Origin of the sequence: Flavobacterium wongokense, assembly GCF_021608265.1 — a bacterium.
Lineage (GTDB): Bacteria > Bacteroidota > Bacteroidia > Flavobacteriales > Flavobacteriaceae > Flavobacterium > Flavobacterium wongokense.
This window is the reverse complement of the sequence record NZ_JAKIHP010000009.1, coordinates 1-42041: the sequence shown is the minus strand read 5'-3', so window position 1 is coordinate 42041 and position 42041 is coordinate 1. Positions and strand designations below refer to the sequence as shown.

46 protein-coding genes are annotated in these 42041 nt (G+C 36.3%); 35 read left to right on the top strand and 11 right to left on the bottom strand.

Annotation, left to right across the window (positions count from 1 at the left end; genetic code table 11):
* The 4 genes from L1S31_RS14410 to nhaA form a co-directional block, all read left to right on the top strand.
* Positions 1-1882, top strand: a 1882-nt coding sequence (locus L1S31_RS14410; RefSeq protein WP_236465487.1) for a T9SS type B sorting domain-containing protein, incomplete at its 5' end; no start/stop codon positions are given.
* A 55-nt stretch (positions 1883-1937) separates the two neighbouring features.
* The gene (locus tag L1S31_RS14405) at positions 1938-2849 is read left to right on the top strand and encodes a PorP/SprF family type IX secretion system membrane protein (protein WP_236465486.1); all 912 of its coding nucleotides are present in this window, start codon (positions 1938-1940) and stop codon (positions 2847-2849) included.
* A 13-nt stretch (positions 2850-2862) separates the two neighbouring features.
* On the top strand, positions 2863-4815 hold the full coding sequence (locus tag L1S31_RS14400) for an OmpA family protein (RefSeq protein WP_236465485.1): 1953 nt from the start codon (positions 2863-2865) through the stop codon (positions 4813-4815).
* 71 nt (positions 4816-4886) lie between these two features.
* Positions 4887-6032 carry a Na+/H+ antiporter NhaA gene (nhaA, locus tag L1S31_RS14395; RefSeq protein ID WP_236465488.1) on the top strand — a complete coding sequence of 382 codons (1146 nt, stop codon included), beginning with the start codon at positions 4887-4889 and terminating at the stop codon, positions 6030-6032.
* Here nhaA and corA read toward each other — a convergent pair.
* Positions 6029-7099 carry a magnesium/cobalt transporter CorA gene (gene corA, locus L1S31_RS14390; RefSeq protein WP_236465484.1) on the bottom strand — a complete coding sequence of 357 codons (1071 nt, stop codon included), beginning with the start codon at positions 7097-7099 and terminating at the stop codon, positions 6029-6031. The two genes, nhaA and corA, sit on opposite strands and share 4 nt — an antisense overlap.
* A gap of 71 nt (positions 7100-7170) precedes the next feature.
* Between corA and hutI the strand changes: the two genes are divergently transcribed.
* Positions 7171-8409, top strand: a complete 1239-nt coding sequence (gene hutI, locus L1S31_RS14385; RefSeq protein WP_236465483.1) for an imidazolonepropionase — start codon at positions 7171-7173, stop codon at positions 8407-8409.
* 63 nt (positions 8410-8472) lie between these two features.
* Here the strand turns inward: hutI and L1S31_RS14380 are convergent, their stop codons facing one another.
* On the bottom strand, positions 8473-9357 hold the full coding sequence (locus L1S31_RS14380; RefSeq protein WP_236465482.1) for a DUF8428 domain-containing protein: 885 nt from the start codon (positions 9355-9357) through the stop codon (positions 8473-8475).
* Positions 9358-9450: 93 nt separating this feature from the next.
* On the opposite strand from L1S31_RS14380, the gene L1S31_RS14375 reads away from it, so the two are divergent.
* Both L1S31_RS14375 and L1S31_RS14370 read left to right on the top strand, forming a co-directional pair.
* Positions 9451-10488: a formimidoylglutamase gene (locus L1S31_RS14375; RefSeq protein WP_236465481.1), complete on the top strand. Its 1038-nt coding sequence runs from the start codon at positions 9451-9453 to the stop codon at positions 10486-10488.
* A 142-nt stretch (positions 10489-10630) separates the two neighbouring features.
* Entirely contained in the window at positions 10631-11884 is a 1254-nt protein-coding gene (locus tag L1S31_RS14370; protein WP_236465480.1) for a DEAD/DEAH box helicase, read from the top strand.
* On the opposite strand, the gene L1S31_RS14365 is transcribed toward L1S31_RS14370, so the two are convergent.
* The 5 genes from L1S31_RS14365 to L1S31_RS14345 all read right to left on the bottom strand — a co-directional run bounded on the left by L1S31_RS14365 (position 11881) and on the right by L1S31_RS14345 (position 18245).
* Complete coding sequence (locus tag L1S31_RS14365) at positions 11881-14085, bottom strand: response regulator (protein ID WP_236465478.1); 2205 nt, start codon at positions 14083-14085, stop codon at positions 11881-11883. The genes L1S31_RS14370 and L1S31_RS14365 overlap by 4 nt on opposite strands.
* Positions 14086-14324: 239 nt before the next feature.
* Positions 14325-16019, bottom strand: a complete 1695-nt coding sequence (ettA, locus tag L1S31_RS14360; protein WP_236465477.1) for an energy-dependent translational throttle protein EttA — start codon at positions 16017-16019, stop codon at positions 14325-14327.
* A 37-nt stretch (positions 16020-16056) separates the two neighbouring features.
* The gene (locus L1S31_RS14355; RefSeq protein ID WP_236465476.1) at positions 16057-16404 is read right to left on the bottom strand and encodes a four helix bundle protein; all 348 of its coding nucleotides are present in this window, start codon (positions 16402-16404) and stop codon (positions 16057-16059) included.
* A 225-nt stretch (positions 16405-16629) separates the two neighbouring features.
* Positions 16630-16812: a CAL67264 family membrane protein gene (locus L1S31_RS14350; RefSeq protein ID WP_136152686.1), complete on the bottom strand. Its 183-nt coding sequence runs from the start codon at positions 16810-16812 to the stop codon at positions 16630-16632.
* Positions 16813-16967: 155 nt separating this feature from the next.
* Positions 16968-18245: a metal-dependent hydrolase family protein gene (locus tag L1S31_RS14345; protein WP_236465475.1), complete on the bottom strand. Its 1278-nt coding sequence runs from the start codon at positions 18243-18245 to the stop codon at positions 16968-16970.
* Positions 18246-18774: 529 nt separating this feature from the next.
* Between L1S31_RS14345 and L1S31_RS14340 the strand changes: the two genes are divergently transcribed.
* The 6 genes from L1S31_RS14340 to L1S31_RS14315 all read left to right on the top strand — a co-directional run bounded on the left by L1S31_RS14340 (position 18775) and on the right by L1S31_RS14315 (position 24810).
* Positions 18775-19818, top strand: a complete 1044-nt coding sequence (locus tag L1S31_RS14340; RefSeq protein ID WP_236465474.1) for a tyrosine-type recombinase/integrase — start codon at positions 18775-18777, stop codon at positions 19816-19818.
* Between the two features lie 142 nt (positions 19819-19960).
* The gene (locus L1S31_RS14335) at positions 19961-20422 is read left to right on the top strand and encodes a DUF3592 domain-containing protein (RefSeq protein WP_236465473.1); all 462 of its coding nucleotides are present in this window, start codon (positions 19961-19963) and stop codon (positions 20420-20422) included.
* A gap of 966 nt (positions 20423-21388) precedes the next feature.
* A complete protein-coding gene (locus tag L1S31_RS14330; protein WP_236465472.1) occupies positions 21389-22198 on the top strand; it encodes a hypothetical protein in 810 nt (269 codons plus the stop codon).
* A 655-nt stretch (positions 22199-22853) separates the two neighbouring features.
* Positions 22854-23273 (top strand): hypothetical protein, encoded by a 420-nt coding sequence (locus tag L1S31_RS14325; protein WP_236465454.1) that lies wholly within the window; start codon positions 22854-22856, stop codon positions 23271-23273.
* A gap of 544 nt (positions 23274-23817) precedes the next feature.
* On the top strand, positions 23818-24255 hold the full coding sequence (locus L1S31_RS14320; protein WP_236465471.1) for a T6SS immunity protein Tdi1 domain-containing protein: 438 nt from the start codon (positions 23818-23820) through the stop codon (positions 24253-24255).
* Between the two features lie 150 nt (positions 24256-24405).
* Positions 24406-24810: a hypothetical protein gene (locus L1S31_RS14315; RefSeq protein WP_236465470.1), complete on the top strand. Its 405-nt coding sequence runs from the start codon at positions 24406-24408 to the stop codon at positions 24808-24810.
* Positions 24811-24969: 159 nt separating this feature from the next.
* On the opposite strand, the gene L1S31_RS14310 is transcribed toward L1S31_RS14315, so the two are convergent.
* Positions 24970-25125 (bottom strand): hypothetical protein, encoded by a 156-nt coding sequence (locus tag L1S31_RS14310; protein WP_236465468.1) that lies wholly within the window; start codon positions 25123-25125, stop codon positions 24970-24972.
* Between the two features lie 270 nt (positions 25126-25395).
* On the opposite strand from L1S31_RS14310, the gene L1S31_RS14305 reads away from it, so the two are divergent.
* The 18 genes from L1S31_RS14305 (at position 25396) to L1S31_RS14220 (ending at position 37871) form a co-directional block, all read left to right on the top strand.
* Positions 25396-25830 (top strand): hypothetical protein, encoded by a 435-nt coding sequence (locus L1S31_RS14305; protein ID WP_236465467.1) that lies wholly within the window; start codon positions 25396-25398, stop codon positions 25828-25830.
* 181 nt (positions 25831-26011) lie between these two features.
* Entirely contained in the window at positions 26012-26275 is a 264-nt protein-coding gene (locus tag L1S31_RS14300) for a hypothetical protein (protein WP_236465465.1), read from the top strand.
* Between the two features lie 586 nt (positions 26276-26861).
* Complete coding sequence (locus L1S31_RS14295) at positions 26862-27431, top strand: hypothetical protein (RefSeq protein WP_236465463.1); 570 nt, start codon at positions 26862-26864, stop codon at positions 27429-27431.
* 151 nt (positions 27432-27582) lie between these two features.
* Entirely contained in the window at positions 27583-28098 is a 516-nt protein-coding gene (locus L1S31_RS14290) for a hypothetical protein (protein ID WP_236465461.1), read from the top strand.
* Between the two features lie 151 nt (positions 28099-28249).
* On the top strand, positions 28250-28831 hold the full coding sequence (locus L1S31_RS14285; protein ID WP_236465460.1) for a GIY-YIG nuclease family protein: 582 nt from the start codon (positions 28250-28252) through the stop codon (positions 28829-28831).
* A gap of 165 nt (positions 28832-28996) precedes the next feature.
* Positions 28997-29482 (top strand): hypothetical protein, encoded by a 486-nt coding sequence (locus tag L1S31_RS14280; protein ID WP_236465446.1) that lies wholly within the window; start codon positions 28997-28999, stop codon positions 29480-29482.
* Between the two features lie 1045 nt (positions 29483-30527).
* A complete protein-coding gene (locus tag L1S31_RS14275) occupies positions 30528-30890 on the top strand; it encodes a hypothetical protein (protein WP_236465458.1) in 363 nt (120 codons plus the stop codon).
* A 164-nt stretch (positions 30891-31054) separates the two neighbouring features.
* A complete protein-coding gene (locus tag L1S31_RS14270) occupies positions 31055-31498 on the top strand; it encodes a hypothetical protein (RefSeq protein ID WP_236465457.1) in 444 nt (147 codons plus the stop codon).
* Positions 31499-31807: 309 nt separating this feature from the next.
* Positions 31808-32128 (top strand): hypothetical protein, encoded by a 321-nt coding sequence (locus L1S31_RS14265; protein WP_236465456.1) that lies wholly within the window; start codon positions 31808-31810, stop codon positions 32126-32128.
* A 150-nt stretch (positions 32129-32278) separates the two neighbouring features.
* Entirely contained in the window at positions 32279-32770 is a 492-nt protein-coding gene (locus L1S31_RS14260) for a hypothetical protein (RefSeq protein ID WP_236465455.1), read from the top strand.
* 164 nt (positions 32771-32934) lie between these two features.
* Complete coding sequence (locus tag L1S31_RS14255; RefSeq protein WP_236465454.1) at positions 32935-33354, top strand: hypothetical protein; 420 nt, start codon at positions 32935-32937, stop codon at positions 33352-33354.
* A gap of 143 nt (positions 33355-33497) precedes the next feature.
* Complete coding sequence (locus tag L1S31_RS14250) at positions 33498-34118, top strand: hypothetical protein (RefSeq protein WP_236465453.1); 621 nt, start codon at positions 33498-33500, stop codon at positions 34116-34118.
* 63 nt (positions 34119-34181) lie between these two features.
* Entirely contained in the window at positions 34182-34568 is a 387-nt protein-coding gene (locus tag L1S31_RS14245; protein WP_236465452.1) for a hypothetical protein, read from the top strand.
* Between the two features lie 168 nt (positions 34569-34736).
* A complete protein-coding gene (locus tag L1S31_RS14240; RefSeq protein ID WP_236465451.1) occupies positions 34737-35435 on the top strand; it encodes a hypothetical protein in 699 nt (232 codons plus the stop codon).
* Positions 35436-35583: 148 nt separating this feature from the next.
* Positions 35584-35946, top strand: coding sequence for an exodeoxyribonuclease X C-terminal domain-containing protein (locus L1S31_RS14235; protein ID WP_236465450.1), 363 nt, complete (start codon positions 35584-35586; stop codon positions 35944-35946).
* Positions 35947-36142: 196 nt separating this feature from the next.
* Positions 36143-36463 (top strand): low molecular weight protein tyrosine phosphatase family protein, encoded by a 321-nt coding sequence (locus tag L1S31_RS14230; RefSeq protein WP_236465448.1) that lies wholly within the window; start codon positions 36143-36145, stop codon positions 36461-36463.
* Positions 36464-36621: 158 nt separating this feature from the next.
* Positions 36622-37224 (top strand): hypothetical protein, encoded by a 603-nt coding sequence (locus L1S31_RS14225; RefSeq protein ID WP_236465447.1) that lies wholly within the window; start codon positions 36622-36624, stop codon positions 37222-37224.
* 161 nt (positions 37225-37385) lie between these two features.
* Positions 37386-37871, top strand: a complete 486-nt coding sequence (locus tag L1S31_RS14220) for a hypothetical protein (RefSeq protein WP_236465446.1) — start codon at positions 37386-37388, stop codon at positions 37869-37871.
* 98 nt (positions 37872-37969) lie between these two features.
* Here the strand turns inward: L1S31_RS14220 and L1S31_RS14215 are convergent, their stop codons facing one another.
* Genes L1S31_RS14215 through L1S31_RS14205 form a run of 3 tightly spaced genes read right to left on the bottom strand, consistent with a single transcriptional unit; the run spans position 37970 to position 39617 of the window.
* A complete protein-coding gene (locus tag L1S31_RS14215; protein WP_236465445.1) occupies positions 37970-38182 on the bottom strand; it encodes a hypothetical protein in 213 nt (70 codons plus the stop codon).
* 58 nt (positions 38183-38240) lie between these two features.
* Complete coding sequence (locus L1S31_RS14210) at positions 38241-38855, bottom strand: type II toxin-antitoxin system VapC family toxin (RefSeq protein ID WP_236465444.1); 615 nt, start codon at positions 38853-38855, stop codon at positions 38241-38243.
* A gap of 3 nt (positions 38856-38858) precedes the next feature.
* Positions 38859-39617: a hypothetical protein gene (locus L1S31_RS14205; RefSeq protein ID WP_236465443.1), complete on the bottom strand. Its 759-nt coding sequence runs from the start codon at positions 39615-39617 to the stop codon at positions 38859-38861.
* Positions 39618-39816: 199 nt separating this feature from the next.
* Between L1S31_RS14205 and L1S31_RS14200 the strand changes: the two genes are divergently transcribed.
* From L1S31_RS14200 to L1S31_RS14185, 4 genes are all read left to right on the top strand, one after another.
* On the top strand, positions 39817-40746 hold the full coding sequence (locus L1S31_RS14200; protein ID WP_236465442.1) for an IS1595 family transposase: 930 nt from the start codon (positions 39817-39819) through the stop codon (positions 40744-40746).
* Complete coding sequence (locus L1S31_RS14195) at positions 40739-40891, top strand: hypothetical protein (protein WP_236465441.1); 153 nt, start codon at positions 40739-40741, stop codon at positions 40889-40891. The genes L1S31_RS14200 and L1S31_RS14195 overlap by 8 nt, the downstream gene beginning before the upstream one ends.
* On the top strand, positions 40869-41096 hold the full coding sequence (locus tag L1S31_RS14190; RefSeq protein WP_236465439.1) for a hypothetical protein: 228 nt from the start codon (positions 40869-40871) through the stop codon (positions 41094-41096). The genes L1S31_RS14195 and L1S31_RS14190 overlap by 23 nt, the downstream gene beginning before the upstream one ends.
* Positions 41097-41408: 312 nt before the next feature.
* The gene (locus L1S31_RS14185; RefSeq protein ID WP_236465438.1) at positions 41409-41915 is read left to right on the top strand and encodes a YegJ family protein; all 507 of its coding nucleotides are present in this window, start codon (positions 41409-41411) and stop codon (positions 41913-41915) included.
* Positions 41916-42041 lie beyond the last annotated feature (126 nt).

Sequence of the window (42041 nt, the reverse complement as noted above, 5' to 3'; positions counted from 1 at the left end):
GGCTACTCAGACACAAACGATCACTGTAACAGACAACATCGCTCCTACTTTCACTGCTCCTGCGAATATCGAAATATTCACTACTGCTGATTGTACTTATGATGCGTCAATTGCAATTACTGGTGATGTAACTAATGAGGCTGACAACTGTTCAACTGGTCTTCAGGCTACATTTGCTGACAGCGTTGCTGACGGTCAGTGTGCAGGTTCACATATCATTACTCGTACTTGGTCTCTTGTAGATGCTTGTGGTAACGCAGCTGCTACTCAGACTCAGACAATAACTGTAACGGATAACATCGCTCCTACATTCACTGCTCCTGCGAATATTGAAATATTCACTGCAGCTGATTGTACTTATGATGCTTCTGTAACTGCAACTGGTGATGTAACCAATGAAGCAGACAACTGTTCAACTGGTTTACAGGCTACATTTGCTGACAGCGTTGCTGACGGTCCATGTGCAGGTTCACATATCATTACACGTACTTGGTCTCTTGTAGATGCTTGTGGTAACGCAGCAGCTACTCAGACTCAGACAATTACTGTAACAGATAATCTTGCTCCTGTTGCTCCACCAGCTCCAGCTTCAATCTCTGCGACTTGTACAGGTGAAATTCCTGCTATGATTTCGCTAACAGCAATGGATAACTGTAGTGGTGCTATTACTGTAAATGGTGTTGATTCGACTGTTCAGGGAAGCTGCCCTAATTCATTCACAGTAACCAGAACTTGGACATTTACTGATGCATGTAACAATACATCTTCTGTATCACAAACAATTTCTGTTAATGATAATGTGCCTCCAACATTCACAATAGCTGCACCTGCCAATACTAGTGCATCATGTGATAACATCCCATCTCCTGCAGTTTTAACAGCTGCTGATAACTGTGGAACGGCAACAGTTAACATGACTGAAACTATTTTGGCTGGAATCTGTCCTTCTACTTATACAATAGTTAGAACATGGATTGCAACTGATGCTTGTGGAAATAATAGTGCTCCGGTATCACAATCAATTGCGGTATCTGATAGTACTCCACCACAAATCATTGTGCCAATTACTCCTAAGGTTCAGGTAGGTTGTGATGAAATTCCGGTTGCTCCAGTATTAGGTGCTGCTGACTTTACAGATAATTGTTCAACTGTTGGAACACCAATATTTACCGAAACACAAACACAACCTGATGTTACCGGTACTTATGTAATCACCAGAACATGGACTGTTGCTGATGCTTGTGGAAACACAACTACGATTACTCAAGTTATAGCGGTAAGCCGTGAAGTTGATGTTACTGAGATCAATATCCCTAAAGGTGATGAGATCTGTAATGACCAAAAAGAAATTACTTATGACCTGGCTATCTACTTACCAACAGGTACACCAACAGGTGGAACTTGGGTAAATGAAAGTAACGTTGGTACGTTAAGTGGTTCTTTATTCAGTCCGTTTGGAGTAACTGAAGGTAGTTATACATTCTCTTATTCTTATGAGACTGCAACTTGTCCACAAAAAATAAACATCCATTTAGATGTTATTAAATGTGGTATCGTTGACCCTTGTGCGGATCTCTTTGTGAACAATGCGTTCACTCCGAATGGTGACGGAATAAATGAGTATTTCAATATTGACAACATCGACAAAACAGAGTGTTATCCAACAAATACTGTAGAAATTTACAACCGTTGGGGAATTTTAGTGTATGAAACTAAAGATTATGACAACAATACCCGTAAATTTATCGGCGTATCTGAAGGAAGAGCAACTGTAAGCAAAACTGAAGAATTGCCGGCTGGAACCTATTTCTATATCATTCAGGCGACAACAATCGATGGACAGACTGTTAATAAAGACGGATATTTATACCTTACTAGATAAAAAACCCTACTAATTCCTGAGGGTTGCAAAACCCTCAGGATAAAAAATAGAAAATATGAGAACAAAAATTTTAATTTTCGCTTTGATGTTAACGTGTTACACTGGTTTTGCACAGCAGGACGCACAGTATACCCAATACATGTATAACACAATCAATGTCAATCCGGCTTATGCAGGATCGAGAGGAGTAATGAGTATTTTTGGATTGCACCGTACCCAATGGGTAGGATTAGATGGCGCTCCGGTTACCAATGCCTTCTCTTTACATACTCCTATTAACAATAGTAATTTAGGTATAGGGCTTTCTTTAGTAAATGACAGAATCGGGCCAACAAGTGATAATACACTTTCTGCCGATGTTTCATACACCGTCCCAGTGTCTGAAGATTATAAACTGTCTTTTGGTATAAAAGCATCCGGAAATATGTTTAACCTGGATACAGATAAATTAACACCGCAACAAGCTGCAGATCCAAGCCTTCAAAACTTTGACAACGAGATCTCTCCTAACTTTGGTGCCGGAGTATATTTACACTCAGACAAGTTTTATTTAGGTGTTTCTGTTCCAAACTTTTTACAGGACAAAAAATACAATGATAATGACATCGCTGTATTTGAAGAAAGAATGAATTTTTATGCTATCGCTGGTTATGTATTTGATATAACCCCATCGATTAAATTCAAACCTGCTGTCCTTACCAAAATGGTAACAGGTGCTCCTTTACAGGTTGATGCTTCAGCAAACGTCTTATTCTTTGATAAGTTAATGCTTGGTGCAGCTTACCGTTGGGATGCAGCAGTAAGCGGACTTGCAGGGTTTCAGGTAACTGATGGTTTATTCATCGGGTACAGTTATGATGTGGAAACTACTCATTTGAGAAGATATAATTCTGGTTCACATGAGGTATTCTTAAGATTTGAGTTGTTCAGCAAAGTAAATAAAATGGTATCACCTAGATTCTTCTAATAATAAGACAGTCATGAAAAATAAAATTATATACTTAGTACTAATAACGTTAACCTGTGTTAACAGTTATTCACAAAAAGTCAATAAAACAGAAGCAAAAGGTGATAAGGAATACGACAAACTTGCTTACATTGATGCTGTTAAAACTTACGAGCGTATTTATAACAAAGGTTATAAATCACCTGATATGCTGCTAAAAATAGGTAACGCCTACTATTTCAATGCCGAATTGGAAAAAGCAAACAAATGGTACGACGAACTTTATGCTGCAGCTCCAGACCAGGATGCGGAATTCTATTACCGTTTCGCCCAAACTTTAAGAGCCACCAAAGATTATAAAAGATCTGATGAGATGATGACTAAGTTTGGAGAAAAAAGCGGTAACGATGCCCGAGCTAAACTGTTCAATAAAAACAGAAATTATTTAGAGGAAATCAAAGAGAATTCCGGAAGGTACAAAATCGAGAATGCAGGTATCAACAGTACGCATTCTGATTACGGACCAGCTTTCATGGGCACAAAAGTAATTTTCTCTTCTGCGCGTGATACCGGTAATTTCTCAAAAAGAATCCATACATGGACTGGTGATTATTTTACCAACCTTTACAGTTCGGCAATGTCTGAAGACGGTGCTTTAGGAGCTGTAGATAAATTTGGCAAAAAGATCAATACCAAATACCACGAGGATACTCCTGCTTTTACAAAAGACGGAAAAACAGTTTACTTTACCAGAAACAACTACCTAGACGGAAGAGGTTTCGATTCCAATAAAGTAACACTTTTGAAAATCTATTCTGCAAAAGTTGATAAAGATGGAAATTGGTCGAACATAACTGCGCTTCCTTTCAATAGCGATAGTTACCAAACGGCTCACCCTGCTTTGTCTCCAGATGAGAAAACAATGTACTTTGCATCCAACATGGATGGAACCCGTGGACAATCTGATTTGTACCGTGTGAAAATCAATGATGACGGAAGCTTTGGTACTCCTGAAAATTTAGGAGATGCTATCAATACTCCGGGAAGGGAAACCTATCCGTTTGTAAATGACGATAACGAATTATACTTTGCTTCTGACGGTCAGCCTGGACTTGGTGGTTTGGATATCTTCATCACTAAACTTCCAAAAGACGGCAGCTTGGATTTCAAAAAAGTATTAAACGTTGGTGAAGAAGCAAATAGTCCAAAAGATGATTTCGCTTTGATTATCAATTCAAAAACCAAAAAAGGATTCTTAAGTTCTAACAGAGATGGCGGACAAGGAAGTGATGACATCTACAAATTTGTTGAAACAAGGCCAATCTGGTGTGAGCAAATTTTATTTGGTGTGGTTACCGATGCTCAAACCAAAGTAATTTTGCCTGGTGCCAAATTGATTTTGTTTGATGAAAAATTCAAACAACTTGCCGAAACAACCTCTGATCAGGATGGTAAATATGAATTCAAAGAAGGAATTGAATGTGGCAGCAAATACTATGTAAGAACTTCTCTAGAGGAATATACAACTAAAGAATCTGCAGTAATCATCAGCAAAAAAGATGGTAAAACTGAGCTTAACATCGAGCTTGAAAAATCTCAAAAACAAGTTAAGGTTGGAGATGACTTAGCGGATGTATTCGGAATCAACTTAATCTATTTCGACTTAGACAAATGGAATATCCGTCCGGATGCTGCTGTCGATTTAGCTAAAATCCTTGACGTATTGGAACAATATCCAACAATGAAAATTGATATCCGTTCGCATACTGACTGTCGTGCTTCTAACGCTTATAACGAAAAATTATCTGACCGAAGAGCAAAATCTACCAGAGACTGGTTGATCAAAAACGGAATTGCAGCTAACCGATTAACTGCAAAAGGATATGGTGAAACCCAATTGGTTAATAAATGTGCTGACGGCGTACAATGTACAGAAGCTGAGCACCAACTTAACAGAAGAAGTCAATTCATCATCACAGGCTTGTAAAAATCAAACCCTTATAATTCAAACCCCTGAAAAGCATCCAGAAATGGATGCTTTTTTTTATCTTTGGAACTATGGTGATTACAAAGCTTTTTAGGGATTTTTTAGATAGTGAAAAAGCTGGAGGGTTTATTCTCATTACCTGTACACTATTGTCTTTGCTTCTGGCAAACTCTGTGCTTGGTGAAAGTTATCAGCATCTTTGGCATCATCAATTAGGAAATCATACCTTGGAACATTGGATCAATGATGGTTTGATGACAATTTTCTTTTTACTGATTGGATTGGAATTGGAGCGCGAAATTTATGCAGGAGAATTATCCAATTTAAAAAGTGCCTTACTACCAATTTCTGCAGCCATCGGCGGAATGCTTATTCCGGCTGGTTTTTATTTATTATTGAATTACGGAACAACCACACAATCCGGAGCCGGAATTCCAATGGCGACAGATATTGCTTTTGCGCTTGGCATTTTATCGCTGTTAGGCAATCGCGTTCCTGTTTCACTGAAAGTTTTTCTAACCGCGTTGGCCGTTATAGACGATTTAGGCGCAATCCTGATCATTGCCTTTTTCTACACAAAAACTTTAGTCTGGAGTAATCTCTTCATTGCATTAGGCATTTTTGCATTCCTGCTTTTACTTAACAGGTTAAAAATCCGAAACCTGATTCCCTATCTTATTGGTGGAATAGCCATGTGGTATTTCATGCTCAATTCGGGAGTTCATGCAACCATTACCGGAGTCTTATTGGCATTTGCCATTCCGTTTGGAAATGGCGATGAGAAGTCATCTTCCTATATATTGCAACATTTTTTACATAAACCTGTTGCATTTATCATTCTGCCTATTTTTGCCTTGGCAAATACAGCTATTATCATAGGTTCGGATTGGCAGGAAAATCTATTTAATCCTTATACTTTAGGAATTGCATTGGGACTAGTCATCGGAAAACCGTTAGGAATTTGGTTGTTCAGTTTTGGTTCCGTCAAATTAAAAATTAGTACACTGCCCGAAGATTTAAATTGGAAATCCATTTTTGGTGTAAGCTTTTTGGGTGGAATAGGTTTCACAATGTCAATCTTTATAACACTCCTCGCCTTTTCTGATGATGACCATATTACAAATTCCAAAATAGTGATTTTGATTTCTTCACTTGTAGCCGGAATTATTGGATTGTTGCTTTTAAAATCAATTTTGAAAAAATCAAAAACCAATTAATACCACTTCTTCTTTTTGAAGTAAATCATCATTCCGATAAGCAATACAATCATGCATCCTAAAATGATGAAATAACCATATTTCCAGTGAAGTTCGGGCATGTTGTCAAAGTTCATTCCGTACACACCAACAATAAAGGTTAGCGGCATAAAGAAAACCGAAACCACAGTCAGGGTTTTCATTACCTCATTCATCTTATGGTTTTGCGACGAAAAGTAAAAATTGGATGCGCTGTCAAGCGTAATCAAATCGTATTCAATCTGTTCCAAAAGCTCCAGGCATTTTTGATGCAGACGCTCAAAAAAACTATAATTATCATGTTCAATCGCATTGAAAACATTATCGTCCTTCATGCTTTTGATGGAATACAAGGAATCACGCAGCGGAACAATGGAACGTTTCAGGAAGTTGTAGTTATCCCTATGCTTTTCTATCTGTTCCAAAATTTGAGGATTGGTGCTGGTTTTTGAAAGATTGATCAAATCCTCAACCTTGTCTTCTTCGGCTTCAATGGTAACATAGAAATTCTCCATCACCGCATCAAGCAAAAGATACAATAGATAATCTGCTTTTTTATCCCTGACAATTCCCGAATGCGTTCGGATGCGTTCCCGAATGTGGGCAAAGAAATCACTCCGCTTTTCTTGGAAGGAAACCAACATATTATGTTTTAAAAGAAAACTAATCTGCTCCACATTAATGGCATCGCTGTTTTCAATAGGGAGTAATGATTTGATGTTAAAGAAAAGAATGTCGTGATGTTCTTCCAGTTTGGTGCGCTTGGTCGTATTCATGATATCGCCAAGCATGAAATTGTCTACATGGAGGCAGTCGCCAATGGTTTTGATGATTTCAACATCATTCAAACCGTGAACATTCAGCCAGTTGATTTTAGAATCATCAAAATACTTTTCGCATTGGGAAACCTTGAAGTCATTGTATTCCGTCAGGTCATTGGTATCATACACAAACAACTGCATTTCAGTAATGGTGTCCTTATGCCTTCCGGTATATTCCAAAAGTGACGGCTGCACTTTTCTCCCCTTTTTGTATTTAATTTTTCTCACGAATCCTAAATTTGCCTAAATTTAATACTATTTCTTTTTTTAGAACTATTTTTACCAAAAATCATTAGTACATGCAGACGTTAATCATCAACATAAAAGAGTTATTGCAGGTTAGGGAAATTTCCATAGACAAGGTTTCCGGAAAGGAAATGGGAATCCTGCCTTCTGTCAAAAATGCTTTTTTACTGCTGGAAAATGATTTGATTGCCGATTTTGGACCGATGGAAAAATGCCCAAAAATCAATGCCGAAACAACCATTGACGCTTCTGGAAAAATTGTGCTTCCAAGCTGGTGTGACAGTCATACACACATTGTATACGCCGGAAACAGGGAACAGGAATTTGTGGACCGTATCAATGGCCTGACTTACGAGGAAATTGCCAATCGCGGTGGCGGAATCCTGAATTCGGCTAAAAAACTAAATGAAACATCCGAAGAAGAAATCTATAATCAATCCAAAAAAAGGCTCGAAGAAGTTATCCAGCAAGGAACCGGCGCTGTTGAAATCAAATCGGGTTACGGACTCACCGTGGAAGGCGAACTCAAAATGCTGCGTGTCATCAAAAAACTTGCAGCCAATTACCCAATTGCAATTAAGGCAACTTTCCTTGGTGCACACGCTTTCCCTTTGGCTTACAAAGAAAACCATTCGGGCTATATCGATTTGTTAATCAATGAAATGCTGCCAAAAATAGCCGAAGAAAAACTCGCTGATTACATTGACGCCTTTTTGGAAACCGGTTATTTTTCTGTGGAAGAAACCGAAAGAATCATGCAGGCCGGAAAACAATATGGGTTGCGTTCTAAAATACACGTCAATCAGTTTACTGCAATCAACGGAATTGCTGCCTGTGTAAAACACAATGCGCTTTCTGTAGACCATTTGGAAATTGTAACCGATGAAGACATTGAAGCCCTGAAAAACAACGAAACGATTGCCGTTGCTTTGCCAAGCTGTTCTTACTTTATCAGCATTCCGTATACTCCGGCAAGAAGAATGCTTGAAGCTGGTCTTCCTCTAGCCTTGGCTTCCGATTTCAATCCCGGGACTACGCCTTCGGGGAATATGAATTTTGTAGTAGCAACAGCCTGCATCAAAATGAAAATGACTCCCGAAGAAGCCATCAATGCAGCAACGATAAATGGCGCTTACGCTATGGGATTATCCAAAACCCATGGAAGCATTACCGTTGGCAAAAAAGCGAACCTCATCATTACAAAGCCACTGAATTCCTTTTACCAACTACCTTACCAGTTTGCAAGCAACCTGATTGAACAGGTAATCCTTAACGGAAACGTCATTGCATAAAAAACCCTTTGCTATTAAACAAAGGGTCTTTCAAACTAAATATTAACTTAAATAATTATGGTCTTATCTTAAAGTGAAACTACTTTTGGATACCAACTCATCTTTGTCAAATACATTGACAAAATAAGTTCCTTTGGCAAAGTCTTTTCCTTTTAGCTGTTCCTTTACATCAACCGTTTTGTTTTCATACTGAACCGTTGTTGTAAAACTGTAGGTTAATGAAGTGTCTCCGAAACTTACAGTTTCCTTATTTCCTAAAACATTGTTTTTAGCATCAATCACCTGAACATAATAGGTTTTGTCACCTGATTTGGCAATTTTGTTTTCTGCAATGGTAAAACTCACTTGCAGTAAATCGGTTCTGCTCGCTTTGTCTGTCATGATTTGTTTGCCCGAACTTCTCAATTTGTAAGTTCCGGTTTTCAAATTGGTTACTGTTAGTTTCTGCCCTTTTTCAACAGTTTTAGCCAACTCTTCATTTTGTCCAACTAAAACCTGATTGTATTTTTTAGAATCTTCCAAAACTACTTTGGTACTGTCTAAATTGGTTGTCAGCGTTTGGTTTTGGGTCTTCAAAACAGCTACTTCCTGCATTAGGTTCTGCATTTTCTGCTCTAATGCCTTGTATTGTGTTTTATATTTTTGCAAGGATGCATTATCTCCCTTTGCCGATTTTAATTCCTCCATTAGTTTCACTACTTTGTCTCTTTCTGCGATTAATTCGTCTGACATAGAAGTGTTTTCAGCAATTGCTGCGTCGTAGGTGGCTTTCAAATCGGACAAATCCTTAAGGACAGATTCTTTTTCGGATTTAACGGTCGTTACAGTGGTCTCCAATGTTTTTGCATCAGAAGTCAATTTAAAGATATAAATTAAACTACCTATTAATAAAACAGCTAGTATACCTATAATAGCTTTTAATTTTGAATGGTTATTCTGATTTTCCATGGGCATTTTTTTAAATTTTGATGTATAATTGTGTTTCTTTAGTAACGAAAATTAAGCATTTTTATTATATTTTTGAAGAAATTTTTTAAAAAAATGGATAAATTAATTCCTTTTTCAATTGCCGATTTGGCTAAAGTCACCAACCACAGAAGCGGTGAGGTGAAATTTGGCGAAAAAATGTTAACAGTTCCAAAAGGAGAAAACTGCCACGATTACCTAAAGACCTGTGAAGCTAAATATGCTTTATTCGGAATTCCGGAAGATGTGGGTGTGCGTGCCAATTTTGGACGTCCCGGTGCCGGATCAGCATGGGAAAGCGCCATAAAAAGCATTGCCAACATCCAGCATAACCGCTTTTGCAAAGGCAGTCAGATTTTGGTTTTGGGCAAATTGGATGTTTCTGAGGAAATGGAAGAAGCCAGGGATTTGGATTTCCATAATACGTTTGACCGAAAAAAATTAAGTTCGCTGGTTGAGAGAATTGATAAGGAAGTGGTGCATATTGTGAGTACCATCATCAAATGTGGTAAAATTCCAATCATCATTGGTGGTGGCCATAACAACGCCTACGGTAACATAAAAGGAACCGCACTCGGATTGGGGAAACCTATTAATGCGGTAAATTTTGATGCGCATTCCGACTTTAGGATTTTGGAAGGAAGGCACAGCGGCAATGGTTTTTCCTATGCTTACGAAGAAGGTTTTTTAAAGAAATATTTCATCTTTGGACTCCATGAAAATTATACTTCCAAAAATGTATTGGACAACCTAAAGAAAATTGAAGACCGTGTTACCTATAACACTTATGACGAGATTAAGGTCCGCAAGCAAAAGCACTTCCTGCAGGAAATGATTAAAGCTGCCGACTTTATAAAACTGGATCCTTATGGCATTGAAATAGATTTGGATGCAATACCCAATATTGCCAGCAGTGCCATGACGATGAGCGGTTTTTCGGTAGAGGAATTAAGGGAATTCGTTTACTTTTTCGGGAATCATAAAAATGCCGCCTATCTTCACATCTGCGAAGGTGCACCGGAGTTGGGCGAAGAAAAAAACAACCACCTCATCGGGAAACTGATTGGTTATCTGGTAACCGATTTTATTAAGTCAAGGAAGGAACTTATTTAAAATTATTTTGAATTTTGAATTCTAAATTTTGAATTAATGCTTTAGAAATCTATTCAAGAGGACAAATAATTTAAAATTCATAATTTAAAATTCATAATAGCCTATCTTTACAGCGGCTTACACTTAATCGTAAGCATTATTTATGTTATTCGAAGATTTATCATTATCCAATAGTATCCAAAGAGCGGTACACGAAGAAGGATACACCAGCCCAACTCCAATTCAGGAAAAAGCGATTCCGCATATTTTAGCCGGAAAGGATTTGGTGGGTTGCGCCCAGACAGGAACAGGAAAAACAGCAGCATTTGCAATTCCAATTATCCATAACCTACACCGCATTGTAGGTTCATCCAAAAAAACAAAACAAATCCGTTGCCTCGTTGTGACACCAACCCGTGAACTTGCCGTTCAGATTGGCGAAAGCTTTGACACCTACGGAAAGTATACCAACCTAAGGCAGCTTACCATTTTTGGTGGCGTTTCGCAGGTTCCTCAGGTGGATCAATTAAAAAAAGGCGTTGACATCCTGATTGCGACTCCTGGACGATTGCTCGACCTGCACAAACAAGGTTTTGTAGATTTTGACCATCTGCACTTTTTAGTGCTTGATGAATCCGATTTGATGCTCGATATGGGCTTTATCAATGATGTTCGTAAGATTGTAAAATTGGTTCCAACCAACAGGCAGACGTTATTGTTTTCGGCTACGATGCCAATGGCCATACGCGAACTGGCAGATACATTCCTAAACAAGCCGGAATATGTTTCGGTTACACCGGTTTCATCCACAGCCGAAATCATCGAGCAGCAAATTTATTTTGTCGACAAAACGGACAAACGTGGTTTGTTATATCATTTAATCCGCAACGAAAACCTCAGCAATGTCTTGGTCTTTGTCAGAACCAAACACGGTGCGGACAATGTGGTCAAGGCATTGAAGAAACACGGGGTAAATGCCGAAGCAATCCATGGCGACAAATCACAAACCGCAAGGCAAAGGGTTTTAGACCATTTCAAGAACAAGGAAATTTCTGTTCTGGTTGCCACCGATATTGCTGCGCGTGGCATTGACATTGAAAGCTTACCGTATGTAATCAATTTTGATTTACCCAATATCCCCGAGACTTATGTTCACCGTATTGGCCGTACAGGACGTGCAGGAAATGGCGGAATCTCGATTTCTTTCTGCAGCAAGGACGAAGAACCGTATTGGAAAGATATTATGAAACTGATAAAGGTAAATGTGAAAACCATTAAGGACCATCCGTTTCCATGGAAGGATGAAGAACCGAATCCGGATGCAAAACCTGATTTAAGAAATAAAAAGAAACCCGAAGGAAAGAACAATTCCAGAAAATCGGAAGCTTCTAAAAAGAACAAAAAACGCTGGTATTAACCAGCGTTTTCGTTTTGTTTTATTTGGTTGGATATTACCTGGAACAGCTTTGACGGTTCAAAAGGCTTGACCATGATGTCATTCATACCTACCGAAATGGCTTCTTCGGTAACTTCCTCCTTGTCAAAAGCCGTCAGCGCAATCACCGGAATGGTAATCCCTTTTTCCCTGATTTTCCTTGTAGTCTCAAAACCGTTGATTAACGGCATGTTGATATCCATTAGTATCAAATCAAAAGATTCGCGCTCCAAAGCCACCAATGCTGCATAACCGTCATCAACAATGGTACAGCTCATATTACTGCTCTGGATTATTTTTTTGGTAACCACCTGATTGATTTTATTGTCTTCGACCACCAATATATTATACAAATGGCTGGTGGATAAATCTACTTCAATGTTATTGATGATTTCTATTGATTTTGCTTCATCAAATTCAAATCCGATAATAAAGGAAAAGGTCGTGCCTACGTTTTCTTCGCTCTCCAAATGGATTTCACTATCAAACAATTCGACCAAACGTGCCACGATTGACAAGCCCAAACCAGTGCCTTGATAATCTTCTTCCTTGCGCTCTATCTGGACAAACTTATCAAAAATCTTTTCCTGGTGTTCTTTGGCAATCCCTATTCCGGTATCCTTGACCTTGAACTCTATATAATTCATTTTGTTCTCGACTCTCTTCAAATCGGCGGAAATGGTTACTTCGCCATTTTTGGTAAACTTCAGTGCATTGCTCACCAGGTTCATGATGATTTGCGACAGGCGCAGTTTATCACCAATCAGGAATTCGGGTATGGCAGTGTCAATTTCAATGGTGAATTTGTCATTGTTCTTATCGGCGATGTATTCCACCGAGTTTTTAATCAGCGTAATCTCATCGGTAAGATTGAAGATCAGGTTTTCCAAAACGATGCGCTTCTCCTCTATTTTGTTGATTTGAAGGATATCATTTACCAATGCCAATAAGTATTTGGCCGAGAACTTCAGGGATTTTAAATGCGGGCTGTTGCCCAACTCCTTATGCTCGTCCATGATGATGTTGGTAATCCCAACCACACCATACAAAGGCGTTCTCAATTCGTGCGTTATCGTAGAGACAAACTGTGATTTGAGCTGTGAAGCCTCTTCTGCTTTTTCTTTTGCAATAACCAATTCCTCATTGGCTTTTTTGAGTTCGGCGTTGGCCTGTTCCCTTAACTTGATGCTTTTGTACAAGGTCAATAAGAACAATAATAATATAATCAGGATGACGATAAACAGGATTACAATCAGCTTGGATTCCTTCAGGCTTTTTTGATGGCTGCTGTTTGCCTGCTCTACCCGTTCCAATTGCATTTTGTATTCGTCGAGCTCAATCTGTATTGCGGCTTTCTGAATGTTGTTGAGTTTTTCCTCAGAATACAATACTTTGCTGAGCGAATCTAATTTAACTTTATATAGCTGTGCTTTTTCAGGTTCGTTATAATATTTGTAATGCCGTGTGAGGTTTTCGTAAATGCTGATTAGGTACGAATTAAAATGATTTTCCTCTGCAATTTTCTGTGCTTTGGCATAATATGCTTCCGCTTCGGCTTTTTTATTGTGGTTTGTAGTGTAAATCCCAAGCAGTGAATTCATCCTCATCTTGGTTTCCTCATTGCCGTGCTTCAGAATATTATCCTTGATTTCGTTTAGGTACATCGTCCCTTCGTCAAACTTATCGATAGCAAAATAAGCACTGACAATGTTCATTTTGGTATAATTGATTTCGGTAGTATCCTTAATCTTTACCGCATAATACAATGCTTTTTTATAATAATTAATCCCTTTGGGAACATCAAGCTGGTTGTAGTAATAAACGCTGCCGAGGTTTCCATAAATCCAGTTGTAGAGCTTATCCTTATTGGCTTTTTTTGCGTAGGAAAGCGCTTTTTCATAAAAGCCTATTGCCTTTTTGGAATCGGAGCACTCGTTGTAGATAACCCCTATCGTATTGTAGGACTGCGCTATATAGGAATCGTCATTAATAGCAAAGGAGTTAATCAGAGCCTGTTTTGAAGATTCCAATGCCTTGTCAAATTGGGCATCGTTAAATTCGGCAACGGTCTGATTAAGCAATCTTTCTATTTCGGCTTTTTCCGCTTTATACTCTTGTGCAAGAGCATTGGTAAAACAAAAAAGGAACGCTATAAGTAAACCAAATAATTTAGTTTTGGTCATCGCATACGAGGTTAGTGCTCCAAATATAAACTATTTGCCGAATAAAAAAAACACAGTTTTTCTATTTTGAATTTTGAATTTTAAATTTTGAATTATTGTACCTATTATTGCGATGAAGATACGTCCTTTTTTGAACCCATTCCTTTCATAATTATTTAGTTTGATGCTATGACGGAACCAATTTAAAATTCAAAATTCAAAATTTATAATAAAAAATCCCGGTTACCCGGGATTTTTTTTTAGTTTCTTATCAGTTTCCTGTATTTGATTCGGGTTGGAGTCAGATCGACACCCAAACGTTTCTTTTTATTCTCTTCATATTCAGAGAATCCGCCTTCAAAACAATACACTTCCGAGTTGCCTTCAAAAGCCAAAATGTGTGTACAGATCCTGTCCAAAAACCAACGGTCGTGACTGATTACTACGGCACAACCCGCGAAGTTTTCCAAACCTTCCTCCAAAGCACGAAGCGTGTTGATATCCAGGTCGTTTGTAGGCTCATCCAGCAACAATACATTTCCTTCTTCCTTCAAAGTCATTGCCAAATGCAGGCGGTTTCGCTCTCCACCAGACAAGGCCGACACTTTTTTGTTCTGCTCGCTTCCTCCAAAGTTGAACCTGGAAAGGTAGGCTCTTGAATTTACCTGTCTTCCGCCCATCATGATTAGTTCCTGTCCGTCGCAGAAGTTTTCCCAAATGGATTTATTCGGGTCGATGTTGGAATGCGACTGGTCAACATAGGCAATCTTAACGGTATCCCCAATGGTGAATTCACCAGCATCAGGTTTTTCCTCACCCATAATCATTCGGAAGATTGTCGATTTACCGGCACCGTTTGGCCCGATGATTCCAACAATTCCTGCCTGTGGCAAAGTGAAGTTTAGGTTATCGTATAGTAATTTGTCGCCAAAAGCTTTGGCAACGTTTTTAGCTTCAATCACATTGGTTCCCAAACGTGGACCGTTCGGGATGTAGATTTCCAGTTTTTCGTCAAGCTCTTTCTGGTCTTCATTCAAGAGTTTGTCGTAGTTCTGCAAACGCGCTTTTTGTTTGGTCTGACGGCCTTTGGCTCCTTGTCTTACCCAATCCAGCTCACGCTCTAAAGTTTTTCTACGTTTGGACGCCACTTTTTCTTCCTGCTCCATACGTTTAGATTTTTGCTCCAGCCATGACGAGTAGTTTCCTTTCCACGGAATACCTTCACCTCTATCCAATTCCAAAATCCAGCCTGCAACATTGTCAAGGAAATAACGGTCGTGCGTTACGGCAATTACGGTTCCGGCATATTGTGCCAAATGTTGCTCTAACCACAATACGCTTTCCGCATCCAGGTGGTTGGTTGGCTCATCAAGCAATAATACATCCGGATTCTGCAATAACAGACGGCAAAGTGCCACACGTCTTTTCTCTCCACCAGACAATACCTTGATTGGCGTATCTGCATCGGGAGTACGCAGTGCATCCATTGCTACTTCAAGTTTGTTGTCAATCTCCCATGCTCCTGCGGCATCAATCTTATCCTGTAGTTCAGCCTGGCGGTCCATTAGTTTCTGCATCTTATCGGCATCTTCATAAACCTCAGGCAGGCCAAACATATCGTTGATTTTGTTGAACTCATCCAAAATTGCCATCGTTTCGGCAACGCCTTCACGAACAATTTCGATTACTGTTTTGGTTTCATCCAATTGTGGTTCCTGCTCTAAATACCCCACAGTATAACCCTGTTGGAATACTACATCGCCCTGGTAATTCTTGTCTACTCCTGCAATGATTTTCAATAATGAAGATTTACCCGAACCGTTAAGTCCAAGGATACCAATCTTTGCTCCGTAGAAGAAACTTAGGTAGATGTTTTTTAATACCTGCTTATCACTTCCCTGATACGATTTGCTCAATCGCTGCATCGAGAAGATTACTTTTTTATCATCACTCATGATTAGTTATTTTGAATTTTAAATTTTGAATTTTGAATTATTTTTTTTCTTGTGTTGTTTTGATTATCTTGGTTATAATATTGATAATGTGCTCTATTTCTGTTAGATAGTTTTTAATTTCTATTTTAGTCAATTCTGATTTTTCCAACAATCTTAACCAATATTTTGTTTCTCTTGCCTCTTTTGAAGCTATTGAAAGTTTATTTATAAAATCTTTTCTCGATTGGGCAGCTATAGCTTCTTCTACATTCGCTCCAATGCTTGTTGCAGATCTCATGATTTGTCTTGAAATTATAAATTCATTTTCTTTTTTGAGTTTAATATATAAATCAATACTTGATAATGCAAAATCAAATGTCTTATTAGCAATTAAGTTGTCTTTCATTATGTTAATTTAATAATTAAGCCATGAAAGCATATCTCATTTTAACTGTGGTTGTTTAAATTATTTTGAATTTTGAATTCTAAATTTTGAATTATTCTATTTGTTTTTTACGATTGGAAGTCTTCTCTTTTTAAACTTTCATTTATGATTAGGTAATTTGATAACGGTAATTTGATGCTATCACGAAACCAATTCAAAATTTAAAATTCAAAATTTAGAATAATCCTAAAGCCTTCCCTTTAATGAGCTGAAAACCCATGCATTTGCTAGGAAACCAACTCCTACTGCTCCAAATCCCCATCCTGCTGTTTCATCGTAACGAAACGCTCCGAGTGCAATAAGTAATAATCCCATGATAATCATCACAAAGGTTGCCCAACCCAGGACGGTGTTTTTATTCATTCCCATATTTAGTGGTATTTTATTTTAGGAGAGCAAATTTAAGGAAAATTGTTGAATTGTAAATTACTATTATCACATAGTTTTGTCATTCCCGCGAAGGCGGGAATCCACAATAATTCCAAATAGATTCCCGCCTTCGCGGGAATGACAGTTCAATACAATTACTGCTTGTAGACAATGCCCTCTTTCATTACGAATACTACATTAGTTACGGTGCTGATGTTTTGTGTTGGGTCGTCGTTGGTCGCGATGATATCGGCTAGGAAACCCGGTTCAATAGAGCCGATTTGTTTATCCATATCCAATAACATTGCATTGGTCGTAGTTGCTGCCTGCAGGGCTTTGATGATAGGCATTCCGGCTTCGGTCATGTAAATGAATTCGCGTGCATTGAGTCCGTGTTCAAATACTCCGGCATCGGTACCAAACGCAATTGGAACCCCTTTTTTGTATGCCTTAGCAAATGTGCCTTGTATTTTCGGGCCAATGGCCAACGCTTTCGGAACCACAATGCCCGGATAATAATTGGGCTTTTTGGCATTTTCCTCAACCGCTTTTCCTGCTGTGATGGTGGGTACCAGATATGCATTGTTCTTTATCATGAGTTCCATGGTTGCCTCGCTCATTTCGGTTCCGTGCTCGATGGTTTTTACACCTGCTCTTACAGCCCGTTGCATTCCTTCATCGCCGTGGGCGTGGGCAGCGACTTTCATTCCGTAATCTTTAGCAGTAGCCACGATTGCCTCAATTTCCTGCTGCGTGAACTGCGGATTTCCGGCACTTTTGGCAACACTAAGGACACCGCCGGTTGCTGTTATCTTTATCCAGTCGGCACCATTTTTATAACGCCAGCGCACAGCCTCTTTTGCGTCTTCAATGCTATTCACGACACCTTCCTTTGGTCCCGGATTGCCTACTAATGATTTTTTATAGCCGTTGGTTGGGTCTGCATGCCCGCCTGTGGAAGCCAATGCTTTTTCGGCAGTAAAAATCCTTGGGCCGATTACCTTGCCCGCATTGATTGCATTGCGCAGCGAAACATTTACGCCACTACCTCCCAAATCCCTTACGGTGGTAAATCCGGCCATTAGAGTTGTTTTAGCAAATACCTCGGCATTGTAGGCTATGTCTGCATCATTTAGTGTGAACTCCTCGATATATGCTGTTGGGCTGGTTTCCCCTTCGAGGTGTACGTGCATGTCAATCCAGCCTGGCATTACGGTTTTGGTCCTGAGGTCGATAACTACATCTTCTACCAATACCCCGTGAAGAAGGCCGTCCTCGATACTTTTGATGGTTTTGCCTGAAACGATTATGGTTTTATTGGTAAGGACTTTTCCACTTTTGGTGTCGATGAGTTTGCCGCATTGGATGTAAGTATCCTGTGCGTTTATTGCTATTGTGGCGAATAGTAAGCTGAAGAGGAAGAGTTTTTTCATTGGTTTGTGGTTTGTTTTAAAGCTACTCGATACATTTTTGGCTAAGCCAAAAAAGCTCGAAGTGGCGGCATTTTTAATTTAAGGATTTAAAGATAAGTATTTATTTGTTCGGTTCTCACAGCCTGATCGTTAGTGGATGATTTTGAACACTAATGAGCGTATTTGAATGCTAGTTACTGCTAGTTACGTTTAGTTAGCAGTTAAATTGGCATTTTTGAAAGCGTTGTTCGGATGTTGTTCGGGTCATATTCGTGTTTTGTTCGCAAAAGGGGTTGTTTTTGTGGAGAAGTTGTGGACAAGACCTGAAAGAGTTTTAAAGAAAATGAGATTATTAAATCTGAAATAATATATCGTCAGTTCGAGTGATTTTTACGAAGTAAAAATTATATCGAGAACGGTCATTTAGATAAAACTTCTCGATACATTTTTGGCTACGCCAAAAACACTCGAAGTGACGATAGTTGTGTCAAATAAGATGTATAGAAAAAGTGTAGCAGGATATAAATGAGATTTGTTTATTTAGTTACTTATGAAATGGAATGCAAGGACGATAACACACCGTGGTGAACAACGCATAGCCGTGGTTTTTCAAAAGGATGAGCTGCTTTTGTATGCCGTAAAATCGATTCCCGGCTGCAGATGGAGCCAGTCGCTTAAGCTGTGGCACATCCCGGACACAGAGGAAAACCGAAGGATGACAGGACTGCCTTTGGAAGCAGCTTTGCAGCCCAATGAAGAAGGTTTGCGGGGTTTGAAGAACCTTAAACTATGGATGCGCTCGAAACGTTACAGCGAGAGTACTATAACAACTTATGTTGACGCCACAAAGTCCTTTTTGACGTTTTTCAATGATAGGGCGCTGAATGAAATTGGGAATGATGATGTGGTGCAATATAATAATGAACACATATTAAAACAGGGGTTGTCGGCTTCCTACCAGAACCAGGTAGTAAGTGCGTTGAAGTTGTTTTTCATGACTGTTGGGGACCGGAAGATTGATGTGGAAAACATCCATCGACCTAAGCGTGCCAAGGCTTTGCCAAACGTTTTGAGCAAAGATGAAGTTAAGGCAATACTGGAAGCACATTCCAACATTAAGCACCGTGCCATGCTGAGCCTGATTTACAGCTGCGGTTTGCGTTGTGGTGAACTGCTGGCATTAAAACCATTGCATATTGATTCGAAGCGGAACATTGTGCTGCTGCAGAATGCCAAAGGAAAAAAGGACCGCATAGTTCCGTTGAGCCCAAAGATATTGGAACTACTTCGGGAATATTACAAGAGTTACAAGCCCGTGCATTATTTGTTTGAGGGTTATGTGGCTGGAGCTCCCTATTCCGATAAAAGCTTACAGAGTGTTTTGAGGCATGCCCTTTTTAAAGCTAATATTACAAAACCAGTTACCTTACATTGGCTGCGACACAGCTATGCCACCCATTTACTGGAAAGCGGTACCGATTTACGCTATATTCAGGAACTCTTGGGCCACAGCCGTAGTAAGACTACGGAAATATATACCCATGTTAGCACTAAAAGTATTCAACAAATTAAAAGTCCGTTCGATGATTTGTAATAAATATGGTATATTAGCTAACGCTATAAGAATGATAATTATCAGGCCTATCTGTTCAAAAATGGGCGTATAGGGATGATTTTGTCAGGAGTATAGACTAGTTATACGACATTGTTAAACAACCCCAATTTAAAAGAGACGAATGGAAGAGAATAACATATTGAACTTCATCGGAATAATAGTTATAATCACTTTTGTAGTTTGGGTATTTATTGTTAGTAAAACAATCTATTTCTATCTATTTACTATTAAAAACTGGAGAAAGACAGAAGCGAGAATTATTGATTGTAAAGTTGAATGGTTTAGGTCAAAAACAGACTCAGATACAGAAGGCTGGAAAGAAATAATTAAGTATAATTATATTGTAAACTCAACAGAATATGAGAATAACTGCATAACAAAAAACATTGGAATTCTCACACCATTTAAACATTTTGCAAAAAAATATAATTTCACGGAAAATCAGAAAATAGAGATTTCATATGATCCAGAGAATCCGAATAATTCAATCATCGACACAAAACTCAATCCTTTAACAGTAATCATTCCGATAATATTTTACGCCGTTACATATTTGTGTTTTTTCAGCAACAACGTCGTATAACAGCGGTTTCGCGCAATAGCTAGTTTGATCTTTCTTGGAAAATACTCTGAACTTCAGTATTTCTTATTACATTTTTCTTTAACTTGCCGCTACTGACGCGAAGCCGCGGCACGTTACCACTCAGTTTTGCCCTATTTTACAACTGAAGTTTAAATTCGAAAAATCTAAAGAATATTTTGCTTGAAAATTTAGCCGAAAAAGGAATGTCGCAGAAATATTGCGTCCAAAGTTTGCGTCCAAAGTTTGTGTAGAAAAGTTGTAGCAAAAAAATTGTAGCAATTTAAAATGCTACAAAAAAATTGCTACAAGTTATAGAAAGTGAAATGGAAATAGAAACCGGAATTAGATGCTCGCAAAGTTTGCGTGCTCAAGTTAATAGCAAAACCGAAGTGGTAACAGCGGTTTCACGCAATGGCTGGTTTATCTTTCTCGGAAAATAAACTGTTAATTCAAATTTTGCTTATCTTTCGAATTAATTATTAAAGTTCCGCCACTGCGTAAAGCCGCGGAACGTTACCGCTAATAGCTTGTCCAAGTTTGCCGAGAAATTTAGCTATCGAAACGACGCCGAGAATTTGACCTTACTTCGACTCTATTTTCCTGGAAAACTGAAACCGAAAATTGAAAAGTTTGCGGCAAAGGTTTGCGGCAAAGTTTGCCTGAAAATGTTGCCGAAGTTGTTGTGTTGAGCCAAGTTTGCGCAAAATGTCATTCTCAGAGAAATCGCTGAAAACAGAAACCGAAAACCAAGTTTGTCCGAAAAAGAAACTGGCAATGTTGGCGTGCTTAAGTTAGCGTCAAGCTACTAGCGGTAACAGCGGTTTCACGCAATTGCTCGTTTTTCTTTCTTGGAAAATAATCTGCTAATTCAAATTTTGTTTATCTTTCCAATAATTATTAAAGTTCCGCAACTGCGTAAAGCCGCGGAACGTTAGGTGCAATTTTCAACAAACCCGCTTTTTAAAGATGAAAAATATTGACAAATTCAAAAATGATTTAGCACTTTTAATTGAAAAGGGTGACAAGCTAAATATTTCTATGAAATATGAGTGCTTTCCAGTAGAAATTGAAAAACAAATTAAAACTCATATAAAAGACGAGAAGAAAACCAAAGAATATATCACTAAACTACTGCCATTCAACAAGGAATACCAATCTTGGTATTCTGAATCTTTAGTTTTAATAAAACAATTACTTCCCGACAGACTTTCGGATTTTGTCAGACTTTTTGAAAAGCCTAGGACAAGAAAAGAAATTGAGTATGGAAATTATGTAATGGAAGACTACTTACAAGGTCTAAGAGTTACAAGTGGTTATGGAGAAAGAAAAGTTGGTCCTGATGCCGCATTAAATCAATTTGATCAACAACTTAATATTTTAAAGTCTATTGAAAGACGCTTCGAAAGCTCTTTATTTGATATACAACAATTAGTCCAAGCTGATTTACTTGATAGCGAACTTGACGCAGCAAAAGAGCTTAATAAGAATAAATTTCCGCGCGGTGCTGGAGCGATAGCAGGTGTTGTTCTTGAAAAACATTTAACTCAAGTTTTGTTGAATCATAATTTAAAAATTACGAAAAAGCATCCAAACATTTCGGATTTAAACGACAGTTTGAAAACATCGGGAGTTTATGAAACAGCGACTTGGCGAAAAATTCAACACTTAGGAGATTTGAGAAATCTATGTGACCATAATAAACTAAAAGAGCCGTCAAAAGAAGATGTTGACGAATTGATAACAGGAGTCGAGGCAATAACGAAAACCATATTCTAAGAAAACTGCACCTAACAGCCGTTTGGCGTAATAGCTCGTTTGTCTTTCTTGGAAAATACTCTGAATTTCAGCATTTCTTATTACATTTTTCTTTAACTTGCCGCTACTACGCCAAGCGGCGGAACGTTAGCGCCAATTGTTTCCCAAGTTTACTTAGAAAAAAATCTGCCGAAAAGACGCGGAAAGTTATCACCAAAAATTGATACTTCATTCTCCTACTTTGATAGTTCTGTGAACTCACTTAATAGTTTTCGTGGTATACTTGATAGTTTTCACAGTTCACTTGATAGTTTTCGTATGTAACTTGATAGTTTTCGCTTGCAACTTGATAGTTTTCGCTTGCAACTTGATAGTTTTCGCATGCAACTTGATAGTTTTCGTATGCAACTTGATAGTTTTCGCAGTACACTTGATAGTTTTGATAGCGCAACAGAACGTTGGAAAGGGAAAAAGAAAACCGAGGTTGACGCAGAAAATGTTTGCGTGACAAAATAACTCAAAACAACTGGCGCTAACAGCAGTTAAGCGCAATAGCTCGTTCCTGCTTCTTGGAAAATAATCAGAACACTAGAATTTCTATCACATTTTTTACTAACTTGCCGCTACTGCGCCTAGCCGCGGCACGTTAGTGGCAACCTTTTCGAAACCTCATAAAATGACAACATCTGTAAAACTTGCGATAGAATTACTTGCTCAAAATGAAAACTCATTGGAAGACAAACAAGCAATTCAATTTCTAATTGAAAATGGAATCCGAGAAAATGAAGCTGTTGAAATCATAGCGTTTCTGCCAATTGCGTTTATTAGAAGTTGGTTGACAAAAGTTAACTGGAAAGATAACTACACAGAATATAAAAACGAAAAATATGTTTCGAAAAAGTATAGTGAAACAGAAACTTACAATCAAATTTTAAAAGTAACTGAAGATTATTTTAATAGAAATCCAGACAAAGAAACAGTAATGAAAATTGCTGGCAGAAGTGCTGAATTTAATGTTATAAATCAATTGTTGCTGGAAAATCCAACCGCCAAAATAGAAGATATTAGTTTGACTGAAACAGTAATAATGCGTTGAGAAAAGGCAGCCACTAACAGCGGTTTTGCGCTATAGCTGGCTTATCTTTCTTGGAAAATATACTGAACTTTAGAATTTCTTATTACATTTATTCTTAACTTGCCGCTACGGCGCAAAGCCGCGGAACGTTACCACTCAGTTTTGCCCTATTTTACAACTGAAGTTTAAATTCGAAAAATCTAAAGAATATTTTGCTTGAAAATTTAGCCGAAAAAGGAATGTCGCAGAAATATTGCGTCCAAAGTTTGCGTCCAAAGTTTGCGTAGAAAAGTTGTAGCAAAAAAATTGTAGCAATTTAAAATGCTACAAAAAAATTGCTACAAGTTATAGAAAGTGAAATGGAAATAGAAACCGGAATTAGATGCTCGCAAAGTTTGCGTGCTCAAGTTAATAGCAAAACCGAAGTGGTAACAGCGGTTTCACGCAATGGCTGGTTTATCTTTCTCGGAAAATAAACTGTTAATTCAAATTTTGCTTATCTTTCGAATTAATTATTAAACTTCCGCCACTGCGTAAAGCCGCGGAACGTTATGCCTAATTTTTTATGAACACCCTGCAAAACATTAACGAATCCTGGAAATGGAAAAATATTGAGGCTGTTGAAATCATACAAACAAATGATTTTGGCAATGTAATATTCAAAAATTCAGAAGAAGAATATTGGAGAATTTGTCCGGAAGAAGTTAGCTGTGAAAAGTTAGCCGGAAACAAATTAGAATTTGAAAATCTTGTCGGTCAAACTGAGTTTATTAAAGATTGGGAAATGAAAAATCTTGTGGAAATGGCTAAAAGTAAACTGGGAAAATTAAGCGCTAACCAAAGTTACTGTTTAAAAATGCCGGCACCAATTGGAGGGAAATATGAAGAATCTAATCTAGGGAAAATAGATTTTTCAGAACTTTTATCTTTCAGCGGAGATTTGGCTAGACAAATAGAAAACTTGAAAGATGGCGATGAAATCAGGTTTGAGATAAAAAACTAGGCATAACAGCCGTTTGGCGTAATAGCTGGTTTGTCTTTCTTGGAAAATACTCTGAACTTCGGCATTTCTTATTACATTTTTCTTTAACTTGCCGCTACTACGCCAAGCGGCGGAACGTTATAGGCAACCTTTCCAAAACCCTGCAAAAAAATGAAGCTCACAGAAGACGAAACAATAAAACTTTTAATGCAATACCTGGAAAGCAACAATTGGAAAATAGAAAGCCATTGTTTAGGTCAAACTAGAGGTTGTGATATTGTAGCCGTAAATGGAAAAGGAAAACTCTACATTGAAGTCAAAGGAGCGCGTGCAGGAAATGATTCACCAACAAAGCGAAGAGAGTTCTTTGATAGTGGACAAATTAAAACTCATTTTGGAAAAGCTATAGTTAAAATTTTGGATGATAAATATAAAAACCCAAAATCTGAGTTTGCGATTGCGCATCCAAATGATTCTGGAATTAAAAAAGCTATTGGAAACTTAACGCCATACTTGAAAGATTTGGGCATAAGGCATTTTTGGGTTTCCGAAAATGGAAGTGTTGAAGAAGATTGAAGAAAGGCAGCCTATAACAGCGGTTTTGCGCCATAGCTGGTTTATCTTTCTTGGAAAATACTCTGAACATCACAATTTCTTATTACATTTATTCTTAACTTGCCGCTACGGCGCAAAGCCGCGGAACGTTATAGCCAATACTCACAAACTATATATAAATTACACGTAAATGACAAAACGGAAAGGAATATTTTTATCAATAGCTTCATTATTATCTGGATTTATATTAAATGGTTTGGCGTGGACAATATTGCCCGGACCAACATTCAGTACTTTAGGTTTGTTACTTGGAATAGCATTGTTCATTTTTGGCATTGTTATGTTTTTTTTGAGTGTGAATAAAAATTAAACAAGACGCGGAAAATGGAAAGTTAATGGAATATAGAAGTGGAAAATGAAACTGGAATTAGAAAGTGGAAAATAAAAGTACTGGCTATAACAGCGGTTTCGCGCAATAGCTCGTTTGTCTTTCTTGGAAAATACTCTGAATTTCAGTATTTCTTATTACATTTTTCTTTAACTTGCCGCTACTGACGCAAAGCCGCGGAACGTTATGTGCAACCGGCTCGAAACTCTATAGAAAAGATGAAAAACATTTTAATTGTGCTTTCAGTTTTATTCCTAATAATATCTTGTAGACAAGGAGAAAAAGAAACTTCCATAAGTCAAATTACAACTAATTATGACACATTAATTCATAGAGTAAAAAATAATGGAGACAAAGATGCGTACGATGAATTGTTTTACGGATTTAAAGATGGAAGCGAAGTTGAGAGAACAGACAGTTTAATGTTCTACTCAAAAATAATGGCTGAAAAATTTAATTATGACAAAGCTTATTATGACTATTTAGAAGCATTTGGTGAAAAACATGAGTTTAAAGTAGATTTTTCAGACTTAGCAACCATTGACATTTCTAAATTGGAAAAAGATTCCAGAATTGAAGCAACAAATTGGTTGAAGAATATGGTAAGTGAAAAAGTTATGACGCAGAAACAGTTTGACTCAATCAAGAAGTGACGCCGGCAGCACATAACAGCCGTTTGGCGCAATAGCTGGTTTGTCTTTCTTGGAAAATACTCTGAACTTCAGTATTTCTTATTACATTTTTCTTTAACTTGCCGCTACTACGCCAAGCGGCGGAACGTTAGCGGTAATGCATTTCCCAAGTTTGCGGAGAAAGAAATATTGAGAAGAAACTATGGATAAATTAAACATTTCAGAAAATCAATTCGCAGTTGGAAAAGCAGAATTTTCAACCGGAATAGTTTTGAAAAATAACGGAAGTTATTTTCTTAGCGACGTGGAAGTTGATGAAGTTTATCAAGTGTTTGAAACTTATGAAGCCGCAAAAGAATTTGCAATCAAGCAAGTTGAAAGTAATTCGAAGATTGAAAGCTTTGTAATTAACTCAAAAAATGAAATGGTTTATTGTTATGACCAAAATGGCGAAAGAAAAGTTTAAAAAAAATGCACAACCGCTAACAGCGGTTTTGCGCAATTGCTGGTTTTTATTTTTACGTGTTCACGAAAATCGTTTATCTTTAACAGAAATTAATTAGTTCGCTGGCTTCACAACTGACGCAAAGCCGCGGAACGTTATATCTAATTGCCTCTCCAAGTTTAACGACAAATCTTAGGTAAAAACAAGGCCGAGAATTTGACTAAGCTTCCACTCCATTTTCCTGGAAAACCGAAAAGAAACTTGAAAGGGTTTGCGGCAAATATTTGCGGCAAAAGTTGACGGCAAAGTTTGCGTGAAAGTGTTGTGGAGGCTGTTGCGTTGAATCAAATTTGCGCAAAAGTCATTCTCAGAGAATTCGCTGAAAACAGAAACCAAAAACCAAGTTTGTCCGAAAAAGAAACTGGCAATGTTTGCGTGCTCAAGTTGACGTGAGGCAACTAGCTATAACAGCGGTTTAGCGCAATAGCTGGTTTATGCTTCTTGGAAAATAATCGGAACACTATAATTTCAATCACATTTTTTGCTAACTTGCCGCTACTGCGCTAAGCCGCAGACCGTTAGTAGTCATTGCTTAAAAAACCCATAGATGAAGAAATCTGTTTTATTTACATTCCTACTCATAATTATCAATTTTTCATGTACGGAAAAACAAGACGAAGTTGTTGATGTAAGTTCGAAAACTGATAAAGAGAATGGAATTAAAAAGCTCGGTTTTTACGAAAAAGGAAAGTTGAAAAAAACATTTGAATATGTCAATGTTTGTGGAAAAGAATATGTAAACCAAGGTTGGCATTTCAATGAAAAAGGGGATACATTAGAACAGAAAAGTCATTTTTGTAAAATCAAAATCGAAAAGAATATATTGAAACCGTTGGAGGAATCAAAAGTTACTATGATATACAAGCCACTTTTAAAAAATACTGTTAGTGGGATTTTATTGTGTAAAGAAGATAATATAAACTATTGCGATTTAGAAAATAAAAAATTTGATACTCTTTACTTTGTAAAAAATAAGTTAGAGTTCATACAATCGTTTAGACATACTGGACATAAAAAGTTAACTGGATATGTCCTGGAAATCTCTAAAGAATTACGAGCAGACAAAAGATACCAAGAACGGAGAGTTTATTTCACTCTTAACTTTACAGTCAAGTAAACGCAACGACTACTAACAGCGGTTAGGCGCAATAGCTGGTCTGTCTTTCTTGGAAAATACTCGGAAGTTTGAAATTCTTATAATAAATTGTTTAACTTGCCGCTACTGCGCCTAGCCGCGGAACGTTATAGGCAACCTTTGACAACATTGCATGAAAGAGAACATATTAGCATTCTACAAAAAAATACTTTCTTACAGAAAGACGAATTGGGAATTGGAAGATTATCCTTTGCGATATAGAAACCAATCAAATTCTGAAGATAAAGAAATCAAAACTTGGGTTTTGCAAATTGTCAATTGGTGGACTTTGACAGGTCTTGGAGATACAAAAGCAGAAGCATATGATATGCTGAAAGAACATTTTGAAAATTACAAGCATCTCAATAACGAATTACCAAGACCTGGAACTAGCGTGCCAATAAAATTTGCAGACACAGAGGAAATTGATAATCTTGAAAATATTGCAGTCGATTTCTTTGATAAAATATTGGGTTACAATTATTATGAGTGTTTTATTTCTGACGAAAGTAGCCTAATAGATTTTGGACAAGACAATGAAGAAACACTTCAAAAAATAAATGAAATTTACAGCCTAAACTTAAAAGAAATTGGAGATGGAAATATTGTTCGCATTTTGACGCTTATTAACGAAAAAGGCAGCCTATAACAGCGGTTTCGCGCCATAGCTATTATGTGCTCCGCCGGAAACCTTACGGTTTGCCGAAATCCTTCACCACGCAGAATATTTTTCCTAAATTTACCGCTACGGCGCAAAGCCGCGGAACGTTATAGGCAATATTTAAACAACATCCGTATAAATGAGAAAATTAACAGATTCTCAACTTCAGTTTTTATCAGAACAGAATATTACATTGAACTTAATGTTCGATGGAGAAGGATTCACAAAAACTGAATATCAAGAGAGAATGAAATCACTCGGCAAACTATTTGTCTATAATACTTCTCCATGTAAAAATTCGGGACACAGTTTGCGAAGCCGTTCTGGTCATTGCATTCAATGTAATACCGCATATATTGGATTTACTAAAAGAAGTTCTAAAGCCGGCTTCGTTTATATTGCTCAAACCAAAAATGGAAAACTCATTAAAATTGGTTTTTCAGAAAACATGCGCGAAAGAGAAAAATCGCTAATTCGCACAAAATATGGAGAATTTGATGACTGGAAAATTTTGTTTGGAATTAGCTGTATTAATGCTGGTAAGCTTGAAATAGAAATCAAAAAAGAAATGAATAAATATGCTCAAGTAAAAACTTATAATCATGACGGCAAAAAACAAGTCGCTGATGAATTATATCGTTGTAAGTATTCAATAGCAAAGGAAAAACTGAAAGAATTATCAAGTAATCCAATTTTTAACTCTGAGAATGTGGAAATGTAAATTCCAAATACTGCCTATAACAGCGGTTTCGCGCAATGGCTCGTTTATCTTTCTTGGAAAATAATCTGCTAATTCAAATTTTGCTTATCTTTCGAATAATTATTAAAGTTCCGCCACTGCGCGAAGCCGCGGAACGTTAGTGCCCATTATTAAACCATCTAGAACGTGAGAAATTTAGCTTTAATTCTTATATTAGTTTTCGCAGGATGTCAATCCAGAAAAGACTCAGATTTTACATTTTATAAATGGAGTATTCACGAATCATATTACTTAAAATTTAATTCTACAGACACGCTTTATTATATCAATACTTATCCCTTTGAAGAGAAAACTTCATACACAATTTTGAACAGTGGCGAAAAGGAAAAAATTCAAAAAGTTTTGGATTCAATTTCTTTTCCTAAAGAAAAAACTTCTTTTAGCAGATCAGTTGACGATGGAGTAACTTATGCTTTTAATCTTAAACAGAATAAGAAGTCTAACAAACTTAAAATCCATGCTGGTGCTGGACCAAATCAGTTTTGGAAGTTTGGAAAATCATTGGAAGAAGTCAAAAACAATCATAAATTCATAGAAATCAAGAAAGTGTTTAATTTAAGCGAAATCGATTCAATGGTTATGGTTTACGTTAAGCCAATAGAAAAAAAATAACGGGCACTAACAGCGGTTTTGCGCCATAGCTCGTTTATCTTTCTTGGAAAATACGCTGAACATCAAAATTTCTTATTACATTTATTCTTAACTTGCCGCTACGGCGCAAAGCCGCGGAACGTTACCGCTAATAGCTTGTCCAAGTTTGCCGAGAAATTTAGCTATCGAAACGACGCCGAGAATTTGACCTTACTTCGACTCTATTTTCCTGGAAAACTGAAACCGAAAATTGAAAAGCTTGCGGCAAAGGTTTGCGGCAAAGTTTGCCTGAAAATGTTGCCGAAGTTGTTGTGTTGAGCCAAGTTTGCGCAAAATGTCATTCTCAGAGAAATCGCTGAAAACAGAAACCGAAAACCAAGTTTGTCCGAAAAAGAAACTGGCAATGTTGGCGTGCTTAAGTTAGCGTCAAGCTACTAGCGGTAACAGCGGTTTCACGCAATTGCTCGTTTTTCTTTCTTGGAAAATAATCTGCTAATTCAAATTTTGTTTATCTTTCCAATAATTATTAAAGTTCCGCAACTGCGTAAAGCCGCGGAACGTTAGCGGCAAGTGTTGAGCAACACCTCGTAAAAAGACAATAATGAACGATAAAATTGAATATTTAGTTTATAAACCGGAATTTTACTATTGGTTTTTAATTCCGACAATTATTGCGGTATTTGTGTTTATAAAATCAATTTCGATATTGAGCCGAAAAAGAAACTGGCTAAATTGGATTTTGACAATTGTGATAATTTCATCGATATTATTTTCTGAATATATATTGTATGTGGTTTTCTTTTTGGGCGCTTGGCCGACATATTTGCCACACATTTTAATAGTTTTGGTTTTAATATTATACGGAATCCAAGTTTACGCAAACAAGAACACCAGCCGCTAACAGCGGTTTCGCGCTATAGCTGGTTTTGCCTTTCTTGGAAAATACTCTGAACATTACAATTTCTTATTACATTTATTCTTAACTTGCCGCTACAGCGCAAAGCCGCGGAACGTTATAAGCCATTTTAGACACGAAACTATAAAAAACAACTAAAACCAATTAATTATGAAAGCATCAGTACAATATGATGATTTTGTCGGCACAGCAGCAGCAGACATAAGTGACCACACAAACTTAAAAAAGTTCTTAGAAGCCAAAAATGTTGATACAGAAAGATATCAAGCTATTGGAGTAAGCTTTTATTGCGGTTATAGCAGGTTCTTTTCGGCATCGGTAATTTGCATCGATAATGAACAATCAACCGCAGAGAACAAATACATTGTAAAAATGGGATTCGATATAGACAAGGATGAGTTCTTCAATTTATTTAAACGTTTTAATGTAATTATTTCACAAAAACATGGCGGATACGAAAACTTGGAAATTGATGAAGAAATTATGTTTGGTGAAGATGAAACAGAAGAATAAAAACGGCTTATAACAGCGGTTTCGCGCAATTGCTGGTTTTTGTTTTTATGTGTTCACGAAAAACATTTATCTTTAACAGAAAATAATCCGTTCGCTGGCATCGCAACTGTCGCGAAGCCGCGGAACGTTAGCAGTAATGCTCCAAACCACCTAAATATTTATGAATGCTTGAATTCAAACCAAATAAAAATGTGATCATTCTCGAGATTGCGCTCAGATTGTTAGTCATACTCGGAATATTTTTAGCAACCATAGAAAAACCATATATAGGTTTAATATTTTTATTTTTACTTTTCGTTCTACCTAAAACGATAGAGATTTTTAATAGAAAGCTATATAAAGTCAAAGTAGAAGAAAAATTATTGACTCTTTATTTTACGCAAAGATTTCGAACCGTAGAAGAGTCTTATTATTATACAGAACTACAATATTCTCTCGATGAAAGACCAGGAACAAAAGGAATAATAAATCTAGAATTTAGATTATATTTGAATAACAAACCTGTTTTAACAGGTATTGGAAGAGGATTTGATGGCTGGACAAAAGACACAATGTTTGATATTGTTGAGGAGTTAAAAAATAAGGAAGTTGTGAACATTTCATTATAGTCGCACTACTGCTAACAGCGGTTTCACGCAATGGCTAGTTTATCTTTCTCGGAAAATAATCTGCTAATTCAAATTTTGTTTATCTTTCGACTTAATTAGTAAAGTTCCGCCACTGCGTGAAGCCGCGGAACGTTGTGAGCAATTTATAAGAACCCTGCATAAATGAGAAACTTATTTTTAATCTTCACGTTAATTTTCATTGGACACTTAAATTGTCAAGGTCAAACTGTATTAAACACAGACGGACTAAATAATTTAGATAATGTATTTCTGTTTTCTCTAAAACAATATTGCAAATCATTAGATTCTTTGAAAACAAAAGTTGTTTACGTCAGACGTGACTATTTTGTTGGAGAAAATTGGCCGACAAAAATTCAAAGCTTTGAAATTAAATATCTGAATGAATATAAAAAAGTGATAAACGAAAATGGCGGAAATGTAACCATTGTTGGAATATGTCCATTCGAGTTTAGGAATGGTCAATTTTCAGTCGGCATCATCCCTTTTTCTGCAACTTATTCGAAGAGAAGTGTGCATTTGGGAAATGGTGGCGGACTAACAGTATATTTCGAATATGATATCGCCAAAAATGGATTGATATACAAAACGGAGAAATGGAGTGGTATATAAACTGCTCACAACAGCCGTTTGGCGTAATAGCTCGTTTGTCTTTCTTGGAAAACACTCTGAACTTCAGTATTTCTTATTACATTTTTCTTTAACTTGCCGCTACTACGCCAAGCGGCGGAACGTTAGCAGCAAGCGCCAAACACCTATCCTATGAATAAAAGCCGTAAAATATTAATTATTACTTCAGGATTAATTTTAGGCTTATTTCTGTTTTATCAATTAGGAAAAGCATTTGGACCAGGAAGTTATCCCAATGCTGAAATTTATGAAATAAAAGCGCCAGAACAAGAAGTTGTCAAAGCAATAAATAATTTTAAAAAGTTGAATCCTGAATATGTTGTACCAAAAGTTAACATAAATAATAATGGCTCATTTGATTTATCTGAAAGTGAAGGCAGAAAAGAAAAATCGCAATGGAATTTCAATTACTTTTTTTATAAAAATGAAAATGAAATTATTTTTACATGGACGCGACCAAATTTAGATGGAAATACTGATTTAGCATTTGTTAGTTTAAACAAAGGATTAAATATAGGAAATTGGAAAGATATAAATCATGATTTTGGCTTTTTCGAAAACAGAAAATTAAAAGAGGAATTTGAAAGTCGAATTTTGAAACCAATTAAGAAACTAATTAAATAAGCGCCAGCAGCTAACAGCCGTTTGGCGCAATAGCTCGAGTTGCTTAAGCTGGTTGCCGACTTTCCGCTGGAAAGTCTTATCTTAGCCAGAAACAAATCAGTCACGAGGCCGCTACTACGCCAAGCGGCGGAACGTTAGTGGCAACCTTTTCGAAACCTCATAAAATGACAACATCTGTAAAACTTGCGATAGAATTACTTGCTCAAAATGAAAACTCATTGGAAGACAAACAAGCAATTCAATTTCTAATTGAAAATGGAATCCGAGAAAATGAAGCTGTTGAAATCATAGCGTTTCTGCCAATTGCGTTTATTAGAAGTTGGTTGACAAAAGTTAACTGGAAAGATAACTACACAGAATATAAAAACGAAAAATATGTTTCGAAAAAGTATAGTGAAACAGAAACTTACAATCAAATTTTAAAAGTAACTGAAGATTATTTTAATAGAAATCCAGACAAAGAAACAGTAATGAAAATTGCTGGCAGAAGTGCTGAATTTAATGTTATAAATCAATTGTTGCTGGAAAATCCAACCGCCAAAATAGAAGATATTAGTTTGACTGAAACAGTAATAATGCGTTGAGAAAAGGCAGCCACTAACAGCGGTTTTGCGCTATAGCTGGCTTATCTTTCTTGGAAAATATACTGAACTTTAGAATTTCTTATTACATTTATTCTTAACTTGCCGCTACGGCGCAAAGCCGCGGAACGTTAACCACAATTTTTATGACAGTGCTTCTTAGACTTTTATTTTTCAAGCCTACAATTGTTTCAGTTCTTGGAATATTTATAATATTAATTGGAATTCCGTATGGGATTTATAACCTAACCTTAAGCGGTGGAGCAAGTTTAGGTGGAATTTTAATTTTAGGCGGAGTTTTTATAACTTTTTTGATTTATGTCGTAGATAGGATAGCCGCACAAAAAGTTGACACTAAGAAATTGAACATTATTGAGACAGTTTTGCTTGCCATTTTTGTTTCAGTCCTTTTCTTCAACGACAGAAAAGTAATCTTTGATATTAGTCAAAATGATACTGACTATTTTGTACTAATTGAAAATAACGGAAATTTTAGAAACTCCAATTTAAGTTACTCATTCCCATTTAACAAAAAGATAGTAACAGAAAAGAATAACGGCGTAATAAAATCAATCGAAGAAAATTATCAAGAAATTGACTTAGAAACACCAGAAAATTGGCATGGGTTGGGAATGAAACCATGGCCAATTGATAATGTAAACATTCAATTCTACTCAAACCCGAATATGGAATTTAGTGATAAAGAAATAGATTCATTAGTTAGGAAAGAAATAAAAACTGCGGTTAACAGCCGTTTGGCGCAATAGCTCGTTTATCTTTCTTGGAAAATACTCTGAACTTCAGTATTTCTTATTACATTTTTCTTTAACTTGCCGCTACTACGCCAAGCGGCGGAACGTTATAGCGCATTTTTCAACCCTGCAAAATACAAATACAGAATAATGGAAGGACGAATTTTTATAAATAATTCTGAGATTGGAATTGTGGAATTCAAAATCATCGACGAAAGTATGGGCGCAATTGGAGGAGATTTTGTTGCGGCAGAAGATTATGGAAAGTTTAAAAGTGAAATTCAAAAGCTAACCGAAAGAAATGGAAATGCAAACTCACAGAATTTTAACTTTAAGATCGTTGTGGAAAATATCGAATTGAATCCAGTTGGTGGAATTTGCTTAATTGACTCAGAAGAGTTTGGCGAAATGTATTTAGATGCAGTCGGAATAAGTCAAAGTGAACTGGAAAAAGTTGATAAATAAAAAAACGCGCTATAACAGCGGTTTTGCGCAATGGCTCGTTTATCTTTCTTGGAAAATAATCTGCTAATTCAAATTTTGCTTATCTTTCGAATAATTATTAAAAGTTCCGCCACTGCGCAAAGCCGCGGAACGTTAGCGGTAATGCTTACCAACTTTAGAAACAAAATCATGATTAGAATATTCGATTTTTTAAAAAGAAATATTGAATGGGTTTTAATAATTTCAATTATTTTTTCATTTGCCTCGCCCATTTTATTTACAAGAGATTGGACAGGAATAGATTTTACTCAAACAGGAAATATTGGTGATACAATTGGAGGATTGGTCTCTCCTATCTTAAACTTGTTAAGTATAATATTACTTTACTTGACTTTGAGAGAACAAACTGAATCAAGCAGAAAACAAAAAGATTTTGATAGTATTACTAATCTCTTGAATACAATAAAAACCGATTTTGAGAATATTCAACTTTATCGAAGCCAAGAAACAACATATAGTTATACTGGAACAAGAGCTATTTTTGAAATGTCGGCAACGCTAAAAACTTGTGATGACATTACGACTTGTTTTGACGAGTCTTCACTTCGAGCATTTAACCTATCCTTTTCATTTTTGGTTTCAAATGTTTCCAGACTTTTACAAAAAAACAAAAACTCGTATGTAGATTTAGAAGATAAAAAAGAGGTTTATGACACTTTGAAAAAATTCAAAAATCCAATTGACATGATATGTAATTCTTCAGGTTTGTATATAAAAAACAGAAAGGATAAAGGAAATGAAATCAGAGATGTCGACAAAATAATTCTTATGATGTACACTATTCAAAAGTTGCTGGAAAAAGAATATACAGATAATGAACCGAAATAGCACTACCGCTAACAGCCGTTTGGCGTAATAGCTGGTTTGTCTTTCTTGGAAAATACTCTGAACTTCAGCATTTCTTATTACATTTTTCTTTAACTTGCCGCTACTACGCCAAGCGGCGGAACGTTGGCAGCAATTTTGAACCACACATATGAAATTTTATTATTTAGATACAATATTCAATTTTGGAAAATATGAAGGCAAAACTTTAAAAGATGTTGCATCAGAAGATATTATGTACATTGAATGGTGCATAATGACTGTTGAATCCTTTGTAATGGATAAATTAACAGTTGACGAGATTAAAAAAATCAACGCAGGCTTTTTGTCAATTGAAGGACCGAGTGAGGCATTGGAAGATAAAATTGAAGAATACAATAATGAACAAATGTGGCAACAACAAAGAGAAGAAGATAGACAATCTAATGATTATGGTTCAAATTGGAATAATGAGCATTATGATGATGGTTTAGATTTAGACCAACAAAGCCCAGAATGGTGGGATAGTTTATAAACAGAAAAGTGTTGGAATTAAAAAAACTGCTGCCAACAGCGGTTACCCGCAATAGCTGGTTTATCTTTCTCGGAAAATACTCTTGACTTCAACATTTCTTATAATATATTTGCTAACTTGCCGCTACTGCGGGTAGCCGCGGAACGTTACCGGCAAGTGTTCACCAAGTTTACGCAGAAAGAAATTAAGAAACTCATTGAAAAATCTATTGTTTATTTGTAGCAGAAATAGATGGCGAAGTTTAACCGCCGAAGAAATCTATAAAAACAGTTCTGAGTTTAACGTAAAATCAGCCGGAACAGAAAATTCGGCAAGAATAAAAGTTAACGCAAAACTCATAGTTTGGGCTGATTTGATTTTTGTTATGGAAAAACATCATAAAGAAAAGTTGATTCAAAATTTCCCAGAAGAAACGAAGAATACTGAAATTGTTATTTTAGAAATTCCAGACATTTATAAGTTTATGGACAAAGAACTGATTGAAGAAATCAAAGTTTCGGTTTCAAGTTTTATATAATCACACCAGCCGGTAACAGCGGTTTTGCGCAATGGCTCGTTTATCTTTCTTGGAAAATAATCTGCTAATTCAAATTTTGCTTATCTTTCGAATAATTATTAAAGTTCCGCCACTACGCAAAGCCGCGGAACGTTATAAGCCATTTTAAACAACATCGCATGAAAGAAGAACTAAAAATAGTTTATCAATCTTATATTTCCGAGGAAATAATTTCAGGATTTGCAGATTTCCGTTTAGATGAACATTTAGATGTAGAGATAATTTCAGTACAAGAAGAGCAAAAATATTATAACGCATCTGGTTTAGAAATATACGATATCATAATTTTTTTAAACGACCATTCAACAGACTTAGCAGTTGGTGGAATTGGAAGTCTAGGATATGATATTTTAAAATCCGGTGTTAAATATCTATGGAATAAGCTAAAAGAACTACAAGTTAAAACAGTTACAAGTCAAAAAGTATCAGATAAATATAAAGTTTTATCGCTAACACTTAAATTCCAAGATAAGTCCGTAGAAGTAAAGTTTGAAGGAGAATTTGATACTGATAAATTGGTTGATAAAGCTTTCGACTATTTAAAAGATGAAAATATTGAAAACTTATTTGAAGTTAAAGATTATTTACAAAGTGGTGAAAAACCTAGGATTAAAATAGTTTATAACCCTGAAAATGATTCTTGGGAACCTGAAAATTTCGGGAAATTTCAAAGAGAATTTAAGAAGTATAGAGAATCAATAAGTCAAAGATTAAACAGTTAATCAAAACGGCTTATAACAGCGGTTTCGCGCAATGGCTGGTTTATCTTTCTTGGAAAATAATCTGCTAATTCAAATTTTGCTTATCTTTCGAATAATTATTAAAGTGCCGCCACTGCGCGAAGCCGCGGAACGTTAGTGCCCATTATTAAACCATCTAGAACGTGAGAAATTTAGCTTTAATTCTTATATTAGTTTTCGCAGGATGTCAATCCAGAAAAGACTCAGATTTTACATTTTATAAATGGAGTATTCACGAATCATATTACTTAAAATTTAATTCTACAGACACGCTTTATTATATCAATACTTATCCCTTTGAAGAGAAAACTTCATACACAATTTTGAACAGTGGCGAAAAGGAAAAAATTCAAAAAGTTTTGGATTCAATTTCTTTTCCTAAAGAAAAAACTTCTTTTAGCAGATCAGTTGACGATGGAGTAACTTATGCTTTTAATCTTAAACAGAATAAGAAGTCTAACAAACTTAAAATCCATGCTGGTGCTGGACCAAATCAGTTTTGGAAGTTTGGAAAATCATTGGAAGAAGTCAAAAACAATCATAAATTCATAGAAATCAAGAAAGTGTTTAATTTAAGCGAAATCGATTCAATGGTTATGGTTTACGTTAAGCCAATAGAAAAAAAATAACGGGCACTAACAGCGGTTTTGCGCCATAGCTCGTTTATCTTTCTTGGAAAATACGCTGAACATCAAAATGGCAATTACATACTTGTGTAACCCATTAGCTAAGATTGAAAAAGAAACGGGGCAATATCCCTCATATACTTATCAAAGGCATACATTTCATCTTCATTGTAGAACTTTATAAAAAATACAGTTCCGTCTTTTGTTTCAACAAACCTATATTCAGACATCCCTTTAGTTGCCATTATATTAATATTTATTCCTGGAATAAATTCCTCAAACTTGTTGTCTATATGTAATTGATATTCGTGCATAATATTTGATTTTGACTATCAAATATAATAAAAAGCCCCGATAAAATCGGGGGCTATATTAAGGTCGTATTTTTACTTCTTTGTGTTCGTCATCATCTTCGTCATCATCATCATTAAAGATATCAAAAATATTAACTTGGTCTGGATTATGTTTGGATTTTGGGCTAGCCAGATCTTCGGCTTCTTCTTCTCGTTTTAAAACGTCAACATAATCCAAAGTAAATATTGGTATTTGATGATTGGCAAATTGTTCAAAATCTTTAAGATTGTGGGAAAAAATAGCATCACAATCACTTGACAAAGCTACTGAACAAATATTATAATCATTTGTTAGTTGGAATTTTTTAACTCCTTTATCCTTAGCATAATCTCCTGCATTATTTGCTATTAATTGTTGCATTAATTTAACATATTTTCTCGCAGACCTAATGTCGTGTTGAGCTACTTCAAAATTGTCATTTATAAAATCAAAATATCCCTCACGCTCTTCCTCATCTTCAACGTGTGCTAAAAGTTCAGCAACCACTATGCTTGGTATTACTACGTCAATTTTCTTTCTTTCAAAATAATTAAATAGCCATTCTGCTTTAACAAGACAATCTTCTTGTCCTTCTGTACATTGTCGTTTAATGTACCAAATAAGCATATTTGTATCAACACAGACTCTTTTCATAAATTAACCTCTTAGTGACGTAATATAGTCGTCCGGATTTTCTATATTCTTCCAATATTTACTAAGTAGGTTACTAAGTCCTTTAAGTCTTTCCGTAAGGGGCACTTCAGACAATACAACAAACGACTTTGGTTTCAATTCAACCAATTCATCGTTCTCTTTTTTCCATTTTCCAACACCTTTAATTCCTATTTTACCATATAAATGAGGAGATAGGTTTTTGGCATTTTTCCTGTCAGTTATGACGGAAATAGTTTTACCGCTTTCAGTTTCAATTCTTACTCTCGGTTGAGCGCCTCCAATTCTGATAATCTTTCCGTAAATAGTAGTTTCGCCTTTATAATATAAAGCTTCGGAAATTTTTATATCTGATTCAACTGTTATTTCTGCTGTTTCAACACCCTCTATTCCGTTCAAAATAGCTTTGCAACCATACTTGTTTACAAATTGTTGAAATGGAACAAGGTTTTCTATTACTTCGTAAGGGAGAAAGTTAACTTTGTTGTTCTTGATTGCGGTGTTTATTTCGTTAGCCGCCTCTTTAATTTCATCAACGTGAGGGTCGGCTTCAATAGTCAAACTTTCGTGTTTAACTTCAACAATACTAATAAAATCAATACCGTTTCTTGCAGGATGCTTTTTATTTATTACAGCCAAAAGTGCATTTTCATAACACGCAACAATCTTGGCGAACTCGTTTGCGGACACCTTGCTTGGCTCAATTTCATTGCCAGTAAATTTTATTTTAAGCCGTTCTGCCAATGTGATTTTCAGTTTGAATTGTTCAACAAATGTATCGAAAAGATATTAAGATTTAATATAAATTGGCATATCTTTTGCTAAAAGAAAGCAAAAATCCTACCAAAAAAAAGTTAATTGTAATTTTATCGTGAAATAATTACAATTTTATTTGTTTTTGTCATTTTATCGCTGTAAATTTACAACATCAAATAACAGCGATATGAAAACCGTTAAAGATTTAAGAGATTTCGATAGTTTATTCCAACTTCTTGACTACTTCACTACAGAGGAAATCTGCGAGCAACACCTAGCTGTTATTCGTTGGAACGGCACACCTACTTGTCCTTACTGCGAAAGCGAAAGAGTTAACTCTCTTAAAGGTTCTACAAACCGTTACAAATGTTACGGATGCCGTAAACAGTTTGGTGTTAAAGTTGGTACTATATTCCACGATAGCAAAATCTCTTTGCGTAAATGGTTCGTTGCTATCTATTTGGTTACCGCTCACAAAAAAGGTATTTCTTCTTGCCAACTTGCAAGAGACTTGAAAATCTCTCAAAAATCTGCTTGGTTCGTGTTACAACGTATCAGAGAAACCTATAACGTAAAAGCTGAAAAATTCACTACTACCGTAGAAATTGACGAAACTTACATCGGTGGAAAAGAGATTAACAAACACGCTAATAAAAGAAGACAAGGTTCACAAGGTGGAAGCGGTAAAACTCCTGTATTGGGTATCTTAGAGCGTGATGGAAAGGTTTATGCAATCCCTGTAAAAAACAGAAAAGCAAAAACTATCGTTCCGATTATGGTAGATACCGTTGAAGCGGGTGCAACAGTTTATACTGACGAGTTCAGAGGATATATTTCATTACAGAAAAACTATACTCACGATTTCGTTTGCCACAATGCAAATCAATATGTTTCGGGAAGTGTTCACACTAACGGAATTGAAAACTTTTGGAGTTTATTAAAAAGAGGTTTAGATGGTATTTACCACCAAGTAAGCGACCAACATTTACATCGTTATGTAAACGAGTTTACATTCAGATTTAACAACAGAAATTTGTCAGAGGGAAGTAAATTTGATGTAGCTTTGGCAAACGGAACCAACAAAAGATTGGACTATAAAACGCTAATCAATGGCTAAGAAGAAAAAAGAAGAACATATCCCACGCCCCGAAAAGGACGTTAAAATAGAAAAAGATGCACCGAAATTTAACTCGGTGCTTTCGTCGTTTGTAAAGAAAACAACAACTAAGCCTAAATCCAATGACGATACAGGCAATAAGTAAACTATATACCGCAAACCTTGAAAACCGTGTTGTGTTGTTCTCAACCAACCTCAAGGACTTTGCGGAAGCGTTGGCATCAATAGAGCCTACGGCAGACCCTTACCACACCCTAAGACGTAAATTTGAAAAGCAAAGCGAAATTCAATTTACAGTAGGACAAAAGGAATATCTGTTACAGGAAGTCTATAATGCTAAAAAGTCGTAGAATTTACCGTTTATGCGCCATTTGTCGCAACATTATCTATCTATGACTAAAACGTATGCCGTCCAAGAAAAAAGCCTGTTTCACGAACTGTAAACGTGCGATAAGGAAAAGTATAGGAGAACCGCAACCTGACAGCTATTTTCGTGCTGTCAAAACGTTTTAACGATTGCAAAAAAACAATGAAATCGCTCAAACGCTAAAATATATTCCTAATGGGTTACACAAGTATGTAATTGCCATCAAAATTTCTTATTACATTTATTCTTAACTTGCCGCTACGGCGCAAAGCCGCGGAACGTTATAAGCCATTTTATGAAAACCCTGCAAACCAAGACTTTTCTCATATTATTTTCAATTTGTATTTTAAGTTGTAATTCCAACAAAAAAGTAGAAAGAGAAAATCAGCCGACAATTTATAACGTTGAAGAAGATGATGCCCAAATGAATAAGGCAATTGAAAAAGCTAAACAAACTTTAGATAGTTTTGATTATGCTTTTAAAACCAATACAAGAGTTTTTACATTTTTTGGATTGAAAAAGAAATTTGAAGAAAATGGAAACGTTGAACATATTTGGATTGGAAATATCCAAGGAATAGAAAATGGTAAATATATTGGCGTAATTGATAATTTGCCCGAAAAAATAAAAAGTGTGAAACTTGGCGATACAGTACAAATAGAAAGAAAAGAAATTAGTGATTGGATGTATATAAAAAAATCTGAATTACATGGCGGATACACAATCAGGCTTTTAAGAGAAAGAATGACAGAAGAAGAACGGAAAAAGTTTGACGCAGAAAGTGGAATGAAAATAAAATAAAACGGCTTATAACAGCGGTTTTGCGCCATAGCTAGTTCGCCTTTCTTGGAAAATACTCTGAACATCACAATTTCTTATCACATTTATTCTTAACTTGCCGCTACAGCGCAAAGCCGCGGAACGTTA

What these genes read in the sequence shown, in the direction of transcription:
- L1S31_RS14185 (WP_236465438.1), top strand. Translation starts at nt 41,409, where the DNA reads ATGAAAACCCTGCAAACCAAGACTTTTCTCATATTATTTTCAATTTGT.
- L1S31_RS14330 (WP_236465472.1), top strand. Translation starts at nt 21,389, where the DNA reads ATGAAAAATATTGACAAATTCAAAAATGATTTAGCACTTTTAATTGAA.
- L1S31_RS14405 (WP_236465486.1), top strand. Translation starts at nt 1,938, where the DNA reads ATGAGAACAAAAATTTTAATTTTCGCTTTGATGTTAACGTGTTACACT.
- L1S31_RS14380 (WP_236465482.1), bottom strand. Translation starts at nt 9,357, where the DNA reads ATGGAAAATCAGAATAACCATTCAAAATTAAAAGCTATTATAGGTATA.
- L1S31_RS14260 (WP_236465455.1), top strand. Translation starts at nt 32,279, where the DNA reads ATGAATAAAAGCCGTAAAATATTAATTATTACTTCAGGATTAATTTTA.
- L1S31_RS14325 (WP_236465454.1), top strand. Translation starts at nt 22,854, where the DNA reads ATGACAACATCTGTAAAACTTGCGATAGAATTACTTGCTCAAAATGAA.
- L1S31_RS14370 (WP_236465480.1), top strand. Translation starts at nt 10,631, where the DNA reads ATGTTATTCGAAGATTTATCATTATCCAATAGTATCCAAAGAGCGGTA.
- L1S31_RS14350 (WP_136152686.1), bottom strand. Translation starts at nt 16,812, where the DNA reads ATGGGAATGAATAAAAACACCGTCCTGGGTTGGGCAACCTTTGTGATG.
- L1S31_RS14400 (WP_236465485.1), top strand. Translation starts at nt 2,863, where the DNA reads ATGAAAAATAAAATTATATACTTAGTACTAATAACGTTAACCTGTGTT.
- L1S31_RS14190 (WP_236465439.1), top strand. Translation starts at nt 40,869, where the DNA reads ATGACGATACAGGCAATAAGTAAACTATATACCGCAAACCTTGAAAAC.
- L1S31_RS14270 (WP_236465457.1), top strand. Translation starts at nt 31,055, where the DNA reads ATGCTTGAATTCAAACCAAATAAAAATGTGATCATTCTCGAGATTGCG.
- L1S31_RS14200 (WP_236465442.1), top strand. Translation starts at nt 39,817, where the DNA reads ATGAAAACCGTTAAAGATTTAAGAGATTTCGATAGTTTATTCCAACTT.
- L1S31_RS14365 (WP_236465478.1), bottom strand. Translation starts at nt 14,085, where the DNA reads ATGACCAAAACTAAATTATTTGGTTTACTTATAGCGTTCCTTTTTTGT.
- L1S31_RS14345 (WP_236465475.1), bottom strand. Translation starts at nt 18,245, where the DNA reads ATGAAAAAACTCTTCCTCTTCAGCTTACTATTCGCCACAATAGCAATA.
- L1S31_RS14300 (WP_236465465.1), top strand. Translation starts at nt 26,012, where the DNA reads ATGGATAAATTAAACATTTCAGAAAATCAATTCGCAGTTGGAAAAGCA.
- L1S31_RS14235 (WP_236465450.1), top strand. Translation starts at nt 35,584, where the DNA reads ATGAAATTTTATTATTTAGATACAATATTCAATTTTGGAAAATATGAA.
- L1S31_RS14215 (WP_236465445.1), bottom strand. Translation starts at nt 38,182, where the DNA reads ATGCACGAATATCAATTACATATAGACAACAAGTTTGAGGAATTTATT.
- L1S31_RS14210 (WP_236465444.1), bottom strand. Translation starts at nt 38,855, where the DNA reads ATGAAAAGAGTCTGTGTTGATACAAATATGCTTATTTGGTACATTAAA.
- L1S31_RS14195 (WP_236465441.1), top strand. Translation starts at nt 40,739, where the DNA reads ATGGCTAAGAAGAAAAAAGAAGAACATATCCCACGCCCCGAAAAGGAC.
- L1S31_RS14250 (WP_236465453.1), top strand. Translation starts at nt 33,498, where the DNA reads ATGACAGTGCTTCTTAGACTTTTATTTTTCAAGCCTACAATTGTTTCA.
- hutI (WP_236465483.1), top strand. Translation starts at nt 7,171, where the DNA reads ATGCAGACGTTAATCATCAACATAAAAGAGTTATTGCAGGTTAGGGAA.
- L1S31_RS14320 (WP_236465471.1), top strand. Translation starts at nt 23,818, where the DNA reads ATGAACACCCTGCAAAACATTAACGAATCCTGGAAATGGAAAAATATT.
- L1S31_RS14305 (WP_236465467.1), top strand. Translation starts at nt 25,396, where the DNA reads ATGAAAAACATTTTAATTGTGCTTTCAGTTTTATTCCTAATAATATCT.
- L1S31_RS14240 (WP_236465451.1), top strand. Translation starts at nt 34,737, where the DNA reads ATGATTAGAATATTCGATTTTTTAAAAAGAAATATTGAATGGGTTTTA.
- L1S31_RS14275 (WP_236465458.1), top strand. Translation starts at nt 30,528, where the DNA reads ATGAAAGCATCAGTACAATATGATGATTTTGTCGGCACAGCAGCAGCA.
- L1S31_RS14285 (WP_236465460.1), top strand. Translation starts at nt 28,250, where the DNA reads ATGAGAAAATTAACAGATTCTCAACTTCAGTTTTTATCAGAACAGAAT.
- L1S31_RS14335 (WP_236465473.1), top strand. Translation starts at nt 19,961, where the DNA reads ATGGAAGAGAATAACATATTGAACTTCATCGGAATAATAGTTATAATC.
- L1S31_RS14295 (WP_236465463.1), top strand. Translation starts at nt 26,862, where the DNA reads ATGAAGAAATCTGTTTTATTTACATTCCTACTCATAATTATCAATTTT.
- L1S31_RS14315 (WP_236465470.1), top strand. Translation starts at nt 24,406, where the DNA reads ATGAAGCTCACAGAAGACGAAACAATAAAACTTTTAATGCAATACCTG.
- L1S31_RS14355 (WP_236465476.1), bottom strand. Translation starts at nt 16,404, where the DNA reads ATGAAAGACAACTTAATTGCTAATAAGACATTTGATTTTGCATTATCA.
- L1S31_RS14310 (WP_236465468.1), bottom strand. Translation starts at nt 25,125, where the DNA reads ATGCCAAAAATGAACAATGCTATTCCAAGTAACAAACCTAAAGTACTG.
- L1S31_RS14255 (WP_236465454.1), top strand. Translation starts at nt 32,935, where the DNA reads ATGACAACATCTGTAAAACTTGCGATAGAATTACTTGCTCAAAATGAA.
- nhaA (WP_236465488.1), top strand. Translation starts at nt 4,887, where the DNA reads ATGGTGATTACAAAGCTTTTTAGGGATTTTTTAGATAGTGAAAAAGCT.
- ettA (WP_236465477.1), bottom strand. Translation starts at nt 16,019, where the DNA reads ATGAGTGATGATAAAAAAGTAATCTTCTCGATGCAGCGATTGAGCAAA.
- L1S31_RS14375 (WP_236465481.1), top strand. Translation starts at nt 9,451, where the DNA reads ATGGATAAATTAATTCCTTTTTCAATTGCCGATTTGGCTAAAGTCACC.
- L1S31_RS14340 (WP_236465474.1), top strand. Translation starts at nt 18,775, where the DNA reads ATGAAATGGAATGCAAGGACGATAACACACCGTGGTGAACAACGCATA.
- L1S31_RS14225 (WP_236465447.1), top strand. Translation starts at nt 36,622, where the DNA reads ATGAAAGAAGAACTAAAAATAGTTTATCAATCTTATATTTCCGAGGAA.
- L1S31_RS14290 (WP_236465461.1), top strand. Translation starts at nt 27,583, where the DNA reads ATGAAAGAGAACATATTAGCATTCTACAAAAAAATACTTTCTTACAGA.